Annotated in this window: 49 protein-coding genes (1 of these 49 only partly in view); 20 read left to right on the top strand and 29 right to left on the bottom strand. The window is 68.5% G+C overall.

Annotation, left to right across the window (positions count from 1 at the left end; genetic code table 11):
* Together BMY35_RS14735 and BMY35_RS14740 are read right to left on the bottom strand one after the other, a co-directional pair.
* On the bottom strand, nt 1–335 hold the 5' portion of the coding sequence (locus tag BMY35_RS14735; protein ID WP_093200111.1) for an autotransporter outer membrane beta-barrel domain-containing protein. 2,764 nt of this gene lie to the left of the window's left edge; 335 of the gene's 3,099 nt are visible here — the first part of the coding sequence; it begins with the start codon at nt 333–335; its stop codon lies beyond the left edge, outside the window.
* Nucleotides 336–665: 330 nt separating this feature from the next.
* On the bottom strand, nt 666–1,337 hold the full coding sequence (locus BMY35_RS14740) for a TetR/AcrR family transcriptional regulator (RefSeq protein ID WP_093200471.1): 672 nt from the start codon (nt 1,335–1,337) through the stop codon (nt 666–668).
* Between the two features lie 82 nt (nt 1,338–1,419).
* On the opposite strand from BMY35_RS14740, the gene BMY35_RS14745 reads away from it, so the two are divergent.
* The 3 genes from BMY35_RS14745 to BMY35_RS14755 all read left to right on the top strand — a co-directional run bounded on the left by BMY35_RS14745 (nt 1,420) and on the right by BMY35_RS14755 (nt 4,361).
* The gene (locus BMY35_RS14745) at nt 1,420–2,085 is read left to right on the top strand and encodes an O-methyltransferase (protein ID WP_093200112.1); all 666 of its coding nucleotides are present in this window, start codon (nt 1,420–1,422) and stop codon (nt 2,083–2,085) included.
* Nucleotides 2,086–2,110: 25 nt separating this feature from the next.
* The gene (locus BMY35_RS14750; RefSeq protein WP_093200113.1) at nt 2,111–2,983 is read left to right on the top strand and encodes an SDR family oxidoreductase; all 873 of its coding nucleotides are present in this window, start codon (nt 2,111–2,113) and stop codon (nt 2,981–2,983) included.
* Nucleotides 2,984–3,143: 160 nt separating this feature from the next.
* A complete protein-coding gene (locus tag BMY35_RS14755) occupies nt 3,144–4,361 on the top strand; it encodes an MFS transporter (protein ID WP_093200474.1) in 1,218 nt (405 codons plus the stop codon).
* Here BMY35_RS14755 and BMY35_RS14760 read toward each other — a convergent pair.
* The 6 genes from BMY35_RS14760 to BMY35_RS14785 form a co-directional block, all read right to left on the bottom strand.
* Nucleotides 4,324–4,698 (bottom strand): hypothetical protein, encoded by a 375-nt coding sequence (locus BMY35_RS14760; protein ID WP_093200114.1) that lies wholly within the window; start codon nt 4,696–4,698, stop codon nt 4,324–4,326. The two genes, BMY35_RS14755 and BMY35_RS14760, sit on opposite strands and share 38 nt — an antisense overlap.
* Before the next feature lie 54 nt (nt 4,699–4,752).
* Nucleotides 4,753–6,072 carry a c-type cytochrome gene (locus BMY35_RS14765; RefSeq protein WP_093200115.1) on the bottom strand — a complete coding sequence of 440 codons (1,320 nt, stop codon included), beginning with the start codon at nt 6,070–6,072 and terminating at the stop codon, nt 4,753–4,755.
* Nucleotides 6,069–8,312 (bottom strand): xanthine dehydrogenase family protein molybdopterin-binding subunit, encoded by a 2,244-nt coding sequence (locus tag BMY35_RS14770; protein WP_093200116.1) that lies wholly within the window; start codon nt 8,310–8,312, stop codon nt 6,069–6,071. The genes BMY35_RS14765 and BMY35_RS14770 overlap by 4 nt, the downstream gene beginning before the upstream one ends.
* Nucleotides 8,309–8,812, bottom strand: coding sequence for a (2Fe-2S)-binding protein (locus BMY35_RS14775; protein ID WP_093200117.1), 504 nt, complete (start codon nt 8,810–8,812; stop codon nt 8,309–8,311). Before BMY35_RS14775 ends, BMY35_RS14770 begins: the two co-directional genes overlap by 4 nt.
* Before the next feature lie 189 nt (nt 8,813–9,001).
* Nucleotides 9,002–9,223 (bottom strand): DUF1059 domain-containing protein, encoded by a 222-nt coding sequence (locus tag BMY35_RS14780; RefSeq protein ID WP_093200118.1) that lies wholly within the window; start codon nt 9,221–9,223, stop codon nt 9,002–9,004.
* Between the two features lie 22 nt (nt 9,224–9,245).
* A complete protein-coding gene (locus BMY35_RS14785) occupies nt 9,246–10,307 on the bottom strand; it encodes a class I SAM-dependent methyltransferase (protein WP_093200119.1) in 1,062 nt (353 codons plus the stop codon).
* 148 nt (nt 10,308–10,455) lie between these two features.
* Between BMY35_RS14785 and BMY35_RS14790 the strand changes: the two genes are divergently transcribed.
* Nucleotides 10,456–10,914: a helix-turn-helix transcriptional regulator gene (locus tag BMY35_RS14790; protein ID WP_093200120.1), complete on the top strand. Its 459-nt coding sequence runs from the start codon at nt 10,456–10,458 to the stop codon at nt 10,912–10,914.
* An 18-nt stretch (nt 10,915–10,932) separates the two neighbouring features.
* Here BMY35_RS14790 and BMY35_RS14795 read toward each other — a convergent pair whose 3' ends face one another.
* The 3 genes from BMY35_RS14795 to BMY35_RS14805 all read right to left on the bottom strand — a co-directional run bounded on the left by BMY35_RS14795 (nt 10,933) and on the right by BMY35_RS14805 (nt 15,772).
* A complete protein-coding gene (locus BMY35_RS14795) occupies nt 10,933–12,246 on the bottom strand; it encodes an MFS transporter (protein WP_093200121.1) in 1,314 nt (437 codons plus the stop codon).
* 58 nt (nt 12,247–12,304) lie between these two features.
* A complete protein-coding gene (locus tag BMY35_RS14800; RefSeq protein ID WP_093200122.1) occupies nt 12,305–13,945 on the bottom strand; it encodes a GMC family oxidoreductase in 1,641 nt (546 codons plus the stop codon).
* A gap of 222 nt (nt 13,946–14,167) precedes the next feature.
* Nucleotides 14,168–15,772, bottom strand: coding sequence for a methyl-accepting chemotaxis protein (locus BMY35_RS14805; RefSeq protein WP_093200123.1), 1,605 nt, complete (start codon nt 15,770–15,772; stop codon nt 14,168–14,170).
* Nucleotides 15,773–16,110: 338 nt separating this feature from the next.
* On the opposite strand from BMY35_RS14805, the gene BMY35_RS14810 reads away from it, so the two are divergent.
* Complete coding sequence (locus tag BMY35_RS14810) at nt 16,111–16,923, top strand: IclR family transcriptional regulator (RefSeq protein WP_093200126.1); 813 nt, start codon at nt 16,111–16,113, stop codon at nt 16,921–16,923.
* 34 nt (nt 16,924–16,957) lie between these two features.
* Here BMY35_RS14810 and BMY35_RS14815 read toward each other — a convergent pair whose 3' ends face one another.
* Nucleotides 16,958–18,022 carry a DNA methyltransferase gene (locus BMY35_RS14815; protein WP_093200129.1) on the bottom strand — a complete coding sequence of 355 codons (1,065 nt, stop codon included), beginning with the start codon at nt 18,020–18,022 and terminating at the stop codon, nt 16,958–16,960.
* Nucleotides 18,015–19,199: a hypothetical protein gene (locus BMY35_RS14820; protein ID WP_218152994.1), complete on the bottom strand. Its 1,185-nt coding sequence runs from the start codon at nt 19,197–19,199 to the stop codon at nt 18,015–18,017. The genes BMY35_RS14815 and BMY35_RS14820 overlap by 8 nt, the downstream gene beginning before the upstream one ends.
* Before the next feature lie 106 nt (nt 19,200–19,305).
* Here BMY35_RS14820 and BMY35_RS14825 point away from each other — a divergent pair, with 106 nt between their 5' ends.
* A complete protein-coding gene (locus BMY35_RS14825) occupies nt 19,306–20,517 on the top strand; it encodes a DUF2252 domain-containing protein (protein ID WP_093200130.1) in 1,212 nt (403 codons plus the stop codon).
* A gap of 3 nt (nt 20,518–20,520) precedes the next feature.
* Here BMY35_RS14825 and BMY35_RS14830 read toward each other — a convergent pair whose 3' ends face one another.
* On the bottom strand, nt 20,521–21,432 hold the full coding sequence (locus BMY35_RS14830) for a LysR family transcriptional regulator (RefSeq protein ID WP_093200131.1): 912 nt from the start codon (nt 21,430–21,432) through the stop codon (nt 20,521–20,523).
* 112 nt (nt 21,433–21,544) lie between these two features.
* Between BMY35_RS14830 and BMY35_RS14835 the strand changes: the two genes are divergently transcribed.
* From BMY35_RS14835 to BMY35_RS14855, 5 genes are read left to right on the top strand one after another with little or no spacing between them, the layout of a single operon-like run.
* Nucleotides 21,545–22,234, top strand: coding sequence for an RraA family protein (locus BMY35_RS14835; protein WP_093200132.1), 690 nt, complete (start codon nt 21,545–21,547; stop codon nt 22,232–22,234).
* Between the two features lie 19 nt (nt 22,235–22,253).
* Entirely contained in the window at nt 22,254–23,159 is a 906-nt protein-coding gene (locus tag BMY35_RS14840) for an amino acid ABC transporter substrate-binding protein (protein ID WP_093200133.1), read from the top strand.
* A gap of 48 nt (nt 23,160–23,207) precedes the next feature.
* Entirely contained in the window at nt 23,208–23,873 is a 666-nt protein-coding gene (locus BMY35_RS14845) for an RraA family protein (RefSeq protein WP_093200134.1), read from the top strand.
* Nucleotides 23,874–23,909: 36 nt separating this feature from the next.
* On the top strand, nt 23,910–24,575 hold the full coding sequence (locus tag BMY35_RS14850; RefSeq protein ID WP_093200135.1) for an RraA family protein: 666 nt from the start codon (nt 23,910–23,912) through the stop codon (nt 24,573–24,575).
* Entirely contained in the window at nt 24,572–25,801 is a 1,230-nt protein-coding gene (locus BMY35_RS14855; protein WP_093200141.1) for a pyridoxal phosphate-dependent aminotransferase, read from the top strand. Before BMY35_RS14850 ends, BMY35_RS14855 begins: the two co-directional genes overlap by 4 nt.
* A gap of 20 nt (nt 25,802–25,821) precedes the next feature.
* Here the strand turns inward: BMY35_RS14855 and BMY35_RS14860 are convergent, their stop codons facing one another.
* The 8 genes from BMY35_RS14860 to BMY35_RS14895 all read right to left on the bottom strand — a co-directional run bounded on the left by BMY35_RS14860 (nt 25,822) and on the right by BMY35_RS14895 (nt 35,114).
* Nucleotides 25,822–26,619: a sulfite exporter TauE/SafE family protein gene (locus tag BMY35_RS14860; protein ID WP_093200142.1), complete on the bottom strand. Its 798-nt coding sequence runs from the start codon at nt 26,617–26,619 to the stop codon at nt 25,822–25,824.
* Entirely contained in the window at nt 26,616–28,133 is a 1,518-nt protein-coding gene (locus tag BMY35_RS14865; RefSeq protein ID WP_093200143.1) for an AMP-binding protein, read from the bottom strand. Before BMY35_RS14865 ends, BMY35_RS14860 begins: the two co-directional genes overlap by 4 nt.
* 2 nt (nt 28,134–28,135) lie before the next feature.
* Nucleotides 28,136–29,575: an acylating sulfoacetaldehyde dehydrogenase gene (locus BMY35_RS14870; protein WP_093200144.1), complete on the bottom strand. Its 1,440-nt coding sequence runs from the start codon at nt 29,573–29,575 to the stop codon at nt 28,136–28,138.
* Between the two features lie 15 nt (nt 29,576–29,590).
* Complete coding sequence (locus tag BMY35_RS14875) at nt 29,591–30,589, bottom strand: tripartite tricarboxylate transporter substrate binding protein (protein ID WP_093200147.1); 999 nt, start codon at nt 30,587–30,589, stop codon at nt 29,591–29,593.
* A complete protein-coding gene (locus BMY35_RS14880; RefSeq protein WP_093200150.1) occupies nt 30,586–31,395 on the bottom strand; it encodes an IclR family transcriptional regulator in 810 nt (269 codons plus the stop codon). The genes BMY35_RS14875 and BMY35_RS14880 overlap by 4 nt, the downstream gene beginning before the upstream one ends.
* Before the next feature lie 143 nt (nt 31,396–31,538).
* The gene (locus BMY35_RS14885; protein ID WP_093200153.1) at nt 31,539–33,275 is read right to left on the bottom strand and encodes a cobaltochelatase CobT-related protein; all 1,737 of its coding nucleotides are present in this window, start codon (nt 33,273–33,275) and stop codon (nt 31,539–31,541) included.
* Nucleotides 33,272–34,255, bottom strand: a complete 984-nt coding sequence (locus tag BMY35_RS14890; RefSeq protein WP_093200164.1) for an AAA family ATPase — start codon at nt 34,253–34,255, stop codon at nt 33,272–33,274. The genes BMY35_RS14885 and BMY35_RS14890 overlap by 4 nt, the downstream gene beginning before the upstream one ends.
* Before the next feature lie 28 nt (nt 34,256–34,283).
* Nucleotides 34,284–35,114 (bottom strand): IclR family transcriptional regulator, encoded by an 831-nt coding sequence (locus tag BMY35_RS14895; RefSeq protein WP_218152995.1) that lies wholly within the window; start codon nt 35,112–35,114, stop codon nt 34,284–34,286.
* A gap of 173 nt (nt 35,115–35,287) precedes the next feature.
* On the opposite strand from BMY35_RS14895, the gene xsc reads away from it, so the two are divergent.
* Nucleotides 35,288–37,111 (top strand): sulfoacetaldehyde acetyltransferase, encoded by a 1,824-nt coding sequence (gene xsc / locus BMY35_RS14900; RefSeq protein WP_093200169.1) that lies wholly within the window; start codon nt 35,288–35,290, stop codon nt 37,109–37,111.
* A gap of 14 nt (nt 37,112–37,125) precedes the next feature.
* Nucleotides 37,126–38,328 (top strand): acetate/propionate family kinase, encoded by a 1,203-nt coding sequence (locus tag BMY35_RS14905; RefSeq protein ID WP_093200172.1) that lies wholly within the window; start codon nt 37,126–37,128, stop codon nt 38,326–38,328.
* Nucleotides 38,329–38,334: 6 nt separating this feature from the next.
* Here BMY35_RS14905 and BMY35_RS14910 read toward each other — a convergent pair whose 3' ends face one another.
* Nucleotides 38,335–39,255, bottom strand: a complete 921-nt coding sequence (locus BMY35_RS14910) for a LysR family transcriptional regulator (protein WP_093200179.1) — start codon at nt 39,253–39,255, stop codon at nt 38,335–38,337.
* An 83-nt stretch (nt 39,256–39,338) separates the two neighbouring features.
* On the opposite strand from BMY35_RS14910, the gene BMY35_RS14915 reads away from it, so the two are divergent.
* The 3 genes from BMY35_RS14915 (at nt 39,339) to BMY35_RS14925 (ending at nt 44,072) form a co-directional block, all read left to right on the top strand.
* Entirely contained in the window at nt 39,339–42,278 is a 2,940-nt protein-coding gene (locus tag BMY35_RS14915) for a molybdopterin oxidoreductase family protein (RefSeq protein WP_093200180.1), read from the top strand.
* Nucleotides 42,279–42,388: 110 nt separating this feature from the next.
* Entirely contained in the window at nt 42,389–43,132 is a 744-nt protein-coding gene (locus tag BMY35_RS14920) for a 4Fe-4S dicluster domain-containing protein (RefSeq protein ID WP_256228476.1), read from the top strand.
* Between the two features lie 7 nt (nt 43,133–43,139).
* Nucleotides 43,140–44,072, top strand: a complete 933-nt coding sequence (locus tag BMY35_RS14925; protein WP_093200181.1) for a dimethyl sulfoxide reductase anchor subunit family protein — start codon at nt 43,140–43,142, stop codon at nt 44,070–44,072.
* Here BMY35_RS14925 and BMY35_RS14930 read toward each other — a convergent pair.
* A complete protein-coding gene (locus tag BMY35_RS14930; RefSeq protein ID WP_093200182.1) occupies nt 44,069–44,998 on the bottom strand; it encodes an SMP-30/gluconolactonase/LRE family protein in 930 nt (309 codons plus the stop codon). The two genes, BMY35_RS14925 and BMY35_RS14930, sit on opposite strands and share 4 nt — an antisense overlap.
* A gap of 73 nt (nt 44,999–45,071) precedes the next feature.
* A complete protein-coding gene (locus BMY35_RS14935) occupies nt 45,072–46,217 on the bottom strand; it encodes a serine hydrolase domain-containing protein (RefSeq protein ID WP_143080679.1) in 1,146 nt (381 codons plus the stop codon).
* Between the two features lie 143 nt (nt 46,218–46,360).
* On the opposite strand from BMY35_RS14935, the gene BMY35_RS14940 reads away from it, so the two are divergent.
* Together BMY35_RS14940 and BMY35_RS14945 are read left to right on the top strand one after the other, a co-directional pair.
* Entirely contained in the window at nt 46,361–47,017 is a 657-nt protein-coding gene (locus tag BMY35_RS14940; protein ID WP_093200190.1) for a response regulator, read from the top strand.
* Nucleotides 47,014–48,426 (top strand): HAMP domain-containing sensor histidine kinase, encoded by a 1,413-nt coding sequence (locus tag BMY35_RS14945; RefSeq protein WP_093200191.1) that lies wholly within the window; start codon nt 47,014–47,016, stop codon nt 48,424–48,426. The genes BMY35_RS14940 and BMY35_RS14945 overlap by 4 nt, the downstream gene beginning before the upstream one ends.
* Before the next feature lie 24 nt (nt 48,427–48,450).
* On the opposite strand, the gene BMY35_RS14950 is transcribed toward BMY35_RS14945, so the two are convergent.
* The 4 genes from BMY35_RS14950 to BMY35_RS14965 all read right to left on the bottom strand — a co-directional run bounded on the left by BMY35_RS14950 (nt 48,451) and on the right by BMY35_RS14965 (nt 52,219).
* On the bottom strand, nt 48,451–49,281 hold the full coding sequence (locus BMY35_RS14950; protein WP_093200192.1) for a hypothetical protein: 831 nt from the start codon (nt 49,279–49,281) through the stop codon (nt 48,451–48,453).
* Entirely contained in the window at nt 49,278–50,654 is a 1,377-nt protein-coding gene (locus tag BMY35_RS14955) for a DUF2314 domain-containing protein (protein WP_218152996.1), read from the bottom strand. The genes BMY35_RS14950 and BMY35_RS14955 overlap by 4 nt, the downstream gene beginning before the upstream one ends.
* Before the next feature lie 144 nt (nt 50,655–50,798).
* Nucleotides 50,799–51,320, bottom strand: coding sequence for an Lrp/AsnC family transcriptional regulator (locus BMY35_RS14960; RefSeq protein ID WP_093200194.1), 522 nt, complete (start codon nt 51,318–51,320; stop codon nt 50,799–50,801).
* A gap of 110 nt (nt 51,321–51,430) precedes the next feature.
* Entirely contained in the window at nt 51,431–52,219 is a 789-nt protein-coding gene (locus BMY35_RS14965) for a DeoR/GlpR family DNA-binding transcription regulator (RefSeq protein ID WP_093200195.1), read from the bottom strand.
* Between the two features lie 314 nt (nt 52,220–52,533).
* On the opposite strand from BMY35_RS14965, the gene deoC reads away from it, so the two are divergent.
* Together deoC and BMY35_RS14975 are read left to right on the top strand one after the other, a co-directional pair.
* The gene (deoC, locus tag BMY35_RS14970) at nt 52,534–53,514 is read left to right on the top strand and encodes a deoxyribose-phosphate aldolase (protein ID WP_256228524.1); all 981 of its coding nucleotides are present in this window, start codon (nt 52,534–52,536) and stop codon (nt 53,512–53,514) included.
* Between the two features lie 8 nt (nt 53,515–53,522).
* A complete protein-coding gene (locus BMY35_RS14975) occupies nt 53,523–55,943 on the top strand; it encodes an aldehyde dehydrogenase family protein (protein WP_093200197.1) in 2,421 nt (806 codons plus the stop codon).
* Nucleotides 55,944–55,998: the final 55 nt, after the last annotated feature.

A 55,998-nucleotide genomic window follows, 5' to 3' on the forward strand; every position in this document is an offset into this window, starting at 1 on the left:
GTGCCGATGTTGGCGTTGGCGCCAGCGGTAGGGCCGGCGTCGGTCGACGATCCGCCGGCGCCCCCGCCCGCATTCACCGACGTGTCGTTGAAGCCGCCGTCGCCGCCGCTGCCGTTGCTGCCGCCCGAGCCCGCATTCAACGACGTGTTGCCGACGGGCTGGCCGCCGGCACCACCCGCCGCGATCGCCTGCCCGGCGCCCAGCAGCAGCACCGCGACGGCGAGGGCCCCGAGTTCAGCCGAGCTTGTCGAGCGTGCATGGCCGCGCGATGTTTCGGGCGCGGCGACCCAGGTGCCGCGGGCTGGATTCCAGAGGGTCCGAAAAATCTTGTTCATGGCTTCAAGTTGTTCATTCGTTGCCTGAACGGGCAGGCTCCCGCGTGCGGGCGCACGTTCTCCTGCGCCAGCACATGCCGTCTTTTCGATTTACAAGTCAAAAATGTAAGTACGCGTACGGCCCGGCGATATGCCCGGAAGCGGGTACCCCGGTGAAGGCGGATCGGTAGTGCGATCGATGCGTGCAGCGCGTGGCGGAGCTGCAGATTGAGGACCAAGGCGCTACAGGCGCCGCGCGGCCCTGCGAAGGCAGACCCTGAACTGCGTCAAGAAGTAACCAGTGTTTCGCGCGAAATACAAAGCCGGATGCGCGGATCGGTCGGAAACGAGTCAGCCGCGCGCCGGGCGGCGAGGGCGCTTTTCCTGCTTCTGTCCGTGCCCGAGGCTTTGGAGATAGGCGCAGAACATGTCGGCCATGGCGTCGGCATAGGCTTCGATTTCGGCGTCGGTCCGCGGGCTTTCGGAGAACTGCTTTCCCACCGCGCTGAACGTGGTCGTGATCAGGTCGCTGGCCAGCGCGCGCACGGATTCGGAAGCATCGGGCAGGGCCTCCAGCATGAAGGCCCGCACGGTGCGGTCGCCGGCGGCCCGTGCCTCATGCGCCTCGGGCGCATCGCGGTAGAGAGGGGCTGCGTCGCTGAGCGCCACGCGCATCCCCGCCTCCTCGCACTCCGAGCGGATGAAGGCATGCACCAGCATGCGCAGCCGCTCCAGCGGCGGCCGTTGCGTGTCTTCGAGGATGTTGCACAGCATGTCGGTCGTCTGCCGCCACTCGTCGCTCTGCAGCCTGAAGAGGATCGACGCCTTGTTCGGGAAGTACTGGTAGACCGACCCGACGCTGACGCCGGCCCGCTCGGCCACCCGCGTGGTGGTGAAGCGCTGCGCGCCTTCCTTCTCCAGAACCTGAAGGGCTGCCTCGAGGATCGCAGCGACGAGATCGTTGGAGCGGGCCTGCTTGGGCTTTCTTCTAGAGGAGATCGGTGCGCTCTTTCGGTCTGCCATGGGCTGGGTTCGCAACGCGAATAGGAAATGTGAATGTTCATTCATATTATGAGCGCACCCTGACACCAACACGAAGACCCCTGTGACGACACTCACCACCACACCACTGGCGCCCCTGCTGGAGCGCCTGTTCGACGAAGCCGCCGAGGCATCGCCCGCGCTGAGCGCCGCGATCGCCGGCTTCTCCGACGAAGAGCGTTCGCAGCTCATGCGCAGCAAGACCGGCTATCTCGATCTCTACGCTCGGCTCAAGGACGTTCCGCTTCCCGTCTCTCGCGAGACCGGCGTGCTGCTCTACATGCTGGCGCGCAGCAGCGGCGCGCAAAGCATCGTCGAGTTCGGCACCTCGTTCGGCATCTCGACCCTGCACCTGGCCGCGGCCCTGCGCGACAACGGCGGCGGCCGCCTCGTCACCACCGAGTTCGAGCCTTCCAAGGTGGCGCGGGCCCGGCACAACTTCGCGGCCGGCGGCCTTGCCGACCTGGTCGAGATCCGCGAGGGAGACGCGCTGAAGACGCTCGCCGCCGATCTCCCCGCATCGATAGACCTGCTGCTGCTCGACGGCGCCAAGGCGCTCTATCCCGAGATCCTCGGCCTCGTCGAGAGCCGTCTCCGGCCGGGCGCATTCGTCGTAGCCGACAACGCGGACCACAGCCCCGAGTACCTCGCGCATGTGCGCTCGCCCGGTTCGGGCTACATGTCCACGCCCTTCGGCGCGGACGTCGAACTCTCGATGCGGCTCGGATGAAACCGGCCGTCAAGGAAACACTGCAATGAAGATATTCGTCACCGGCGCGACCGGATGGGTCGGCTCGGCCGTGGTGCGCGAACTGGTCGGCGCGGGCCATCGCGTGGCGGGTCTCGTCCGCTCCGCCGACAAGGCCGTCGAACTCGAAGCGGCGGGCGCGCAGGCCGTGCGCGCCACGCTCGACGACCTCGATGCACTGCACGAGGCCGCCTCCGCGGCGGATGCGGTGGTCCACACCGCGTTCAACCATGACTTCTCGAAGTTCGCCGAGAACGCCGAGCACGACCGGCTTGCGATCGAGACGCTCGGAAGCGCCCTCGGGACTTCGGGGCGACCGCTGCTGGTCACCTCCGGTCTCGCTCGGCTCGCACCGGGGCGGCTCGCGACCGAAGCGGATGTTCCCGATCCGTCCTTCGTGCGCAAGTCCGAAACCACCGCGCGTGCCCTTGCCGCGCGCGGCGTGCGCGCCGCGACGGTGCGGCTCGCACCTTCGGTGCACGGCCTCGGCGATCACGGGTTCGTTCCGATCCTGATCCGCATGGCGCGTGAGAAGGGCGTCTCCGCCTACCTCGGCGAGGGCCTGAACCGCTGGGCCGGCGTGCATCGCCTGGACGCCGCGCGGCTCTACCGGCGCGCGATCGAGCAGGGCGGCGACGAAGCCGTCTTCCATGCCGTCGCGGACGAGGGCGTGCCGTTCAAGGATATCGCCGCCGTCATCGGCCGCCGGCTCGGTCTGCCCGTCGAGTCGCGCGGGCGCGAGCACTTCGGCTGGTTCGCCGACTTCGCGGGCGCGGACATGGCGGCATCCAGCGAGCGCACCCGCGCACGACTGGGCTGGACGCCGGCCGGCGCGGGCCTGCTGGCCGACATCGACCAGTCCGGCTACTACGCCGGCTGAAGACAACCCCAACGCGGACACGCACCACAGTGTCCGCAGTGCCAGTCGCACTGGCCGTAAGCGTCTGACGTCAATCAACGCACTCCACGACCCTTGCCGGTCGGAGTGCGTTCGCGTGCGCGCTCCGATCGACAGGGACACAGAAAACCTGGACGACACCATGACTCTTCAATCGACACGCTCGACAAACCCATCATCGACATCGACGCGCGATCCCGCGCAGGGCCGCCTGCTGCTGCTGGCGGCCATCCTCTTCATCTCATATCTCTGCGTGGGCATGTCCCTGCCCGTGGTTCCGATCTTCGTGACCGGACAACTCGGGCTGGGCAACGTATGGGCCGGCCTCGGCGTCGGCATCGCCTTTCTCTCCACTGTCCTGAGCCGGGCGCATGCCGGCGCTCTTTCCGACCGCAAGGGGGCGAAGTCCGCGGTGGCGCGCGGGCTGGTCTTCTACGTGGCCGGCGCGCTGATGTCGCTGGTCGCGGGCCTCGCATCGCAGTCGCCGTGGACGGCCTTCATCGTCCTGCTCGCAGGCCGGCTGTTGGTCGGCCTAGGCGAAAGCCTGGTCGGGGTCGGCATCATCGGCTGGGGCATCGGCCGGGTCGGACCTGTGCGCTCGGGAAAGGTGCTGGCGCTGGTCGGCGCCGCCATCTATGGCGCGCTGGCGGTCGGCGGGCCGATCGGCCTCGCGCTGCAGCAGCGCTTCGGATACGCCGGCGTCATGGGCGTCGGCGTGATCCTGCCCTGCATCGGCATGCTGGCGATCTGGCGCCTGACCGGGGTGCCAGCGCATCCCGGGGCCGAGCGTCCGCCGTTCTGGCGCGTGATCGGGCAGGTCTGGCCGCACGGGACCATCGTCTGCCTGCAGGGCATCGGCTTCGCGGCGATCGGCGCGTTCTTCACGCTGCATTTCCTCGACCAGCACTGGCGCTTCGCCGGGCTGGGGCTGACGGCCTTCGGCGGCGGCTTCGTGCTGGTCCGCGTGCTCTTCGGCCATCTGCCGGACCGCGTGGGCGGACTGCCCGTGGCCATCGGTTCGCTCGCCGTGGAGACCGTCGGCCAGGTGCTGATCTGGAGCGCTTCGGATCCGATGGTCGCCCTTGTCGGCGCGTTCCTCACGGGGCTCGGCTGTTCGATGATCTTTCCGGCCATGGGGCGCGAGGTGGTGCATCTCGTGCAGCCGCATCTTCGCGGCACGGCGCTGGGCGGTTTCTCCGCCTTCCAGGACGTCGCCTATGGCCTGACGGGGCCGCTGGCCGGGCTGCTCGCCGACAGGGCAGGCTACGGCGGCGTGTTCCTGGCCGGCGCGTGCGCGGCGGCGGCGGGGCTGGTGATCGCGATCAGCCTTCGCCAGGCACAGAGAGGCTCTCGGCCTTGATCGCGCAGGCGGCCTTCGCCTTCTTCAGTTCGGACTCGAGCTCGGCCTTCAGTTCGGCGGCCACCTTCTCGGGCTCCCGGCGCAGCTCCACGATGTCGCGCTCGCCGACGCAGAGGCCGTCGAGCCGCACGTAGATGCGGGCGAAGTCGCCGCCCATCGCGCGCGCCACGTCGCCGAGGCACTCGGCCAGCGTGGCGAAGCCGCCGTTGCGGTACGAGCTGGGAGGTATCACGCCCCTGGAGCGGGGCGCGCGAACGGAGTAGGCATATGACGCAGCTTCCTTCCGCAGCTCCACCACCGGCTGCAGGCCACGCTGTGCTTCCCCTGTTCTCTTCATTGCCGCAGTTTAGATGCGGCGAAACCCGGTGGCCAGCCGGCCACCGGCCGCGGGTCAGGGGGTGGGGCCCAGCGCGCGCTGCTTCGCCACGAACTCCGGCGTCACCGTGGCCTGCTTGTTGCCGAACTGCGCGATGACGTAGTTGGCCAGCGCCGCGACCTCGGTGTCGGTGTAGGCCTTGCCGAAGGCCGGCATGTAGATCTCCCGGTCGTGCACGTGCATGCGCACGCCCTGCAGGATCATCTGCGTCACGTTCGAGCCGTTCGGGTCGTTCACGCCGCGCGTTCCGAGCAGCGATGCGTTGGCGGTCTGCTGGCCCTGTCCGTTCCATTGGTGGCAGCTCGCGCATGCGGCCGCGAAGAGCCGCAGGCCCTGCTCGTGGCCCTCGGCGGTGTTCGCGGCCGGTGCCGCCGCGCTCGCGGCCAGGGCCCATGGCGGCTTCGCATCGACCTCGATCGGATCCTTGCCGGCCTTGGCGGGCACCGTGCGCAGGTAGCTCACCAGCGCCGAGGCGTCTTCCGGCTTCAGGTACTGCAGGCTGTGCTCGACCGCCTCGCCCATCGGGCCCGAGGCGGAGCCGCGGCCCGCGGCATGGCCGGTCGTCAGGTACGAGGCGATCTCGGCATCGCTCCACGCGCCGATGCCGTTCTTCGCGTCCGACGTGATGTTGTAGGCGCGCCAGCCCTGGATGGATTCGCCCGCGAGCTCGTTGCCCTTTTCCATCGCGAAGGCGAAGTTGCGCGGCGTGTGGCATTCCGCGCAGTGGCCCAGCGCGGTGGCGAGGTACTTGCCCTGGTTCCACGCGAGCGGCTTCGACGCATCGGCCTCGAAGCGGGCGCTCTTGAAGAAGGCCGCGTTCCAGAAGCCCATCGCCCAGCGCTGGTTGAACGGGAAGCCGAGGTCGGCCTCCCGGTTCGGCTGGTTCACCTTGGGCAGGCTGAACAGGTAGGCCTTGATCGCCAGCACGTCGTTGCGGCTCAGCGCGGTGTACGAGGTGTACGGGAAGGCCGGGTACAGGCGCTTGCCGTCGGCGCGCACGCCGTCGTGCAGTGCACGCACGAACTGGTCGTCGCTCCACTTGCCGATGCCCGTCTCGGGGTCCGCCGTGATGTTCGACGAGTAGATCGTGCCGAAGGGCAGCACGAACGGCAGGCCGCCCGCGAAGGGCTGGCCCTTGCCGCCCGGCACCGTGTGGCAGGCGATGCAGTCGGCGGCCTTGGTGAGGTATTCGCCGCGCACGAGCAGTGCCGCATCGTTGGGCGCACCGGCCAGCACGGGTGCCTCGCCCGCCGAGCCGTCGGTGCGGTTCAGGAAGAAGTAGAGCGCCGCGCCGATGACGACCAGCACCGCCAGGGTCTTGAAGAGCCGCTTCATGCCGACCTCCCTTCATCGTGCGGGGCTTCGGCGATCTTCTTCTTCATCGCCTCCTTGTCCTGCGCCAGCAGCGCGCGGTTCACCGGCAGCGCGCGCAGGCGCACGCCGGTCGCGGCGAAGATCGCGTTGGCCAGCGCCGGTGCCGCGATGGCGGTGCCGACTTCGCCGAGCCCGCCGGGCGCCTCGGCACTCTTCACCATGTGCACCTCGATCGGCGGCGACTCGTTGATGCGCAGCGTGCGGTAGTCGTGGAAGTTGCTCTGCTCGATGGCGCCGTCGCGCAGCGTGATCTCGCTGTAGAGCGCGGCGCTCAGCCCGAACAGCAGCCCGCCCTGTATCTGCGCCTCGATGGAGCCGGTGTTCACCGCAATGCCGCAATCGAGCGCGACCACCGCGCGCCGCATGCGCACCTCGCCCTGCGGCGTGACCTCGGCCTCGACGATCGCGCACACGCGGCTGCCGAAGGCATCGCCCACGGCCACGCCGCGCCCCACGCGCGCCGGCAGCGTGCCCTGGCCCCAGCCGGCCTTGCTGGCAGCGAGGTCGAGCACGGCGAGCGTGCGCGGGTTCTTCTGCAGCATGGCGCGGCGGTAGGCCACCGGGTCCTTCTTCGCGCGGTGCGCCAGCTCGTCGATGAAGCTCTCCATCACGAAGAGGTTGTGCGTCGGGCCCACGCCGCGCCACCAGCCGACGTTCAGGCCCGGCGGCATGTCGTGCCGCACCCATTCGACCTTGAGGTTCGGCAGGTCGTAGCAGGGCTCGGCCACGCATTCGATCAGGTCGCCGTCCATGCCGTCCTTGCCCATGAAGGCGGGCGCCCAGCGGCCCAGCACCGTGCCGCCCGAGATGCGGTCGCCGAACCACTGGATGCGGCCTTCGCCGTCCACCACGGCCGAGATCTCGTCGTGGTACATCGGGCGCACGATGTCGTGGCGGATGTCTTCCTCGCGGGTCCACACCACCTTGAGCGGGTAGGGCACCTGCTTCGCGAAGGCCACGGCCTGCTCCACCGAATCGGTCTCCAGCCGCCGGCCGAAGCCGCCGCCCAGGTACTGGTTGTGCACCGTCACCTTGTCTTCGGCCAGGCCGGTGATCTTTGCGGCCACGCTCACGCAGCGCGCCGGCACCTGCGTGCCGACCCAGACGTCGCAGCCGTCGGGCCGCACGTGCACGGTGGTGTTGAGCGGCTCCATGGTCGCGTGCGCCAGCATGGGCAGGTCGTAGGTGGACTGCACCAGCGTGCCCTCGGGCCGTTTGCCGGCCTCCTTGCCGACGATGGCCTTGCCTTTCGCCAGCGCATCGGCCAGTCCTTCGCGCAGCTGCTGCGTGGTGAGCGTGGCGTTGCGCCCCGGTGTCCATTGCACCTTCAGCGCGTCGAGGCCGCGCTTCGCAGCCCAGAAATGCTCGCCGACCACGGCCACCGCGTCCTTGATGCGCAGCACGGCGATCACGCCGGGAATCGCCCGCGCGGCCTTGTCGTCCACCGAGGCCAGCACGCCGCCCAGCGTGGGGCTCGCCTTGACCGTCGCGACCTTCATGCCCGGCACGCGTACGTCGATGCCGAACTGCGTCGTGCCGTTGACCTTGGCGGCCGAGTCGACGCGCCGCAGCGGCTGGCCGATGAGCCTCAAATCCTTCGGCTCCTTCAGCGCCACCTTGGCCGGCATCGGCAGCTTCGCGGCGGCGCCTGCGAGCGGGCCGAAGCCGAGCTGCCGGCCCGAAGGCGAGTGGCTCACCACGCCGCGCGCGACCGTGCAGCTTTCGGGTTCGACCTTCCATTGCGCGGCGGCGGCGCTCACCAGCAGCGTGCGCGCCACGGCGCCGGCCTCGCGCAGCACGCCGTAGGTGCCGCGCGTGCTGGTCGAGCCGCCGGTGATCTGGCCGCCGAGCAGCGGCATGCCGTAGAGCGCCTCGTTCGCCGGCGAGTGCTCCACGCGCACCTGGTCGAGGTCGACGCCGAGCTCCTCGGCCAGCAGCATCGCCGAGCCGGTGTAGATCGCCTGGCCCATCTCGGCCATCGGCATCACGAGGCGCACGCCGCCGTCGGCGTCGATGCGGATGAAGGCATTGGGCGCGAAGGCCGGGTTGCCGTCCGCGAGCGCGGCGGCCGCATCGCCCGGCTGCTGCCGGGGGCTGATCGCGGCGAAGGCCTTGCCGCCGCCGATCCAGGTGAAGGCCAGCGCGAGGCCGCCGGCCTGCAGGGCCGCGCGGCGGCTGATGGTGCCCGCCGCCGCGTTCACGATGCGCTCCTTGCCGGCATCACCGCCACCGACTGCAGCACCTCGGCCTTGCCCGTGGCCGCCTGCTTGATGGCCGCGCGGATGCGCGAGTAGGTGCAGCAGCGGCAGACGTTGCCCGACATGGCCAGGTCGATGTCGGCGTCGCTGGGGTTGGGCGTGCGCTGTATCAGCGCGGCGGCCGACATGATCTGGCCCGACTGGCAGTAGCCGCACTGCACCACGTCGACGTCGAGCCAGGCCTTCTGGATGCTCTTGCCGGCCGGCGTCTGCTCTATGGCCTCGATGGTGGTGACTGCCTTCTTGCCGATGGAGCCCACCGGGAGCACGCACGATCGCACGGGCTGGCCGTCGAGGTGCACGGTGCAGGCGCCGCACTGCGCGATGCCGCAGCCGAACTTGGTGCCGGTGAGCCCGACGATGTCGCGCAATGCCCAGAGCAGGGGCATGTCGTCGGGCGCGTCGAGGGCAACGGACTTGCCGTTGATGTTGATGTCGATCATGGGCCCCGCCTTCTTCGTATGGTTCGCCGTGGGTGGCAGCGAACCATAGCGCGACTTGGCGAATCGCGCTTGCCGGGCAAGGGAGCGTTCAAGCGGCGTGCGCGGGCTTCCCCGCAAGGGGAACGCTCGCGTTCAGCCGAAGGTATTCATCGCCGCCATGCAGTGGCAGGCGTTGCCGCGAAGGGCTCGTCAGGCGGGCGTCTTCTGCGCGGGTGCCTGCAGCGGCGGCGTGCCGGTCTTGAAAAGGCCCACCAGTTGCTTGCGCAGCTCGGGCGTGTCGGTGTGGCCGTGGACGGTCACGGCGTGCTGCACGGCGGCATCGAGCAGTTCGCTCTCGCTGTCGGCGCTGAGCGCGACGCTGCAGTTCGTCGTGCTCGGGTACTCGCGGCAATCGATGTATTGGCGTGACATGGCGGCGCCTCCTGGAATGTCCTCACGGACGTGCTTCGAAGATCAGGTTGAAGGGCGTTTCGCTGGCGCGGCGGAAGTGCGCGAAGCCGCCTTTGGCGGCCACGTCGCGCAGGCGCGCCTCGCCGGCCTGCGCGCCCAGGCACAGGCCCACTTCCTGCGAACGCGAGGCCGGCGTGCAGATGAAGTTCGACGCCGAATAGAACACGCGCCCCACGGGGTTCATGTTGTCCTCCAGCCGGTCGTTGGCGAAGGGTTCCACGAGCATCCACGTGCCTCCAGGCTTGAGGCTGCCGCGCACGTGCGCCGCCGCGCCGACGGGGTCGCCCATGTCGTGCAGGCAGTCGAAGAAGGCCACCAGGTCGTAGTCCTTGCCCGGAAAGTCCTTCGCGCTCGCGACCTCGAAGCTCAGCCGCTTCGGATCGTCGATGCCGGCCTTGCGGGCCGTCTCGCGCGCACGCTCGATCGACGGCGCGTGATAGTCGAAGCCGACGAAGCTCGACTCGGGATAGGCCTGCGCCATCAGCAGCGTCGACGCGCCATGCCCGCAGCCCACGTCGGCCACGCGCGCGCCGCGCTCGAGCGCGGCCGGAACGCCTTCGAGCGCCGGGATCCACTGGCTCACCAGGTTGGCCGCATAGCCGGGCCTGAAGAAGCGCTCGGTGCCGTGGAAGAGCGCAGGGTCATGCTCGTGCCAGCCGATGCCCAGGCCCGTGCGCATGGCCTGGATCATCTTGGGCACGGCCTTGAACTGTGCCACCGCGATCTGGAAGGCGCCGGGCACGAAGGCCGGGCTGCCTTCCTCGGCGAGCGCGAAGGCCTGCTCTTCCGTGAGCGAGAAGCGCTGGCTTGCCGGCTCATATTCCACGTAGCCGCTGGCGGCCTGGGCCGAGAGCCATTCGCGCAGGTAGCGCGGATCGGTCTCGGTGCGTTTGGCCAGTTCCTCCGCGGTGCCGGGGCCCTTGGCCATCTCCTTGTACAGGCCGAGCTGGTCGCCCACGACGATGGTTGCGGCGTGCATCACGGCGCCGATGTCATGGACGAAGTTACCCATGAACGCGTTAAGCCTTGTTTCGTCGATAGCCATGTGTATCCCCTTCGCCGGCGGACGGCTCGCGCGTCCCCCGCCTGCCTATACTGGGCTCGCGGCAGAGGGACAGTGGTCATCCTCCGTCCCGCTGCAGGCAGGCGCCATACGCAGCAATGCGTATGCGGCACGATGAAAGGGGCACGCCATGACGCATCTCACGCGCGGCGATTGCGCGAGCGCACTTCGCCTGCTGGAGCAACTCGAGTCCGGACAATCGCCCGTGCGGCATCGCGGCGTGCATGCAATCCGCCGCATGCCGACGAAGGCGCCGCGACGGCGCGAATTCCGCCGGGCCTCGATGCAGGCCGACCACTACCGTCGCGCGGGGCTGGAGCATGCGGTTGCGGTGGCCCTGCTGTACCGGCTGGCCTGCCGCGCAGAGGCGCCGGCTCCTGCCGCCTCGCCGCCGCCCGGCCTTACGCCCCGCGAGGGCGACGTCATGCGCTGGCTATCGTGCGGAAAGACCGATGCCGAGATCGCCGCCTTGCTTCAGATCAGCCCGCGCACCGTGCACAAGCACCTGGAGCACGTGTACGTGAAGCTGGGCGTGGAGACGCGCACGGCGGCCGTGATGCGCGCCCTCGGCATGGGCGGCGCCCTTTGAGACGCTCCGGGAGAACCTTCAGCGCGACGCCACCGCCACCGGCGAATCCGCGGGCGAGGCGCTGCGCCCGATCATCCACGCGCACACCGCCGACACCACGCCCGCGAACAGCACGTACATGCAGATCTGCCACGGCTCGCCACCGCCCGACTTGAGCAGCGCCGTCGCGATGATCGGCGTAATGCCCGAGGCGAAGATGCCCGAGAACTGGTAGACGAAGCTGATGCCCGTGTAGCGCACCTTCGCGTCGAACAGGTCGCAGAAGAGGGCGGCCTCGGGTCCGTACACCGAGGCGTACAGGATGCCGAAGGGCACGATGATCGACAGCCACACCAGCAGCACGTTGCCGCCGCTGTGCGTCATCAGCCAGAAGCCCGGGAACGCCGACACGGCCGTGATGAGCGAGCCCCACATGTACACGCGCGGCCGACCCAGCCGGTCGGACATGCGCCCGAAGAAGGGAATGGCGAAGCACATCACCACCGCCGCGGCCATCACGCCCAGCAGCGCCTCGGTGCGGTTGATCTTGATGGTGGTCGTGAGGTAGTTGATGGAGAACACGCCGAAGATGTTGAAGAACACGCCGTCGATGTAGCGCGCGCCCATGCCCTTGAGCACATTGCCCGGGTAGCGCCGCAGCATGTCCATGAAGGGAATGCGCAGCTCGGCGTTGCGCGCCTTCACCGCGGCGAACTCCGGCGTTTCCTTCACGTGCAGGCGGATATACATGCCCACGATCACCATCGCGCCCGAGATCAGGAAGGCGATGCGCCAGCCCCACGAGAGGAACTGTTCGTCGGTGAGAAGCCACGACAGCAGCGCCACCACGCCCGAGGCCATGCACAGCCCGATGGCCAGCCCGATCTGCGGCAGCGAGGCGTAGAAGCCGCGCTTTTCCTTCGGCGCGTACTCGTAGGCCATGAGCACCGCGCCGCCCCATTCGCCGCCCAGCCCGATGCCCTGCGCCACCCGCAGCAGCAACAGCAGCAGCGGCGCCGCGATGCCGATCTGCGCATAGGTGGGCACAAGCCCGATGAGGAAGGTGGCCACGCCCATGATCATCAGCGTGATGATGAGCATGCTCTTGCGGCCGATCTTGTCGCCGAAGTGGCCGAAGATCACGCCGCCCAGCGGCCGCGTGACGAAGCCCACCGCGAAGGTCGTGTAGGCCAGCAAGGTCGACACCACCGGGTCGCTGCCCGGGAAGTAGAGCTTGTTGAACACGATGCCGGCCACCACGCCGTACAGGAAGAAGTCGTACCACTCGATGGTGGCGCCCACCAGGGCCGAAACCACCACCCTGCGAATCGCTTTCTCGTCGCTTGCACTCATGTTTGTCTCCGATGAGGTTTGTCGTGGCGGCCTCTGCGGGCCTTGGTCTGCAAAAGAATCAGTGCGCGGCGGCCGCCGCTCTCGCGTCCTCTCTGATCAGGTCGACGGCCTTCTCGGCCATCATCACGGCGGGTGCGTTGGTGTTGCCCGACACCAGCGTCGGCATCGCCGAGCAGTCGATCACGCGCAGCCCCGCCACGCCGTGCACGCGCAGGCGCGCATCGACCACGGCGAGGGCGTCGCTGCCCATGCGGCAGGTGCCGGTGGGGTGGAAGATGGTGGCGCCGTTGTTGCGGCAGAACTCCAGCAGGTCGGCGTCGCTCGCGGCGTCGGGGCCGGGCTTCACCTCGCGCTTCACATAGGGCCGCATCGCGGGAGATTCGGCAATCGCGCGTGCCGCCTTCACGCCGGCTACGGTGGTCGCGCGGTCGAGCTCGGTGGAAAGGTAATTGGGCTGCATCTCGGGCGGCTCGGCCGCGTCGAGCGAGCGGATGCGCACGTGGCCGCGCGACTCGGGCCGCAGCTGGCACACCGACATCGTGAAGCCCGAGTACGGATGCACCTTGCCGCCCGCCATGTCGGCCGAGAGCGTGGCGACGTGGAACTGGATGTCGGGCGTGGCCGCCACCGGCCGGCCGCTTTCGTCCTTCAGCGCGCGCATGAAGCAGCCGCCCTGGTTGATGCCCACTGCCAGCGGGCCGGTGCGGTGCAGCAGCCATTCGAGGCCCATGCCCATCTGTCCGAACCAGGAGTTGAGCTGGTCGTTGGTGGTGATGGGCTTTGTGCACTCGTAGCCCAGGCGGATCTGCAGGTGGTCCTGCAGGTTCTCGCCGACGCCGGGTAGCTCGTGCACCGGCGCGATGCCGAAGCGCTCGAGCAGCGCGCGCGGGCCGATGCCCGAGAGCTGCAGCAGCTGCGGCGACTGCAGCGAGCCGGCCGACAGCAGAACCTCCGCGCGGCAGCGCGCGGTCTTCAGCTCGCCGCCCTGGCGGTAGGTGATGCCCGCGGCGCGCCGGCCGTCGAACACCAGCCGTTCGGCCATCGCCTCGGTCTCGATGCGGAGGTTGGGCCGCCGCTTCACCGCCGGCGTCAGGTAGGCCTTGGCCGTGCTACAACGCCAGCCCTTGTGCGTGGTGAGCTGGTAGTAGCCGGCGCCTTCCTGCGCGGCGCCGTTGAAGTCGCTCGTGCGCGGCACGCCGGTCTGCGCGGCACCGTCGATGAAGGCTTCGATCAGCTCATGCTTCGCCGCGATGTCCGAAACTTTCAGCGGCCCCTCGCCACCGTGGAAGGCGTCGCCGCCGCGCTGGTTGCCCTCGGAGCGGATGAAGTAGGGCAGCACTTCGTCGTAGCTCCAGCCGGCGTTGCCGAGCGCGGCCCAGTGGTCGTAGTCCTCGCGCTGGCCGCGGATGTAGATCAGGCCGTTGATGGAGCTCGATCCGCCCAGCGTCTTGCCGCGCGGCCAGTAGATGCGCCGGCCGTTCATGTTCGGGTCGGGGTCGGTCTCGAAGCGCCAGTTGTAGGTGGGGCTCCACATCGTCTTGCCGTAGCCGATGGGCAGGTGAATCCACAGCGAACGGTCCGCCGGGCCAGCCTCGAGCAGCAGCACGCGCGTGGCCGGGTCTTCGCTGAGCCGGCCGGCGAGCACGCAGCCGGCGGAGCCTGCGCCGACGACGATGTAGTCGAACTCTTCTTCAGGCATGCAATGGGGTCCTGGGAGGTTCTGTGGGTCTTGCTGGCGTCGTGCGGAGGAGCGAGCACAGCACCTGACCGAATCCTAGGCCATTGATTTTCGGAACGCAATGTTCCATTTTTAAGGTTTACCCGCATGCCGGCGTGCGAGAGACGGGCTGCTCCAGGCGTCCGCCGAACCTTTGCAGTCGAAGAGCCGTGTTGCTCAGGAATTGGGAAACCTGCCCCCGGTTCACGCCGGGATCTGAAGCACTGGCGTGGCGCTCGGACGGGGTGCCTTGATCCGGAAGACCGAAACGGCTTCCACCAGTCGGTCGGCCTGGAACTTCATGCTTCCGGCGGCGGCTGCGCTTTCCTGGACCAGCGCGGCATTCTGCTGTGTTGCCTGGTCAAGCTGCATCACCGCCTCGCTGACCTGCGCTACACCGACGCTTTGCTCGGAGCTGGCCGTGCTGATTTCGCCGACGATGTCCGCGACCCGCCTGATGGAGTCGACGACTTCCGACATGGTGACTCCGGCGCGATCCACCAGCGCCGAACCGGTTTCGACGCGATCGACGCTCGCGCTGATCAGTGCCTTGATTTCCTTGGCGGCGTCGGCCGACCGGCTCGCGAGACTGCGCACTTCGGAGGCAACCACAGCGAAGCCTCGCCCCCGCTCGCCCGCGCGCGCGGCCTCGACGGCTGCGTTCAGCGCGAGGATGTTGGTCTGGAAGGCGATGCCGTCGATCACGCCGATGATGTCGGCGATCCGCCTGCTGCTGTCGTTGATGCTCTTCATCGTCTCCACGACCTGCACCACGACCTCGCCGCCGCGCATGGCCACGGTGCTCGCGCTGTCGGCGAGCCGGTTCGCTTCGGTGGCGTTGTCGGCGTTGCGCCTGACGGTGGAATTGAGTTCTTCCATGGAGGCCGCGGTTTCTTCGAGCGAAGACGCCTGCGACTCCGTTCGACGGGAAAGGTCGTTGTTGCCATGAGCGATCTCGGCGCTCGCCACGGCGATGCTGTCGGCGGAAGAGCGGACCTGGCCGATGAGCCCCACCAGCTGCCGCTGCATGATGGCCATGGACGCTAGCACGCTGCCCTCGGGGGCCTCGTGCGCGCCGTCGATTTCGCGGAGATCGCCCTCGGCGACGTTGTGGGCTGCCACGCTGAGCTTGGCCGGTTCGTCGCCAAGAGCCAGGAAAAGACGACGCGCAATGAAGACGCCCAGCGCTGCTGCAGCAAGCACGGCAAAGATGCTCAAGGCAAGCAGCAGGGTCCGCTGCCTGGAATACGCGGCCGCGGAAGCCTCGACGTTCCTTCGGGAAATCTCTTCGCCGTGGTCCATGTATTCCTTCGAGGCGGCGAGAAGTTGCACGAGCAAGGGCCTGCACTCTACGTTCATCTTCTGGATGGCCTCGTCGAGCTTTCCGGCACCGGCGAGCTCGACGATGGACAACGCGATGGGCAGGTACTCCTTTTCGATTTTTTGGATCCTTGCAAAGATGGCTCGCTCGCCGTCCGTGATGTCTTCTCCAGCTTCGAGCGCTGCCTTGAGTTCTTTCAAGCCGGATTCCAGCTGTCCGTTGCTTCCGACCGCCATCGCCTTGGCCGATTCGCGATCGGTCGGACGGTCCAGAAGCACCATGTCGCGCACGCCGATGGCCCGCTGACTGGCCGCGACGCTGATGCCGGTGGCCAGCGCCTGACGATGTGCGATGCCGGCGATGTATCCGGAGAAGCGATGGTCGGCCGCGCTCAGCGAACGCTGGGCCAGCAGGCTCACGAGCAGCACCAGCAGCGCGAGTACGGTGAAAGTCCCGGCGAGCAGTTTCCGGGTCGAGAGAGTTTTCATGGGTCCAAATCCGGAGAGAAGGAAAGAAAAGGGCAATACGCATTGCCGGAAGTGCCGCGTTCCGGGCGGCCGGCTTCCGTGCTTTTCTTTTCGGCCATGAATGCTGTTTTCTTAAGTCTTGCTTCCTCTTTTTTGTTTTTTGATAACAAATGGCAGATTTTTGTTTACGAAGCGAGCTTTTATCGATCTTTTGAGCACTGCATGCGTCAGCGAATACGGGTTCTCTGTCCGGAGTTTCCGGAATACCCCGAAAGCCCGGCAATGGAACAATCGCCCCCGCCTGGCTGTTCACGGCCGGCGATTCCTGGAATGTTTCTCCGCCCATAAGGTTTATCTGCATGTCACGTAATGCGCGCGTATCTGCCGCAGCGATTCCCCCGGAGGAGCCGGAGCCCGCGTCCGCCTCCGCCTCCGGCTCCTCGGCCGAGCGCAGCCTGCGCCTGCTGGCGCTGCTTGCCAACGAAGGCCGCGCCCTCACGCTCGCCGAGCTCGCCGCGCAGCTCGGCCTGCCCAAGGGCACCGCGCACCGCATCTGCACTCAGCTGCTGGCCACCGGCTTCCTCGCGCGCGACGTGGACGAACGCTCCTTCACCGTCGGCCCCGCGCTGCGCAGGCTGGCCTTCGATACGCTGAACCACGGCGTGGTGCGTGGGCTGCGGCACGAGGTGCTGTCGGCGCTGGTGCGTCAGGTGGGCGAGACCTGCAACCTCACCACGCTCGACGGCGCGCAGGTGCTGTACCTCGACCGCGTCGAAGCGCAATGGCCGCTGCGCCTGACGCTCGACGTGGGCTCGCACGTGCCGCTGCACTGCACGGCCAGCGGCAAGCTTTTCCTCGCGCAGATGCCGGCGAAGGCGCGCGATGCATTCATCGACGGGCTGCCGCTGGAGCGCATGACGCCCAACACCATCACCAGTGCCGATGCGCTGCGCACCGAGTGCGATGCGATCGCGAAGCAGGGCTATTCGCGAGACAACGAGGAATTCATCGCCGGCCTGGTGGCGGTGGCCGTGCCGGTGCGCGACGCGGCCGGCGCGGTGCGCGCCGCGCTGGCTGTGCATGCTCCGACGGCGCGCATGTCGATGGACGACGCCGTCCGGCGCATCGACGCGCTGAAGGCTGCGGCCGAGAAGATGGCCGCGCTGCTCTGAGGCGGCCCGGATACTGCTACTGCTACTGCTACTGCTACTGCTCGTAGCAGATGTCCAGCCGCACCATGGCGCCGCTGCTGTCGACTCTTTCCGCTCGGAAGTAGTAGCGCCCGCGATAGCTCTCGAAATGCAGGGGCAGGGCGACAGGTTCGTCCCAGCTCGCCAGCGCGAAGCCACGGTCGCGCAAGTCGCGCAGCAGCGCGTCCAGCCGCTGCGGATCGGCAGCGACGCGAATGTCAGCGTCGGCCGGTTGCGTGTCCTGCTTCGGGTCTTGCAGCCATCGCGCGAAGCTGCCGACGAGGGTGAAGGCATGGCCTTGCGCGCGCAAGGCCTCGAGCAGTTCGGCCGTGGCTTGCAGATCGATGCGCGCGCGTTGCTTGCGGAACACCAGCGCGTATTCGTGGCGGCGGTCCGTGCGTGCCGCGTCGGCATCGTCGGCGGCACCTGTTTCTTCGCCGTGCGGGTAGATCAGCACCCGCTCTTCTTCCATGGTGAAGAGCGAACCGAGGATGCGCGCGAGATCGAAGGCCAGGGGCAGCATGCGCTCGCCGATGCGGAGGTTCTGCACCATCGCTATGCAGTGGCCGTCTTCGCGCAGATGGGTGCGAACGGCGTGGAACACGTCGCGCAGGCCTTCCAGGTGCTGCGCATAGCTGCGGCTGTCGTAGAGCTGGCCGGCAGCCGGTGCTCCCGGCCATCGGCATCCGAAGTAGGGCACGTTGGTGAGGCAGAGCTCGAAAGGCTGCGGTGCCGCGCCGTCGAGTGCGTCGCAGGAGCCGTGCAGCAAGGCGACGCCGTCGTCATCGGCACCGATGCCGTGGCGCGCGAGCCGCTCGCGAATCAGCCCGAGCCGGTCCGCGTCGACTTCGCAGCCGGCGGCCCGCCGGCCTTCGAGGCGCGCCGCGAGCAGGGTCGTGCCGAAGCCCGCGAAGGGATCGAAGACCGTGTCGCCGGGCTGCGAGAAGCGGCGGATGAACGGCGTCATCTGCTCGACCCAGCCGCAGTCGCGCGCGCCCAGCGGGTCGCGTGCGCGCAGGTCGTCGGGCAGGCGGTGGCGCGGCGACTCGTGGTCGAGCATCAGCCAGCTGTGGTCAGGCATCGGCATGCTCCCGCGACGAACGGGTGTCGAGCAGCACGTCGCGTCCCGACTCCCAGCCAGCGCAGAGTTTTCCGTCGGCGAAATAGACCAGCTTGTAGATGTCGCCGCTCGCGTGGCGTGCGTGCATGGCGCCGTAGTCGGAGCTCTCGAAGATCACGGCCAGGCCGTCCGCGGTGCGCAGGCGCAGGTTCCAGAAGTAGTAGCCCTCGGTCAGGCTCTCGACCGTCCATCCGCGGGAGACGTCATCGTCGTCGAGGCAGGCGGCCAGCAGCGCGTCCATCGGCACCCGCTGTGCCTGCAGGTAACGGGCCGTGGCGTTCTCGCGGTAGCTGCCGTCGAGCCGCGAGAACTCCCTGAAGACGACGGTGCCGGCGCCGCAGCGCTCCCGAGCCCACGAGAGGTAGGCCGCAACGTCCGGCGGCCGCGCGATGCCGTCGCGCTGGAGGATGCACACCATGCGCAGCGGCATGGCCGAGGCCAGTTGTTGCGCGGTCCGCTCGAACACCGCCTGGTCGGCAATGGCGAGCCCGGGCCTGAAACGCATGATGGCCTGGTTGGCCGCTCCGTCGTGGTGATGGCGGGACAGCTCGAGCCAGCTCAGGCCGAAGTCCCGCAGCGCGCGTCGCAGGCCGGAGCCGTCGGGCTTGGCGAAGCCGGCGCCGTTGCTGTACAGCACGCGGTCTTTCACGAGCGGGCCATCGCCGGCTTCGGCGGCAGCCAGCGTATCCAGAAGCCGGAGCATCCAGCCGGCGTCGTCGCTGGTCTCCAGGCCCGAGAGCGACCACGACAGCGGCACGCCGCGCAGGGCCCGCAGCGCGCGGGCAAGGCCGTCGAAATAGCCGTGGTCGGGCCGAAGCAGGGAGGCCGGCACGCCACCGTCGGCCTTGCGCAGATTCTCCGAACAGAAGCCGCAGCGCGCGGAGCAGGGCTGCACCGATGCGTAGGGCGTGAAGGTCAGCGGCTGTGCAAGGCGCCACCGGACACCGCCGATGGCATGCGGGTGCCAGCGCGTCGCCTGGCGAGGGTCGGGCGCACGCAGACTGACCTGCCCGGCCGCGGCGCGCAGTCGGGCGAAGAACGGCGAGCCCGCGCTGCGGGGCAGGTCGGCGACGTCCACCCTGTCGATGGGAACGATGGGGACGCGCGCGGCACTGTCGGAGGGGGCTGCAAGAAGCATGTCGGGCGGATCGGCGAGCCGGAAGTCGGGGCAGCCGCAACGATACGACACCGCGCCGCATGCATTGACAGAGAATCTGCCGCTCACCCAGCGGGAGAAAAACGCCATGGCCAACGTCGTCAAGACCATCCGCAACTTCAACGCCGGCCGCGACCCCGAGCGCCTGGCGATGAAGTACGAGAAGCTGCGTTCCAGCCCCTTCGTCTTCCTGCGCGGCACCTGCCACCTTTTCCACGACCGCCTGCCCTCGGACGCGCTGTTCGCGAAGGCGCCCGTGGCCTGGCTGTGCGGTGACGCCCACCTGGAGAACTTCGGCAGCTACAAGGGCGACAACCGGCTCGTGTACTTCGACATCAACGACTTCGACGAGTCGGCCCTTGCGCCCGTGACGTGGGAGCTGGTGCGCTTCCTCACGAGCATCCTGGTGGCCGGCGACAGCCTGCGCGCCACGCGCGACGACGCGAACGCGCTGTGCAGGGTGTTTCTCGACGGCTATGCCGGCGCGCTGGCGCTCGGCAAGGCCCGCTGGGTGGAGCGTGACACCGCCAGCGGCCTGATCCACGATCTGCTCGCGACGCTCAAGGCCCGCACCCGGCCCGAGCTCCTGGACAAGCGCACCGAGCGGAAGAAGAACGGCCGCAGGCGCATCCTGCGCGACGGAGAGCACGCGCTGCCGGCCGACAAGGCCGGGCAGGAACGGGCGAAGAAGCTGGTCGCCGCGTTCGCGGAGACGCAGGACAACCCCGGCTTCTTCAAGGTGCTCGACGTGGCCCGGCGCATCGCCGGCACCGGCAGCCTGGGCGTGGAGCGCTACGTGATCCTGGTCGAAGGCAAGGGCTCGCCCGACGGCAATTACCTGCTCGACCTGAAGCAGGCACCCGCGTCGTCGCTCGTGCCGCACCTGGCGAAGATCAGGCAGCCCGCATGGCCGTCGAACGCGCACCGCGTGGTGACGCTCCAGCGCCGCATGCAGGCCGTGTCGATGGCCTTCCTGCACCCGATCGTCGACGGCAAGTCTTCCTACGTGCTGCGCGGCCTGCAGCCCAGCGAAGACCGCGTGAGCCTCGACGTGCGTCGCACCGGCCTCGACCATGTCCGAGGCACGATCGCGGAGATGGGGCAGCTGATGGCCTGGGCGCACCTGCGCAGTTCGGGGCGCCAGGGTTCGGCGATTGCGGATGCGCTGGTCGATTTCGGCGCATCGGTGAAGTCGTGGCGGCGCGATCTGCTGGACGCCGCGCAGCAATGCGCCGTGCAGGTAGAGGAGGACTGGGAGGTCTATTGCGCGGCCTACGATGCTGGCAAGCTGGTGCCGTGAGCGTCACAACGCCACCGACTTCACGTCGGTGCTCGTCGCTATGCCGACGATCTGCTCGATCATCGGGTCCGGCACGCGGTTGCTCCACGCGACGGCGATGGTCACGAGGCTCACCTCCTCGCGCAGCGGCCGCACCACTACCGTGTCTCCACCGATGTTCTGCAATCCCAGCGGCACCAGCGCCACGCCCTGGCTGCATCCGACCAGTGCGATCTGCGAGGCGACGGAACGCGTTTCATGGAGGATGCGCGGCGTAAACCCATGCGAGTGGCACGCGGAGACGATGCCATCGAAGAACGAAGGGCTCACTCGTCGCGGGAACATGATGAACTCCTCGTCCGCCAGGTCGCGCATGCTCACCACGGGCTGACGCGCAAGCGCGTGCCAGGGTGGTAGCGCAACGCCCAGTTGTTCGGTCAGCAGCGGGCGGGTGCTGATCGCGGCGCCGGTCTCGCCTTCCATGCGGGCGAACGCAATGTCGATCGTTCCGTCTCCCAGGGCCGTCAGCGCCTCGGCACTGTCGATCTCGATGACTGCGAGCTTCACGTCCGGCATCGCGACCTTCACCTGTGCAATGAGCGTGGGCAGCAGGCTCGCCATGGCTGAAGTGATGGCGCCGATGGTCACGACACGGCCCTTGCCCGAGATCGCCTCCTGCACGGCGACTTCGAGCCGCTCCATATGAAGCACCAGTTTCTGCACGGCCGGCAGGATGGCCGTGCCTTCCGGCGTGAGCTGCACGCCCTTGCTGGAACGCTCGAAGAGCTTCACCCGCAGCGCCGCTTCCAGCACCTGGATCTGCTCCGTCAGCGGCGGCTGCGACATGCCGAGCCGTGCGGCCGCGCGCCGAAAGTGCCGTTCCTGTGCCACGACAGAGAACAGGTACAGGTGTTTGAGGAGCCGGAAGTTGATCATGTGATATGCCAAGCCTATCAAGCTATTCGTCTTATGGGAATGGACGTATCGGAACGGGCACTGGAACATTGCGGCGCTGTCCCAGCTTCCGTGCAACTCTCCAACGACACCCATGACCGCCGACCTTCACCGACTCTCCCGCCTCGCGGCCCTCGACACCAACACCGTCTCCGACGCGCTCGACTTCCTGAACCTGCCAGGCGCCACTGTCGGGCTGAGGCCTCTGTGGGATTGCCCCCGCATCGTCGGCCGGGCCTCGACCATCCAGCTTGCGCCGAAGCAGGTTGATGGCGAACTCACCGTGCACCCCATTACCAGCGTGATTGCGCAGAGCCAGGGCGACGACCGCATCCTGGTCATCGCGGGCGGCATCGAAGGCATCTCCTGCTGGGGCGACATCGTGGCCAATGCGGCGCGCATGAAGCACATCCGCGGCTCCGTCCTCGACGGCTACAGCCGCGACATCGCCGGCAGCGAGGAGATCGGCTATCCGGTGTACGGGCGTGGCGTGACCATGGTGAGCGCGCGAAACCGTCTCGTGCAGACCAGCGTGGGTGAGCCCGTCGTGGTTGCGGGCGTGAAGGTCGCGCAGGACGACTTCGTGATCGCCGACCGATGCGGCTCGGTTTTCATCGCTGCCGCGCACATCGACGACGTGCTCGACATCGCGGAGCGAACTGCCTCCAAGCAGGCAGGCATGGTGTCGAGAATCCGCGCCGGCCAGTCGGTGGCTGAAGCGATGCACGACAGGAACTTTGCGGCCGTCATGGACGAGCGCGCCGCAGAGCTTCCTTCCCGCTGAGTTGCAAGAAAGGTCTTCCATGAATCCGCTTTCCTCGCTGGCAACGGCCGTCGTGCTTGCGTGCGCGCTGGCCGCACCGGTCGGCGCACAGACGCTCGAGAAGATCCGAAGCACCGCGACCATCACCCTCGGCGTGCGCGACAGCTCGATGCCCATGTCCTACCTGCTGGCCGAGAACCAGCCAGTCGGGTTTCAGGTGGACATCTGCCATCGCATCGTCGAGGCCATCCGCAAGAACCTGGGGCTCCAGAAGATCGATGTCCGCTACCAGGTGGTGACCTCGCAGAACCGCGTGCCGCTGGTGAGGAACGGCAGCGTCGACTTGGAGTGCGGCTCGACCACCAACAACCTCGCGCGCCAGCAGGACGTTGCTTTCACCCTGACGACCTACATCGAGGAGGTGCGCATGGCCGTTCGCACTGCGTCGAACATCCGCTCCGTCAAGGACCTGGAAGGCAAGACCGTCGTGGCGACCACGGGCACCACGTCCGTGCAGCATCTGCGCCGTAACAGCCGCGCCGGCGGCCTGAAGATCAATGAAGTGCTCGGCAAGGATCACGCGGAAAGCTTCCTGATCCTGGAGTCGGGCAAGGCCGACGCCTGGGTCATCGATGCAGGCCTGCTCAGCGCCACGATTGCCGCGTCGAAGAATCCGTCGGAGTTCGCCGTCGTGGGCGAGGTGCTCAATACGGAGCCGCTGGCCATCATGCTGCGCAAGGACGATGCCTCCCTGAAGGCCATCGCCGACGACACCATCCGCGAGTTGATCCGCTCGGGGGAGATGAAGACGCTCTGGAGCAAGTGGTACCTGGAACCCATTCCACCGCGCGGCGTGCGCCTGAACATGGCGCCGCCAGCCGCGCTGCAGCGCCTCTGGGCGCAGCCCAACGATCTTCCGATGGAAAGCCATGCATCCCCGAAATGACCGACTTGACCGCAGTCCGGGCAACACGACCGTGACGGGTGCCTTCCGATGAGCAATCCCAACTTCGAGTTCGGTCCGGTCCCCCCGCTGGCCCCACGGCATCTGACCGATGCCTTGCAGTCGGTGGTGACGCCGCACATCAGCGACAACCTTCGCCGCCTGTCGGGCATTACCGGACTGCGGCGTTTCCACCGGTCCAGGAAGCTGGTCGGCACGGCCTACACCATCAAGGCGCGGCCGGGCGACAACCTGCTGATCTACCGTGCCTTGAAGGAGATGGAGCCGGGCCACGTTCTCGTGGTCGACGGCGGCGGCGATCCGACCAACGCCCTTGTGGGCGAACTGATCATGCTCTACGCGATCCAGCGCGGCTGCGCCGGCTTCGTGATCGACGGCGCGATCCGGGATACGGGCGCCTTCTTCGAAGCCGACTTCCCATGCTTCGCGCGCAGCGCGACCCATCGCGGCCCCTACAAGCTCGGCCCGGGAACGGCGAATCGCGCAGTCACCGTGGGCGGCCAGGTGGTGCAGCCAGGCGACATCGTCGTGGGCGACGAGGACGGCATCGTCACCTTCGCGCCAGCGGATGGCGATCGACTGCTGAAAGCCGTCGAACAGACCGTGCGGACGGAGAACGCCATCAAGACCGAGATTGCAACCGGACGGCCCGGGCAGGGCTGGCTCGACAAGGTGCTCCAGGCCCATGGCCTCTAGCAGATAGAGATAGCCCGATTCGAAAGGAAAAACAGAATGAACCAGCAAGACCAGGCGTTGGTCGCATTGTTCGAAGAACTGGACACACCCGGTGTCTCCGACGCCATGGACAGGCTCGGCCTGCCGGGCCATTGCTTCGGCATCATGCCCCTGGGGAACTACAGCCAGGTCGTCGTGGGGCCTGCCTTCACCGTGAAGTACGTCCCCGCCAGCACGCCGGCTGGTTCGGTCGGCGACTTCATCGACGATGTCGCCGAGGGCGATGTGCTTGTCATCGACAACGACGGCCGTACCGATTGCACGGTATGGGGCGACATCATGACCCAGTACGCGCAGCAGAAGAAGATCGCCGCGACGGTCATCGACGGTGTGTGCCGCGACGTGTCCAGGGCACTGAACGACGGCTACCCCCTGTTCACCAGGGGACGTTTCATGCGCACCGGAAAAGACCGTGTGCAGGTCGAAGGCGTGAATGTGCCAGTGGCAATCGGATGCGCCCGGGTGGTGGCGCGCGATATCGTCGTGGCCGATGCGAACGGCGTGCTGGTGGTGCCGCGCGCGAGGGCGCAGGAAGTCGCCGAGCTCGCCCGCAGGATCGAGGCGGCGGAAGCGGAGATCCGTGCACAGATCGAGCAAGGCCGGACACTCGGGCAGGCGCGAGAGGCGCTGGGGTATCACACGCTGCAGAGGAAGGCGGGATGAACGCCATCGACTCGTCGTTGGCTATCGGGCGACTGAACGTTCACCTGCACAGCGCGCAGCCGTCCGCTACCTACAGGATGATGGATCGCGTTGCCGCGCGACGGGCAGCGGGAGCAAAGGTCATTTCCCTCTCGGCTGGAGAGCCTGACTTCGACACGCCCGTGCATATCTGCGACGCCGCAGTCGATGCCATCCGCAGCGGCCACACGCGCTACACCCAGGTGGCCGGCATGCGTGCGTTGCGCGAGGCCGTCGCGGCGAAGTTCAGGCGGGAGAACGGCCTGGACGTTGCATGGGAAGACACCATCGTCTGCTCCGGCGGCAAGCAGGTGATCTTCAATGCGCTCGCGGCCACGCTGAACGCCGGCGACGAGGTGATCGTGCCGGCGCCGTACTGGGTGAGCTACCCGGAGATCGTGCAGCTTTGCGGTGCCAGGCCAGTCGTCATCGCATGCGACAGCGCATCCGGGTTCAAGCTGACCCCCGATGCGCTCGACAGGGCCATCACGCCGCGTACGCGCTGGCTCATTCTCAATTCGCCGAGCAATCCGACGGGCGCGGTGTATTCGTTGCAGGAACTGCGCGCGCTCGGGGAGGTGCTGCTGAAGCACCCGCATGTGCTGGTTCTGGCCGACGACATCTACGAGCACCTGGTCTTCGACGGTGCCGGGTTCTTCACGCTGGCACAGGCCGAACCGCGTATCGCGCCACGCACCCTGACCATGAACGGTGTATCCAAGGCCTATGCGATGACCGGCTGGCGCATCGGTTTCGGCACCGGGCCGCGCTGGTTGTTGGACGCCATGGAAAAGCTGCAGGGTCAACAGACCTCCGGCGCCAGTTCGATATCGCAACACGCGGCACTCGCTGCCCTGAACGGCCCGCAGGATTTCATCCGCGAGGCAAGGCACTCGTTCGAGCGGCGGCGCGATCTGCTGGTGGCCTCGCTCAACGGCACGCCGGGCCTGCGATGTGACCAACCCGGTGGTGCGTTCTATGCCTTCGTTTCCTGCAAGGACCTGATCGGCGGGACCACGCCCGCGGGCACCGTGTTACGGACCGATGAAGATGTCGCGGGCGCGTTGCTCGAGGAAGCGAACGTGGCTGTGGTTCACGGCAGCGCCTTCGGGTTGGGTCCTTACTTCCGGATCGCCTACGCGCTGGACGAGAAGTCGCTTCACGATGCCTGCAGTGCAATAGATCGTTTCTGCAAGGCGCTCTCGTAGTCCTGTGGATATGTGCCGGCTCAGCCCAACCAGCTGGCCACCGACCGCAACACACTCACCGTCGCCAACGCAATCAGCAGATTCAGCACATGCCGCCTGAACTGCTCCGGCGACACGCCCTTGAACGAGCGCTGCCCCCACCAGATGCCTGCGAGCATCGCCGGTGCCAGCCACAGCGCCCACTTGAGTGTGTCCGGCCCCAGCAGGTTGCCTGATGCCTGCGTTGAAGAAGGCATCAGCGCCGCGCAGATCAGCGACACCACGTCGCTGAACAGCAGCAGCGCAATCAGCGTGGCGCGCAGTGCGGCGGGCGCCATCTTCGCGGTGCTCAGCAGCACCGCGATGGCGATGCCGCCGATGGCCGCCACGCCGTTGATGAAGCCCGAAGCCAGTCCGGCAACCAGCCGCAGGCCGCGCGTGGGCTCCAGCGCGACATGCGTGCCTGCGCGCAGCAGCAATGCTGCCGCCATCAGCAGCACGCCGATCAAGAGGCGCAGCGGCGTCTCGGGCAGCCACGCGAGCAGCGCCACGCCGATGGGAATGCAGATCAGGTTGCCGAGCATCAGCCAGCCTAGCCACGGCATGTCAACGTCGCGCGCGATGCCGCGCAGCTGGCTCAGGCTGGCGAGGATCTCCAGCATGAAGATCGCGGGCACCACCAGCGCGGGCGACACCACCAGCGACATGCCCGCCACGGTGATGGCCGAGAAGCCGAAGCCCGCGAAGCCGCGCACGATGCCGGCCGCGAACACCACGCACAGGCTGTAGGCCAGCGTCGCCGGCGCCAGCGGCGGCACCAGCAGTTCGGCCGCCGTCATGCCTCGAAGAGCGGCGTCAGCTTCAGGCGCTGCACCTTGCCGGAAGGGCCGCGCGGCAGGTCCTGCACGAAGCGGTAGTGGCCGGGCGCCTTGTAGCGGCCGAGCACGGTGGCGGCGAAGTCGCGCAGCTCTTCCTCGGTGCAGGCGCTGCCTTCGCGCAGCACGATGCACACGCCGATCTCCTGGCCGTAATGGCGGTCGGGCACGCCGACGGCGGCGGCTTCGAGCACGGCAGGGTGCTTCAGCAGGGCCTCGTCGATCTCGCGCGGCGCGATGTTCTCGCCGCCCTTGATGATCAGTTCCTTGATACGGCCGGTGACGAAGAAGAAACCGTCTGCATCGCGGTGGCCCAGGTCGCCGGTGCGCAGCCAGCCGTCGGGCGTGAAGCTGGCGCGGGTGGCTTCCTCGTTCTTGTAGTAGCCGAGCATCACGTTGGGCCCACGGATGACGATCTCGCCGGTAACGCCGTTGGGCACGGCCGAGAGCTTGTCGTCGACCACGCCGGCCATGCAGCCCGAGGCGCGGCCCACCGAACCGAGCTTGCGTGTGGCCGGATCCATCGGGTTGGAGAACGACGGCGCAGCCGTCTCGGTGAGGCCCATGGTCTCGACGATGCCGATGCCGAACATCTGCTCGAAGGCGCGCAGGTGCTCCGGCGGCAACGCGGCCGAAGCGGACCGGCAGAAGCGGATGGCCAGCGTCTGCGCGAGCGGCGGTCGCGGGCCCTCGAGCAGGTACGAGATCATGGTGGGCACCACGTTGATCCAGCTGCACTGCGTCTGCGTGGCCTGCTCCCAGAAGCGGCCGGCCGAGAACTTCGGCGGCATCGCGAGGCTGCCGCCGTGCGCCAGCGGCGCGAGCATGGTCACGGTGAAGGCGTTGATGTGATAGAGCGGCAGCACCGCGAGCACGCGGTCGGACGGGCGCAGCTGATGCTCGGCGCTGATGGCGTGCGCGTTGGCCGCCAGGTTGCGCTGCGTGAGCATCACGCCCTTGGGGTTGCCGGTGGTGCCCGAGGTGTACATCAGCAACGCGACGGCATCGGGCGAGGGCGGCGGCACGTCCTCGGCGGCTTCTTCTTCGCCGGGCAGCGCGTCGCCTTCGGGGTCGACCACGATCAGCTTCACCGGCCGGTCGAAGGTGTCGACGATGCCGCGCACGCGCGATTCCCATTCGGGCGCGACGCAGACCATGCGGCAGTCGGAGTGCGAGAGCACATAGTGCATCTGCTCGGGCTGCGACAGCAGGTTGACCGGGTTCACGCGAAAGCCGCCATGCATCGCGCCCAGCAGCAGGCGCAGCGTCTGCAGGCCGTTGGGCATGACGACGGACACCGTGTCGCCCGGCTGCATGCCGAGCCCGCGCAGCACGGCCGCGACGCGACGGCATCCGCGCGCGAGCTCGCCATAGGCGATGTGCTGTTCCGATTCCGTGGCGCGCGCGTACACCGCGTGCGGCTGCTGCTGTGCCTGGCGCTCGATCAGCGCATGCACCGTGGTCGCGGCCGCCGTCATCTTCACTTCGCGCCGTGGCTGGCGAAGAAGGCGCCGAAGATGTCTTCCTCGCTCGGCACCACCTCGGGAATCGGCCGCGACACGCGCGTGATGTTCAGGTAGTGACGGTAGTTCATGTTGTCGGAGAAGTTGTTCTTGCCCCAGGTGCCGCAGCCCATCGACAGCGAGAAGGGCAGCCCGTTGTCGAAGCTGCCGCCGGTGGCGATGCAGTGCGCCTGGTCGACGATCACGCGCGACACCGGCAGCGTGAGGCCCAGCGCCATCGCTCGCTCTGGCACGGCGCTGTGCAGGCCTACCGAATGGCCTGCGCCCTCATAGGAGTAGATGCGCGCCACGGTTGCGGCGGCCTCGTCGAAGTCGCGCGCCGCATACACCGCGAGCACGGGGCTCAGCTTCTCGCCGGAGAAGGGGTGGTCGTGCCCCACGCCGTCCTCGGCCACCATGAGGATGCGCGGGTCGGCTTCGGCAATCGCCTGCCACGCGGCCCGGTTGGCGCCATCGACCTCGGCCGCGCGCTCGGCGATGACGCGCGCCGACTGCCCGATGACGGCGGCCGAGAGCTTGCCCTCGGGCCACATCAGCTTCTGCAGCGTGGCTTTCTGCGCGTCGGCGAGCATGACGGCGCCACGGTCCTTCAGTGCCGAAAGCATCTTCGCGCGCACCGCGTCGACGATGACGAGGCTGTTCTCCGACGAGCAGCTCGTCGCGTTGTCGAAGGTCTTCGAGCGCACGATGCGGTCAGCCGCGGCTGCTGTATCCGCCGTCTCGTCGACGATGCCCGCCACGTTGCCCGCGCCCACGCCGAAGGCCGGCGTGCCGCTTGCGTACGCCGCGCGCACGTTGGCCTGCGAGCCGGTGGCCACCACCAGATCGCACAGGCGCATCAGCTCGGCGGTCGACTGCTTGTTGACCGGCGCCGGCAGCAGCTGCACGAGGTCGCGCGGCGCGCCGATGCGGTCGAACTGCTGGTGGATGAATTCGATGAGCCGCGCCGCCGTCGACCAGCCCTTGGGCGAGGGCGCGACGATGACTGCGTTGCGCCCCTTGAGCGCATTGATGATCTTGTTGGCCGGCGTGGCGCCCGGGTTGGTCGAGGGCGTGACGGCGCACACCACGCCCACGGGCCGCGCGATCTCGACGATGCCGCGCGCCGGGTCTTCGGCGATCACGCCGACCGAGCGCGCGCCGTGCAGGTCGCGCAGCAGGCCGAAGGTCTTGCGGTGGTTCTTGCGCACCTTGTCCTCGACGTTGCCCACGCCGGTGTCCTTCACGGCCAGCTCGGCCAGCTCGCGGTTGCGCGCGGGCTCGATGATGGCCCAGCCCGCCGCGACCACGGCGGTGTCGACCTGCGCCTGCGACCAGGTCTCGTAGATGCGCTGCGCGGCGCGCGCGCGCGCCACCAGCTCGGCGATGGGGGAGGAGGGGGTGTTCGTATGTTCCATGGGGACCTGTGTGGCTCAATCCACCTTGATGCTGGCTTCCTTGGCGAGCTTCTGCCAGCGCACGAGTTCGGCGGTCACGACCTTGCCCAGTTGCTCGGGCGTTCCGCCCACGCCTTCGCTGCCTTGCGCGAGCAGCTTGTCGCGGATCTCCGGCTCCTTCACGACCGTGTTGATCACGCGGTTGAGCTTGTCGATGGCGGGCTTCGGCGTCTTCGCCGGCACGAACACGGCGTACCAGGAGTCGACGTCGAAGTCGGGAACGCCGGCCTCCTGCATCGTCGGCACGTCAGGGAAGGCCGCGCTGCGCTTGGTGGTGGAAACGGCGAGCGCCTTGAGCTTGCCGGCCTTCACGAACTGCGCGGCGGCGGGAATGGATACCCACAGCAGCGGCACCTGTCCGCCCATCACGTCGGTCACGGCAGGGCCGCCGCCGCGATACGGCACGTGCGTCATCTGGGTGCCGGTGCGCAGCTTCAGCAGCTCGCCAGCGAGGTGCCCGGGCGAGCCGTTGCCTACCGAGGCAAAGGAGATGCTGTCGGGCTTGGCCTTGGCCAGCGCGACCAGCTCGGCCACCGTGTTCGCCGGAAACTGCGTGTTGGCCACCAGGATCTGCGGCAGCGAGGCGACCATGCCCACGGGCGCGAAGTCTTTAGCGGTGTCGAAGCCCAGCTTCGCGTAGATGGCGGGGTTGATGGTGTGCGACGACAGCGTGAAGAGCACCGTGTAGCCGTCGGGCGGCGACTTGGCCACCAGTTCGGTGCCGATCGAGCCGGCCGCGCCGCCGCGGTTGTCGATGAGCACCTGCTGGCCGAGCAGGGCCGAGAAGCGCTCCTGCACGATGCGCGCGATCACGTCGGTGCCGCCGCCGGGCGGGTAGGGCACGATCAGCCGGATAGGCTTCGTCGGGTAGTCGCCGCCGTTGTCCGCCTGCGCGGCGAGGGGCGATGCGAGAGCGGTGAGTGCGGTGACGGCCAGCAACCCGGCGCGCAGCCAGGAAGCGAAGAACAGCTTCATTCGAGTCTCCTTCTCTTTGTGATCGACATCGGCGATGGCCCGGCCGGTGCGGCGCCCACGCGATAGCCCAGCGTGACGCTGGCATCGCGCGCGCAGGCCATCAGGTGATCGGCCAGCCCGCGTGCCTGCGTGCGCGCGAAGCGGATCGAGGGCACGCTCATGCCGACGGCCGCCACGGCCTCGCCGCGCGCATTGAGCACGGGCACGCCGAGGCCGCAGACGCCGATGCGCCATTCCTCGCGGTTCTCGGCGTAGCCGCGGGCGCGGGAGCGTTCCAGCTCGTTGAAAAGGGTTTCGAAGTCGGTGATGCTGTTCTTCGTGTGCGCCTCCAGCGTGCCGAGGCACTCCTGCAGCGCCGGCACGCCCAGGCCCGCTGCCGCGAGAAGCGCCTTGCCCGAGGCCACGCAGTACGCGGCCGCGCGGCCGCCGATGCGCGAGTAGGCGGCCACGGGCAGGGGGCTGTCGAACTTGTCGAGGTAGACGATCTCGGCGCCGTCGAGCACCGCGAGGTGGATGGTCTCGCCGGTGGCCTGCGCCAGTCGCGCGAGATGAGGGCGCAGCAGCGAGCCGATGTCCGATGCCTCGGAAACCATGGCGCCCAGCTCGAAGAGCCTGAGGCTCGGCCGGTAGGTGCTCGTGTCCGGGTCCTGCACGGCCCAGCCGCACTCCACCAGGGTCTGCAGCGTGCGGTGCGCGTTGCTGCGCGCCATGCCGAAGGCCTGGGCCAGGTCGGTGACGCGGCAGTCGCGCTGCTGGCGCACCATCCATTCGATGGCGGCGAGACCCTTGGCAAGCGTGGAGTCCATGAGGCTTCGGCTTTCATTCGTGTTCCAGATATTGGAACAGCGTTCTTGAATTTGAAACGCAATGTATGAACCCGGTGCCCCCTTTGTCAATCGGGGACTTGGATGTAGTTCCAAAGGCCTCAGCGGCTCGACGGCTCAGCGGCTCAGCGCCGATGGCGCCCGGCCATGAGTTCGATGACTTCGCGAAAGATGGCGTTGCCGCTGGAGGTCGCCAGGTCGAGCACGTGGCTTCGGCTGTAGTAGGGGCTCAGGTCGAGGCCCACGCCGATGCCTGCGATGGCGATGTCGCCGCGCTGCTCCTGGCGCGCGATCACGTCGCGCAGGTGGTGGTCGAGGTAGTGAGCGTCGTTGGCGAGATGGGTGGCGCTGTCCATCGGCGAGCCGTCGGAGATCGCCAGCAGCAGCTTGCGCGCCTCGCCGCGCTGTCGCAGCCGCATGCAGGCCCAGTCGACGGCTTCGCCGTCGATGCCTTCGCGGAACAGGTCGGCCTTGAGCAGCGCCGCCATCGCGGGCCGCGCGCGGCGCCATGGCGTGGCCACGGCCTTGAAGACGACGTGGCATCGTTCGTTGAGCCGCCCCGGATGCGGCGGCCGGCCCGCGCGCACCCACTCGCGCTGCGGGCGTCCGCCGTTCCACGCACCGGTGGTGAAGCCCAGCACCTCGCAGGCCACGCCGGCCTGCTCGAGCGCGCGCGCGAACACGTCGACCATCATCGCTACCGATTCGGCGTGTTCCTTCATCGAGCCCGAACAGTCGATGAGGAAGGTGACGACGCAGTCGGCGATCGGCTCCATGCGCTCGGTGCGGAACAGCCGGCGCTCGGTGGGCGAGGCCACGAGCTGCGCGAGGCGGCGGCCGTCGACGAGCCCTTCTTCCTGCGCGCCGTCCCAGCCGTCGCGCTCGGGTTCGGCGAGCAGTGCGCGCAGTTCACGCGCGAGGCGGCCGATGTTCACGCCCTGCGCGGAGATGCGGCGGTCCAGCCGTTCGCGGTGGTCCGCTAGAACTTCCTTGCGCGCGAGTGCGGCGGCATCGTGCTCGCGGTCGTAGGCATCGGAGAAGACGCGGTATGCACCGCCCGCGCCTTCGAGCACCTCGCTGCGGCCCGACTCGGCGGTGGTGAAGCGCTCGACGATCTCCTGGTCCATGTCGGCCACGAGACTGAACACGCTGCGTTTGTCGTCCACATGCGCGTCGCGCCCGGCATCGCTGTCTTCTTCTCCAGCCTCGTGCAGCATCGCGGCCACCGTGCGCGCGATGGCGCGGGCGTGCACGGCGTATGCAGCCTGGTCTGCGCGGTCCTTGCGCAGGCCGGCCAATGCGTGCCCGATCAGCGGCGCGAGCGCGAAGCGCGTGGCTTCGAGCATGTCCTCGGTTTCTTCCACCACCTGCTCGCCGCTGACACGCGCACGGCAGATCTGCGCCACGGCATACAGCAGCAGGCCGCGCGCGGTGTCGGTCAGGCCCGAGTGGTGGAAAGCCAGAGACCACTGCTCGTGCCGGTGCCGCAGGTTGTGCCGCATGCCGGCCATGATCTCGGGCGCAAGCGCTTCGACGCGGAACTGCTCGAGCATCTCGAACAGCATGCGCTCGACCGGCTCCTCGGGTCGCAGGCTTTCGTGCAGCGCCGCGTCCGATGCGGTGAGCCGCAGTGCGAGGCCGTCCGCCACGCCGCGAAAGGAAGCGAAGTCGTCGGTCTCCGGCGATGGGTGCAGGTGCGGCGCGAACCACGGAAGCGCGGCGCGGCCACGATGCAGCCGCCGTCCGCGAAAGTGCAGGTCGCGCTCGCCGCTGAAGGCGCGCACCACGCCCGCGCAGAGCTCCGCGACCAGCTCTTCCTGCCGCACGCGGCGCTGCATCGCGCTCGCGGGGCCGGTGGTCATTCGCGCGAGTCCGATGAGAGCTGGTGCGACTCCTTCAGTTCGCGGTCGAAGCAGCGCTGGAAGTATTCGGCCACCAGCGGCCGTTCCGCGTCGTCGCACTTGTTGACGAAGGACAGGCGGAAAGCCAGCGCCGGGTCCTTGAATATCTCGACGTTCTCGGCCCAGGTGATGACGGTACGCGGCGACATTAGCGTCGAGAGGTCGCCAGCCGCGAAGCCCTTGCGCGTGAGGTCGGCCACCGCCACCATCGACGCGACCAGCTTCGTGCCCGCCTCGTCGGCCAGCGAAGGCACGCGCGCCTGCACGATGGCGATTTCTTCCGCGGCCGGCAGGTAGTCGAGCGAGGCCACGATGTTCCAGCGGTCGATCTGCGCGTGGTTGAGCCGCTGCGCGCCGTGGTACAGCCCGTTGAGATTGCCCAGGCCCACGGTGTTGGCCGTGGCGAACAGGCGGAAGAAGGGGTGCGGGCGCAGCACCCGGTTCTGGTCCATCAGCGTGAACTTGCCGTCGCGCTCCAGGATGCGCTGGATGACGAACATCACGTCGGGCCGGCCCGCGTCGTACTCGTCGAAGATCAGCGCCACCGGCCGCTGCAGCGCCCAGGGCACGATGCCTTCCTGGAACTCGGTGACCTGCTTGCCTTCGCGCAGCACCACCGCGTCCTTGCCGACGAGGTCGAGCCGGCTGATGTGGCCGTCGAGGTTCAGGCGCACGCAGGGCCAGTTCAGCCGCGCCGCCACCTGCTCGATGTGGGTCGACTTGCCGGTGCCGTGCAGGCCCTGAACCATCACGCGCCGGTCGCGCGTGAAGCCGGCGAGGATGGCGAGCGTCACGTCGGGGTTGAAGCGGTAGACCGCGTCGATCTCGGGCACGTGGTCGTCGCGCTCGTTGAAGGCGGGTACGCGCAGGTCGGAGTCGATGCCGAATACCTCGCGCACGCTGAGCATCCTGTCGGGTCGAAGGTCGGCGGTGTCGGTCATGGCGGCTCTCGGGAAATATGGGTTCGATTCAGGCCAGCGTGCGGTCGGAGGCCGCGTCGGCGTCGATGCGGCTGAGTGCCTGGGCCGCGCGCTGCAGCGCGGGCAGCAGCGTCTTCGCCTTGGCGGCGTCGAGCCGCATCACCGGCGCCTGCACCGCGATGCAGAGGTTGGAGGGTGCGTCGTCGCCCGAGGGCACCAGCGTGGCGATGCACAGCAGGCCGGGCAGGAACTCTTCGTGGTCGATGGCGTAGCCGTCCTTGCGCACGCGCTGTACTTCTTTTTCCAGCGCCTCGGGGTCGGTCAGCGTCCTTTGCGTGTACGGCTCCAGTGGCGCGTGCGACAGCAGCCGGCGGCGCTGCGCCGCGCTCATCTGCGAGAGAAAGATCTTGCCGCTGGCAGAGCAATGCACCGGCACGCGCGAGCCCGAGTGCAGGTAGAAGCGCAGCGGCGCGGCGGTTTCCACGCGGTCGAGGTAGACGACCTCGCTGCCCGAGAGGGCCGTGAGGTTGCAGCTTTCACCGATCTCCTCCACCAGCTGGCGCAGCACCGTGTGGCGCGCGCCGTGCAGGCTGTCGTTGAGCAGCAGGTTCTCGGCCAGCCGCCGCAGCCGCGTGCCGATGCCGTAGTGCCGGCCGTCGCCCTCGCGCTGCAGCAGGCCTGCGCCTTCGAGCTGCTGGAGCATCCGGTGCAGCGTGGGCTTGGGCAGGCCGGTTTCTTCCACCAGGCCCTGCAGCGAGTAGCGCTGGTCCTTCGCGGCCATGACTTCGAGCAGCGCGAACAGGCGCATGGTGGGCGAGTCGCCACCCGTGCCGGCCGGTTCCTGTTGTGCTTCCGGCGCGAGGCCTTTGACGATTTTCATGGCGCGGATCATATGCGTTTCACAAAAAAAAGAGACAAGACGTTCCGATTTTTGTAAATTGTTTGACGCAAGGCGGATGGCGTCCTATATTCCGCCGAAACGAATTCCGGAACAAGAAGTTCCGACTTTTCGCGCTTCAACCCACAGCCACATCCCTTCAGGAGACGCCTTCCATGAGCCAGAAGCAACCCGCCGCACCCACCCGCGAAGCCGTCAAGGGCGTGCAGAAGATGACGCCCTCCGAGGCCTTCGTCGAGACCATGGTCGCCAACGGCGTGACCGACATCTTCGGCATCATGGGCTCGGCCTTCATGGACGCGATGGACATCTTCGCGCCCGCCGGCATCCGCCTGATCCCGGTGGTGCACGAGCAGGGCGGCGCCCACATGGCCGACGGCTATGCGCGCGTGTCGGGCCGCCACGGCCTCGTCATCGGCCAGAACGGCCCCGGCATCAGCAACTGCGTGACGGCCGTCGCGGCCGCCTACTGGGCGCACAGCCCGGTCGTGATGATCACGCCGGAGACCGGCACCATGGGCATGGGCCTCGGCGGCTTCCAGGAGGCCAACCAGCTGCCGATGTTCCAGGAGTTCACCAAGTACCAGGGCCACGTGAACAACCCCAAGCGCATGGCCGAGTACACGGCGCGCTGCTTCGACCGCGCCATCTCCGAAATGGGGCCGACGCAGCTGAACATTCCGCGCGACTACTTCTACGGCGAGATCCAGTGCGAGATCCCGAAGCCGATGCGCGTGGAGCGCGGCGCGGGCGGCGAGAACAGCCTGAACGCGGCCGTCGAACTGCTGGCTTCGGCCAAGTTCCCGGTGATCCTCTCGGGCGGCGGCGTGGTCATGGGCGACGCGGTGGAAGAGTGCAAGGCACTCGCCGAGCGCCTGGGCGCGCCGGTGGCCAACGGCTACTTGCGCAACGACTCCTTCCCCGCGAGCCACCCGCTGTGGGCGGGCCCGCTGGGCTACCAGGGCTCCAAGGCCGCGATGAAGCTGATCGCGCAGGCCGACGTGGTGCTCGCGCTCGGCTCTCGCATGGGCCCCTTCGGCACGCTGCCGCAGCACGGCATGGATTACTGGCCCAAGGAGGCCAAGATCATCCAGGTCGAGGCCGACCACACCAACCTGGGCCTGGTGAAGAAGATCACCGTCGGCATCCACGGCGATGCCAAGGCCACCGCCAAGGAACTGCTCAAGCGCCTGCAGGGCAAGACGCTGGCCTGCGACGCCACCATGGCCGAGCGCGCCGACAAGATCAAGGCCGAGAAGGCCGCGTGGGAGAAAGAGCTCGACGAGTGGACCCACGAGCGCGACCAGTTCAGCCTCGACGCCATCGAGGAAGCCAAGGGCGAGAAGACGCCCACCGGCGGCAGCTACCTGCACCCGCGCCAGGTGCTGCGCGAGCTCGAGAAGGCCATGCCGCCGCGCGTGATGGTCTCGACCGACATCGGCAACATCAACGCCATCGCCAACAGCTACCTGCGCTTCGAGGAGCCGCGCAGCTTCTTCGCGCCGATGAGCTTCGGCAACTGCGGCTACTCGCTGCCCACCATGATCGGCGCCAAGTGCGCCGCGCCCGACCGCCCGGCCGTGGCCTATGCAGGCGACGGCGCCTGGGGCATGAGCATGGTCGAGATCATGACGGCGGTGCGCCACGACATCCCGGTGACGGCGGTGGTCTTCCACAACCGCCAGTGGGGCGCCGAGAAGAAGAACCAGGTCGACTTCTACAACCGCCGCTTCGTGGCCGGCGAACTCGAGAGCGAGAGCTTCGCGGGCATCGCCAGGGCCATGGGCGCCGAAGGCATCGTGGTCGACAGGCTGGAAGACGTGGGACCGGCGCTGAAGAAAGCCATCGACATGCAGATGAACGAGCGCAAGACCTGCGTGATCGAGATCATGTGCACCCGCGAGCTGGGCGACCCCTTCCGCCGCGATGCGCTGTCGAAGCCGGTACGATTCCTCGACAAGTACAAGGACTACGTCTGAACTCAAGCCACTCCATGACCGGTTCGCTGCTGACGCTCAACGCGGGCTCGTCTTCCATCAAGGTCGCGTTGTTCGACGCGACCGGCGATGGCGATGCCCCGCTGCCGGCGGCGCGCTGGTCGGGGCAGGCCGACGGGCTCGGCGCGGGCCTGAAGGCGCGGCTGCGCGTGCGCGACGCCGGTGGGCAGACGCTGCACGATACGCCGCTCGAAGGCGCGCAGGCCTCGCATCAGGGCGCGCTCGCGGCGCTGCTCGACTGGCATGCGAAGCAGTCGGCAGGAGGGCGCATCGCGGCAGTGGGCCATCGCATCGTGCATGGCGGCGCGGACTTCGTGGCGCCGGTGCGCATCGACGCGGCCGTGCTCGATGCGCTGGCGCGGCTGGAGCCGCTGGCACCGCTGCACCAGCCGCACAACCTTGCGGGCGTGCGCGCGGCGATGGCCGCCTTCGACGGCGTGCCGCAGGTGGCGTGCTTCGACACCGCCTTCCATGCGGTGCAGCCCGAGATCAACCGCCGCTTCGCGCTGCCGCGCGCGCTGCATGACGCGGGCGTGCGTCGCTACGGCTTCCATGGCCTTTCCTACGAGTCGATCGTCGCGCAGTTCGCGGGCATCGCGCCCGAGCTGGCGCAGCGGCGCGTGATCGTCGCGCACCTGGGCAACGGCGCTTCGATGTGCGCCATCGCGCAGGGCCGCTCGGTCGCGACGACCATGACTTTTTCTCCGCTCGACGGGCTCACGATGGGCACGCGCTGCGGCCATATTGACGCGGCCGTCGTGCTGTACCTGATGCGCTCGCAGGGCATGTCGGCCGACAGGGTCGAGGCGCTGCTGTTCCGCGAATCGGGGCTGCTCGGCATCTCGGGCGTGTCCAGCGACATGCGCGTGCTGGAGGCTTCCGCCGAGCCTGCCGCGGCGGAAGCCATCGGCCATTTCGCCGAGCAGGTGGTGCAGCACATGGGCAGCCTCGCGGCTGCACTGCGCGGCGTCGATGCCATCGTGTTCACCGGTGGCATCGGCGAGAACGGCGCCGCGCTGCGCGAACGCATCCTCGAAGACTGCGAATGGCTGGGCGTGAACGTCGATGCCGCCGCAAACCGAAGTGGCGCTGCACGGCTCACTACGGCGGAGAGCCCGGTGAGTGCATGGGTGCTGCGCACCGATGAAGAGGCCGTGATCGCGCGTCACACGGCGCGCGTGTTGCAAGCCGCCGGCTGAAGAGTCCTAGCGGCGCGGCACGATGGCGCCGCAGTGGCGCAGGAAGTCGGCCGTCGCGCGGCCCAGCAGCTTGTCGCGATGCATCACCGTCGCGAGCCGTCGTACGCCGGCCGGCAGGCGAGTGCGCAGCTCGACCAGATGCCCGTCTTCCAGCGCCTGCGCCACCGTGTAGCGCGAGAGGCACGCGAGCCCGGTGCCCGAGGCCACCACGCGCTTGATGGCTTCGGTGCTGCCCAGTTCGAAGCCCACGTGCACCTGCTCCAGGTTCTGGATCAACCACGCGTCCGTCACCTGCCGCGTGCCCGAGCCGTGCTCGCGCAGTACCCACGTCGCCTGCGACAGCTGCTTGTGCGTGGCGATGCGGCCCGCCAGTTCGTGGCTTGGCGCGGCGACGATCACGAGCTCGTCTTCGCGCCATGCGCGCACCACGAGGTCGGGGTGCGTCTGCGGGCCTTCGATGAACCCAACGTCGACATCGAAGCCCGCGACCGCCTCGATCACGTCGTGCGTGTTCGCGATGTGCAGGTGCACCTGGCTCTGCGGATGCTGCGCGGTCCAGGTCGAAACCCGCTCGGGCAGCAGGTATTCGCCGATGGTGAAACTGGCCGCTACGCGCAACGGCGCCGCATGCTCGCCGCTGAAGAGCGCCTCGACATCGGCAGCCTGGTCGAGCAGCGCCTGCGCCTTGGGCAGCAGCGCGCGGCCGTTCTCGTTGAGCACCAGCCGGCGGCCCAATCGGTCGAAGAGCTGTACGCCCACGGAAGACTCCAGGTCGGCCAGCGCGCTGCTTGCGGCCGACTGCGAGCGCGCGATGCGGTCGGCCGCGGCGCGGGTGCTGCCTTCGCGGGCGGTGGCGACGAACACTTCGAGCTGCCGCAGGTTGAGCCGCAGGCGCTGGCTGGAAGACTGATCTGTTTTTCCGGTCATGGTGAGCGATATTCTCTGCTTTTTCGTTTGATCGAGGCTGCATACCATCGAGCGGACCCCGCCTGAAAACAAAGGACCGCCAAGTGTTCAGCTTCCTGTCTCGCGAGCCCGTGCACGACCCGCTGGTCGCGCCCACGCCCACGGCCGACACCACGGTCAAGACCACCACCTGCTACATGTGCGCCTGCCGCTGCGGCATCCGCGTGCATCTGCGCGAGGGCGAGAAGGGCCCCGAGGTCCGCTACATCGACGGCAACCCGAACCACCCGCTGAACCAGGGCGTGATCTGCGCCAAGGGTTCCTCGGGGATCATGAAGCAGGTGTCTCCGGCGCGCATCACGCAGCCGCTGCTGCGCAAGGCCGGCAGCGAACGCGGCGCGGGCGAGTTCGAGCCGATCAGCTGGGAGCGCGCCTACGGCATCCTGACGGAACGCCTCGCGAAGATCCGCGCCACCGATCCGAAGAAGTTCGCGCTCTTCACCGGGCGCGACCAGATGCAGGCGCTCACGGGCCTCTTCGCTCGGCAGTTCGGTACGCCCAACTACGCGGCGCACGGTGGCTTCTGCTCGGTCAACATGGCCGCGGGAATGATCTACACCATCGGCGGCAGCTTCTGGGAGTTCGGTGGCCCCGACCTCGAGCGCGCCAAGCTCTTCGTGATGATCGGCACGGCCGAGGACCATCACAGCAACCCGATGAAGATCGCCATCAGCAAGTTCAAGCGGGCTGGCGGGCGCTTCATCTCCATCAACCCGGTGCGCACCGGCTATTCGGCGATCGCCGACGAGTGGATCCCGATCAAGCCCGGCACCGATGGCGCGCTGTTCATGGCGCTGCTGCACGAGCTGATCGGCAACGAGCTGGTGGATCACGCCTTCCTCAAGCGCTTCACCAACGCGCCGCAGCTCGTGGTGCTCGACGACTGCGAGCGCGAGGGCCTGTTCGCCTTCGATCCCGAGCGCGGCCCGCCGGGCGACGGCCGCAATCCGCACAACAAGCTGGTGTGGGACAAGGCCAGCGGCAGCGTGAAGCCCGCGTATCCCGAAGGCATCGCCGATGGCTGCGATCCGGCGCTCGAAGGCCATTACACGCTGGCCGACGGCACGCGCGTCGCGCCTTCGTTCCAGCTGCTGCGCGAACGCGTGGCGAGCTGCACGCCCGAGTGGGCGCAGGCCATCACCGGCATCGACGCGGCGCGCATCCGCAAGCTGGCGCGCGAGATGGGCGAGACGGCGCTGAAGCAGGCCTTCGAGATGCCGATCCCATGGACCGACGCGTGGGGAAAGAAGCATGAAACCACGCAGGCGCGGCCCGTGGCCTTCCATGCGATGCGCGGGCTGGCGGCGCATTCCAACGGCTTCCAGACGGTGCGTGCGCTGGCCGTGCTGATGAGCGTGCTCGGCACCATCGACGCACCGGGCGGCTTCAGGCACAAGGCGCCGTATCCGCGCCACATCGTGCCGAACTACAGGGCCTTCAACGACCCCGGCATGATCCAGCCGAACACGCCGCTCAACGCCGCGCCGCTGGGCTTTCCGGCCAGCCCCGACGAGCTGGCGATCAACCCCGATGGCTCGCCGATCCGCATCGACCACGCGTTCTCCTGGGAGCACCCTCTGTCGGCGCACGGGCTGATGCACAACGTGATCACCAACGCGGTGAAGGGCGACCCGTATCGCATCGACACGCTGCTGATCTTCATGGCCAACATGGCCTGGAACTCCAGCATGAACACGATGGCGGTGCGCGAGATGCTCAACCGCAAGGACGAGAAGGGCGAGCACATGATCCCCTTCCTGGTGGTGTGCGACGCCTTCCAGAGCGAGACAGTGGCATTCGCCGACCTCGTGCTGCCCGACACCACGTACCTGGAGCGGCACGACGTGATGGGCATGCTCGACCGGCCCATTTCCGAATTCGACGGGCCGGTGGATTCGGTGCGCATTCCGGTGGTGCCGCCCACGGGGCAATGCAAGCCGTTCCAGGAGGTGCTGATCGAGCTGGCCTCGCGGCTGAAGTTTCCGGCCTTCACCACGCCCGAGGGCGGGCGCAAGTACAGCGGGTATCCCGACTTCATCGTCAACTTCGAGCCGCAGCCGGGCATCGGTTTTCTCATGGGCTGGCGCGGCAAGGACGGCACCGAGCATCTGCGCGGCGCACCCAACCCGAAGCAGTGGGAGGCCTACGAGAAGAACAACTGCGTGTTCCAGTACCACATGCCCGAGACCATGCACTACATGCGCAACTGGAACCGGGAGTACCTCGACTTCGCGAAGGACAAGGGCTGGCGGCAGCGCAACGACCCGGTGCAGCTGGCGCTGTACTCCGACACGCTGCAGAGCTTCAGGCTCGCCGCGCAGGGCAAGAGCCCGGGGCGGCAGCCGCCCGATGCGCTGCGCGAGCGCATCGACACGTATTTCGATCCGCTGCCCTTCTGGTATCCGCCGCTCGAAGAGGCTGCGACCGATCTCGAGGCCTTTCCGCTCAACGCGCTCACGCAGCGGCCGATGGCCATGTACCACTCGTGGGACTCGCAGAACGCGTGGCTCAGGCAGATCCACAGCCACAACTACCTGCATGTGAACCCGGTGACCGCGCAGGCCGCGGGCATCGCCGACGGCGGCTGGTGCTGGGTCGAGAGCCGCTGGGGCAAGGTGCGCTGCATGCTGCGCCACAGCGAGGCGGTGGAGCCCGGCACGGTGTGGACCTGGAACGCCATCGGCAAGGCCGACGGCGCGTGGCAGCTCGCGCCGGGTGCGGACGAGGCGCGCAAGGGCTTCCTGCTGAACCACCTGATCAGCGAGGAGCTGCCCTGCGCAGGCACCGCGAGCGGGACCATCAGCAACTCCGATCCCGTGACCGGACAGGCCGGCTGGTACGACGTGCGCGTGCGCATACGGCCGGCCGAACCGGGCGAGCCTGAAGAGAGCTATCCGCAGATGGCGAGCATGCCGGCGGTGCCCGGCGTGCTGGGCAAGGCGGCGAGCGTGTTGACCTATTTTGCGGGGAGGGCGCGGAAATGATGCAGTGGTTGAAGGACCTGATGTCGTCGGCTCCGGTCTTGCCCCCTCTCCCGCTTGCGGGAGAGGGCTGGGGTGAGGGCGGCGACGCTGGAGTTGGCAGCCTTGGGGTGATGAAGGCTGTTGCACCCTCACCCCGACCCTCTCCCGCAAGCGGGAGAGGGAGCAACACAGCTACCCAGCGGGCCGAGCAGGGCGAGACGCTCGCCAAGCAGCTCGCGCTGGTCATCGACCTCAACGTCTGCGTCGGTTGCCATGCCTGCGTGACCTCGTGCAAGCAATGGAACACTTCCGGCAGCGCGGGACCGCTGGCCGACGAGCGGCCCTATGCCGCCAACCCCACCGGCACCTTCTTCAACCGCGTGCAGACCTACGAGGCCGGCGAGTTCCCGGTCACCGAGACCATCCACTTCCCCAAGAGCTGCCTGCATTGCGAAGACCCGCCCTGCGTTCCCGTGTGCCCCACGGGCGCGAGCTACAAGCGCAAGGAAGACGGCATCGTGCTGGTCGACTACGACAAGTGCATCGGCTGCAAGTACTGCGCGTGGGCCTGCCCCTACGGCGCGCGCGAGCTCGACGAGGAACGCCAGGTCATGACCAAGTGCACGCTTTGCGTGGACCGCATCCACGACGAGCAGTTGCCCAAGGAAGATCGCAAGCCTGCCTGCGTGAAGGCCTGCCCGACTGGCGCGCGGCTCTTCGGCGACGTGAAGGACCCGGACTCGGAAGTGTCGAAGGCGATCCGCGAGCGCGGCGGTTACCAGCTCATGCCCGAGTGGGAGACCAACCCGGCCAACCGCTACCTGCCGCGACGGATCACGTCGTCGACCCAGTCGCAGTCGCAGTCGCAGGAGTAGCAGCCGCATGCATCCCGCGTTCTCGATCCTTTTCTTCACCACGCTGGCCGGCGCCGCGCAGGGGCTGGTGTTCGCGCTCGCGCTGGCGGTGCTCTTCGGGCTCGAACTCGCGCCGGGCTTCCTGGGCGTGGCGCTGGGCGTGGCCGAGGTGCTGCTCGTCGCGGGCCTCGCTGCGTCGTTCATGCACCTGGGCCGCAAGACGCGCGCATGGCGCGCGGTGCTGATGTGGCGCACTTCGTGGATGTCGCGCGAGGTGATCGTGCTGCCGGCCTTCATCGCGCTGGTGGCGGTGTGGTGGCTGTCGCTGCGCTTCGGCGCCGGCGCGCCGTGGTCGTGGCTGCTGCCTTTGCTCGCGCTGTGCGGTGCCGTCGCGCTCTGGTACTGCACCGCGATGATCTACGCCTGCCTGCGCTTCATCGAGGAATGGGCGCACCCGCTGACCGTCGTCAACTTCACGCTGATCGGGCTGTCGTCGGGGCTGGTGCTGGCCTGCGCGATGGCGGCGCTGGCCGGCGAGGCGCGCTTCGTGCAGGTCTTCGGGCCCTGCGCGCTGATCGCCACGCTGGCTGCCTGGGCCGCGCGCGGCACGGCGCTCAGGCGCAATGCAGGCATTCGCCACAAGTCGACGCTGCAGTCCGCCACGGGCATCCGCACGCAGAAGCTGGTGCAGAAGTCGATGGGCATGTCTGCCGGCTCGTTCAACACGCGCGAGTTCTTCCATGGCGCGTCGCTGGCGGCGTTGAAGAACATGAAGTTGGGCTTCCAGCTGCTGGCCTTCGTGCTGCCCATGCTGTTGCTGGCGTGGGGCATTGCCGGCGCGGGCGTGCTTCCATGGCTGCTCGCGGCGCTGGTGCAGGCGCCGGGGCTGCTGGCCGAGCGCTGGTTCTTCTTCGCGCAGGCCCGGCATCCGCAGAACCTGTACTACCAGGTCGTTTCCTAGGCTTCGAAGTTCAGCGCGAGGCCGGGCGTCGGCCAGTCGTCGATGGCAATGAGCCGCCCGCTGCCAGAGAGCGTCACGTAGGCCGTGCGCCGCTCGCGCCCGCCGAAGCAGATGTTGGTGGTGTAGTGGTCGGGCAGCGGCACATGCTCGACCGTGCTTCCGTCGGGCGCCACGATGCTGATGCCGCCGTGCAGCAGCGTCGCCACGCAGAGGTTGCCCAGCGCGTCGACCGCCATCGAGTCGAAGCGCTGGTAGTGCCCGCCCGGCGAGGCGCAGAGCATGCGGCCACCGTGCGGCGAGGGCCAGCCGTCCTTGCGCACACGGCCCGGGGCGACGATGTCGAAGGCCCAGACGCGGGCGCCCTCGGTCTCGGCGTAGTAGAGCGTGCCGCCGTCGGGCGAAAGAGCGATGCCGTTGGGCGTCATCACCGGCCGCGCGATCACACTGGCGGCGCTGCCGTCGGCGTGGCCGTAGAACAGGCCGCCGCGGTCCATGTCGCGCTCCCGCACCTTGCCCAGGTCGGTGAAGTAGAAGCCGCCATGCGCGTCGAACACGATGTCGTTGGGGCCGCACAGCGCGCCGCCGTCGATCGTGTCGTACAGGCGCTCGGCGCGGCCGGTGGCGAGGTTCACGCGCTCGATGCGCCCGCCCGAATAGTCCTCGGCCTGCCCCACGGGCCGCAGGCAGCCGTCGGCCTCGGTGTGCCACCTGAAACCGCCGTTGTTGCAGACGTAGACGGCGCCATCGGGTCCGATGGCCGCGCCGTTCGGCCCGCCGCCAAGGTCGGCGACCACCTGCACGAGCCCGTCGGCGCGCACGCGGGTGAGCGTGCCGCGCGCGATCTCGACCAGCAGCACGGAGCCGTCGTCCATGGCGATCGGGCCTTCTGGAAACTGCAGGCCGGTGGCGAGTTCGCGGATGCGCATCGGAGGCTCCTCGGTGATCGGACGGGCCTCCAGTTTGCGCCAGATCGCTGCATCGCGTGGCGGCTTGCCCGAGTCAGCGCAGCAGCGCCTGAAGCCACTCGCTGCGCCGCAGCCGCATCACGAAGCTGCAGCGACTGAGCCTGCAGCGCAGCTGTGCGAAGAGCGGCTTTGCGGTGGGCGTGTCGCTGCCCAGGCCGGCCATGAGCCGGTCCAGCACGGCGGAGGCGCGCGTGCCGTCGCCGCCCTGGCTTGCAAGCGACAGCGCGAAGCTCGCGTTGCGGCCGTCGGTGTCGATGATGGCGTCGGACTGCGCCTCGGCCAGCGAGGCTTCGGCGTTGGCGTTGGCGTTGGCGTTGCCGCGCGCATGGCGCAGCACCGGGCGCCCCTGGACGAGCGCGCCCGTCCATCCGAGCGCGTAGCTGCCGGGCGAGAGGCCGCGCAGGCGCTCCACGTAGCCGAAGGGCAGGGGCGTCTCGTCGCCCTGCAACGCGTGCAGGTGCCAGCGCAGCCAGCCCGCGTAGTTCGACGCCGTGGTGGTGAAGCGGCCGGCCGGCATGATCGCGTCGAGCCAGGCCTGCGGGCTCGCCGGGCCGCGTGCGTCGGCTTCGCGCCATGCGCCGGCGATGCCGAGCGGACGGGCCAGTTCCTGCTCGAACATCGCGCGGTAGCTCAGGCCGGTCGCGCGCTCCATCATCGTGGTCGCGAGCGCGTAGCCCGCGTTCGAATACAGGAAGCCGGTGTTGCCCGCCGCGGGCGGCTGCCGCACCAGCCAGCGCGCGAAGAAGAGACGGCGCCCGGCGTCGGTCGTGGGCAGCGCGCCGGCCGGCACGGCCTCGGGAAGAACGGCCAGGAAGCGGCGGAATTCGTCTTCGGTGGTGAAGGCCGGCAGTCCGGCGCGGTGCGCGAGCAGGTCTTCGAGCGTCACGTTGCGGTAGGCCGGAAGCATCATGCGCCGCAGCTCGGGCAGGGCCTCGGCGATGCGCGTGTTCCAGCGCAGCGCGCCGCGCTCGACCAGGCGCGCGGCGATCACGGCCGTCATCGCCTTCGCGTCGGCCCCGATGGGAAACAGCGCCCTGGCACCGGCCCCGCCGAATTCGCCGTCCGCCAGCGTGACGCGGCCCGTCACCGCGTCGGCACGCTGTTGCGGGCCAGGGCCTGCCGGCTGCGAGCCGGCATCGTGGTTGCCGCATCCCGACAGGAGTGCGGCGGCGAGGAGCATGGTTGCGAGGGTGATGTTCACTCTGTGCGACTCCGGAATGCTCAGGGGGCTCGGGAAAATCGTGGGCTCGGAACGAAGAGCGAAGCATTGTTCTTCGCCGAACCTTTGGCAATGCTTAAGGTTCCCGCCGGAAAATCCGGCCAATGCACCTCCTGCTCATCGAAGACGACCTGGACCTGGGCCGCGCCCTCTCGCAGGCCCTGAAGGCCGAGGGCTTCAGCATCGAGTGGCTGCGCCGCATCGCCGACGCCCCGCGCTCCTTCGAGGGCGACGCCTGCGGCTGCGTGCTGCTCGACGTGAGCCTGCCCGACGGCTCGGGCCTGCAGCTGCTCTCGCGCTGGCGCCGTTCGGGCGTGACGGTGCCCATCGTGGTCATCACCGCGCGTTCCGCGCTGGAAGACCGGTTGGCAGGCCTCGACGGCGGCGCCGACGACTACGTGGTGAAGCCCTTCGCCACGCCCGAGCTGGTGGCGCGCATCCACGCAGTGCGCCGGCGCTATGCGCACCAGGCGAGCGACGTGTGGTCCTTCGGCGAGCTCGAGATCGAGCCGCGCAGCCATGTGGCGCGGCTCGGCGGCGCCACGCTCGACCTGTCTCCACGCGAGTTCCAGCTGGTGCTGGAGCTCGCCCGCGAGCCCGGCGCGGTGATCCCCAAGGGCACGCTCTCGCAGCGGCTCGATCCGCTGGGCGAGCCGGTGGATTTCGGCGCGATCGAGGTGCATGTGTCGAACCTGCGCCGCAAGATCGGCGCGGAGCGGATCAAGACAGTGCGCGGCGTCGGCTACATGCTCGCGCCATGATGTGGCTGTTTCGTCGCAGCCTGGTGCGGCGCGTGGCGCTGTCGCTGCTGCTCGCATTCACGCTGGCCTGGGTCGCGCTGGTCGTCTACATGTACCTGAGCTTCAGCTGGACCATGAACACCGACTCCAGCGTGGTTCGCGCCGGCCGGGAGATCAACGCCGGGCTGGCCGACATCGAGAACGAGGAGGTCGCCGCCGGCGTGATGGACACGATGGGGCGGATCATCAACGAGCTGCGCCGCAGCGAAGGCGGCCTTCCGGGCAACGTGGTTTTCCAGCTGAAGAACCGCGAAGGTCGGCTGCTGTACGTTTCCCCCGAGATCAAGGGCTTCGCGCTGCGCGGCGAGCCCGACAAGATGGTGGACGTGACGCTGGGCGGCCAGCGCTACTGGCTCTACGAAGGCAGCAGCCCTCGCTGGCAGGTGTGGCTGGGCGAGCCGCACTCGGGCATTCCGTGGCTGATCGGCCTGTTCGGCAGCTCGCTCTTCATGCCCTTCCTGATCGCCTTTCCGTTCGTGCTGGCGCCGGTGTGGATCGCCGCGGCGCAGGGCATCAAGCCGCTGCGCCTGCTCGGCGAGCGCATCCAGATGCGCGGCGCGGAAGACCTGTCGCCGCTGGGCGTCGACCCGAAGTACGCCGAGCTCAAGCCGCTGGTGAAGGCACTGGAAGACCTGCTCGCGCAGCTGCGGGGAAAGGTCGAACGCGAGCGCTCGTTCGTGAACGATGCGGCGCACGAGCTGCGCACGCCGCTCGCGGTGATCGGCGCGCAGGCCCACGTGCTCTCGCGCTCCACCGATCCGCAGGAGCGGCAGGAGGCGGCGCAGCACCTGGCGCATGCCATAGCGCGCGGATCGCACCTGATCCAGCAGCTGCTCGAACTGGCCACCATGGACGGCGCGGAGCGCCCCGCGACGCAGTACATCGACGTCGCCGAACTGACGCGGCGGCACCTCGCGCAGGCGTCGAAAGACGCAGACCACCGGCGGCTGGAGCTGATCCTCGAAGCCCCGGACAGCCTCGTCTTCGAGCTGGCGGTGCCGCTTTTCGAGTCGGTGCTGCGCAACCTGCTGGACAACGCGGTGAAGTACGTCGAGGCCGGCGGCCAGGTCGTGGTGACGCTGCGGCGCGATGCGCGGGAGCTGGTGCTCTCCGTGATCGACAGCGGACCGGGCATTCCGCCCGAGGAGCATGAGCTGGTGTTCGAGCGCTTCCATCGCGGCTCGGGCACCCTGGCGCAGGGCACGGGGCTGGGCCTCTCGATCGCGCGCCAGGCCTGCCAGCGCATGGGCGGGACCATCGGGCTCGCGCAGGCGCCGGGCGGGAGCGGGTGCGCCTTCACGGTCGTCATTCCGACCGGGCCGGTTTCCATGGCGGCGTCCGCGACAGCGCGTCCGTCGCGCTGCGGATGAGGCGACGAGGAAGACGCTTGTCGGCTAGCCGGCGGCGGGCTCGCGTACCGCGGCCCGCGCCAGCCGCCATGCGATGAACAGGAAGGCCAGCGGCAGCACCACCGTCTGCAGCACGAACAGGGCGATCAACTTCACGATGCGCTCGGCCCAGTCGGAGGCCGACTTCAGGATCTGGTCGTAGGTGGCCTTCAGGTCCGGCAGCTTCGGCAGCCAGCGCTCGATGCGCTCGCGCCAGCCTTCTCCCTGCGCGGCGGGAGGCTCGCGCGTGGCGTCGGTCACGGCGCCGGGCGACTTCTCGATGCCCGAGAGCGCGGCCTGGTACTCGTTCGCCATGAACACGCGGTAGATGCCCTCGTTGGCCACCGCGCTCAGCGGTACCGCGAAGCGCACCAGCAGCAGCCCGATCAGCGCCGACTGCAGCCAGCGCGGCGAGCTGCCGCGCCGCCAGCGCACGGCGATCCAGACCAGCGCCACGATGCTGACCAGCCACGACATCAGCTGATGCGCGCCGATGTTCAGCAGCACCAGCTGGATGCCGAAGGACACGCTGGCCGCCAGCATGACGGCCGCGAACTGTTCGATGAGCTCGTTGAGCGGCTTCAGCGCCTGCCCCGGCGCGAAGCTCACGCCGACCCCGCCCGGGGTGGCGTCGACCTGCGTGCCCTGCGCCACCGACACCACCGCGCCCAATGCGCGCGCCGCGGCGAAGGTGGTCAGCGCGCGCTTCAGGCCGTCGTTGACCTGCTCGCGCGCCGGCGCGTCGATGGGGGCGACCCAGCAGCCGACCAGCACGAGGATGGCGACGAGCAGGAGGTAGGCGCGCCGCAGGCCGAGGCTCTTCGCCACGTCGCTCATTTCTTCGCGCCCTGCATGCGCTCGATGATCCGGGAGGTCTCGTTGCCTTCTTCGCGGCCATCGGCGTGGCGGCGCATGTAGTCGAACACCTTGGCCTGCGAGACCTTCACCATCTGGCCGGCGTGCAGGCCCGGAACGTCGACGGGCTCGTTCTTCAGCAGGCCCTCGATGGCATCGCCGTTCCAGCGCGCAACCTCGACCCACATCCATTCGTTGCCGCCCTCGCGCGTGGTGAACGGTGCCTTCACGAGTATGTATTCGCCCGGCTGCAGGCCCTTGGCGAAGGCGTCGCGCAGCCTGGGCAGTTGCGCGACAGCCTTCTTGCTGGCGTCGAGCAGTTCGTCGTTGTGCCTGAGCCGGGTGACGCCGTCTTCGTCGGCGCCGAAGGCGGCGGTGAGCAGGGCGGTCTGCTGGGCGTAGCGGTCGGGCCCCTTGTAGCGGTCGAAGCGGATCTCGTACAGCCGGTTCTGCGGGTCGCCGTTTTCCCAGGTGCCGTTGACCAGCGAGAGCCGGGCCACCGCGGCGGCGTTGGGCTTCAGGTTCGCGAGCATGGGGTCGCGCGCCGCCGCGTGCTTCAGCGCGCGCAGGTCCAGGTCGTACTGGCCGGGCCGCGCCAGCGTGGCGCCCTCGACCATCGCCTGCGAGAAGCCGTTGACGAGGTTGCCCATCGGCCGGTTGCTCGACCACGAGAAATCGCTCACCACCACGTCGGGCAGGCCGAACTTCGCCATGCCGAGCGTGATGGCCCGCACGAGGTCGCCGCTGCGGTAGGCGTGGATGGTCGTGTGCCGCGCCACATCGGGCACGCCGCCGGCCCAGGTGTCGATGCGGCGCTTCTGCCATTCGTCGGGCGTGAAGACCTCGCGCGTCTCCTCGTCCCACAGCAGGCCGTTGGTGTCGCGTGCGACCTGCAGCGTGACCTGCAGCGCCTTCTGCATGGCCAGCGAAGACTGCTGCGCCGGATGCGCGAAGTCGAGGATCAGCGCCTTGTCGGCCTTCTGAAGCGCTTCCGCCTGTTCGCGCGAGATGCCGCGGCCGAAGCGCTGCAGCATCTCCATGCTCGGCGCGCGGTACTCCTTCAACACCGTGGTGGTGTTCCAGTTCGCGAAGACCACCGGGGCGGTGACGAAGGCGGGGGCCGGCATGGCCGCAAGGAGCTTCGGCCCGCCGCTCGTCTTGCCGAGCGCGCCGCGCAGCGCGCCCATCGGATCGGTTGCCGGGTTGCCTGCGTAGTAGATGGCGAACTGGAAGTGGATGGGGCTGGCCTGTTGCGGCGAGCCCGCGGGTACCGGGGCGCCGGGCACGGCCTTGGCGGTGCTCTGCGCCGCGGCGGGCGGCGTGGCTGGCGTCGCCGCGAGGGACGCGGTGCCCATCGGGACGACGAACGCGGCGAGGAGTGCGAGTCGATGCGGAAAAGTCTTCGGCAAGGTCATGGGCGTGGAGTCGTCATGGCTGCGGAGCGGTCATTCTCCATGCAGTCCATGCAGTCCATGCAGTCCATGCAGTCCATGCAGACCCTAGCCGCGCCGCGAACCCGAGGCGCGCGGCGTGCCGGGCAGAAGGTGGTCGAGCGGCAGCGCTGCTTCCGACTTGATCTCGCGCAGCACGATGCTCGAGCGCACGTGCGTCACGCCGGGCAGGCTGAACAGCACCTCGTGCAGGAAGCGCTCGTAGTGCTTCATGTCGGGCACGGTCACGTTGAGGATGTAGTCGGCCGGGCCTGTGGCCGACACGCAGCGGATGATCTGCGGGCTGGCGGCCACGGCCTCCTCGAAGCGCTGCACCATCGCCTCGCTGTGGCGGTCGAGGTTCACCTCGGCCACGGCCGAGACGTGCAGGCCGACCAGTTCGGGGTCGACCAGTGTGGTGTAGCCGCGGATGACGCCGGCGGCTTCCATGTCCTTGATGCGCTTCCAGCAGGGCGTGGGCGACAGGCCGACGGCCTCGGAGATCTGCTGCACGGTCTGGCGTCCGTCGTGCTGCAGCGCGGAGAGGATCTTGAGGCAGTGCTCGTCGAGGGAAACGGTGCCGGCATTCATCGCGGGTAGTGGGGTTCGGGGGATCGGGTGCCGATCCCGGCCGTCGCCGCGATTCTCCTTGATCGAGGCGGCGGGGCAATGTCGTGCCCCGCCGCCGCCGGGTGTTCCTTCTACGCGTCGGAGGCGCGCGCGAATTCCAGCGGCAGGTCCTTGAACTGCTTCTTCAGCGAGGCCTCGGGCGAGCCGCCGACCACGATGCGCGCGAAGGCGTCGAGCGGGCTGAAGAACGCGGGCCGCAGCGTGCCCAGCTTGCTCTCGTCGATCACCAGGAAGCTCTGCGACGCGCTGCGGATGGCAGCCTGCTTCACCGGCACCTCGTGGAAGTTGGAGCAACTCGCGCCGCGCTCCAGGTCGACACCGCCCGCCGAGATGAAGGCCTTGTTGACGCCCAGCCTGCTGAGGTACTGCAGGCCCTCGTCCGAGAAGAAGGTGGCCGAGGAGGGGTGGTACAGCCCGCCCAGCAGCATCAGCTGCGTGTTCGGGCGGCGGCTGAGCACCGAGGCAATGTTCGTGGAGTAACACACCACGCTCAGCGGCATCTCGGGAGGCAATGCCTCGGCGAAATGGACCATGGTGGTGCCGCAATCGATGAACAGGCTGTCGTGCGGCTGCACCAGCCCGGCGGCGCGTTCGCAGGCCAGGCGCTTGTTGGCCGCGTGCTGGTCACTGGCCTCGTCGAGCGAGTAGCGCTCGGCGCCCGGCAGCGTGGTCGCGAGCACGTAGCCCCCGAGGGCGGAGAGGGGCGATTCGGCCGACGACAGGTCGCGGCGGATGGTCATCTCCGTCACGTCGAGCTGCTGCGCCGCCTGCTTGATCGGCAACGGGCCGCCGGCCTCGACGAGTTCCTGCATCCTGGCCAGGCGCACGGCCCGGGCCTCGGCTCCGGCGGTTCTTCGCATGTTCGGTCTCCTCAGGTCCACGTGCCGGAGTATCGGGCATCGCACGCTGTTTCAATGTTGTTTGAAAAACATATTGCGCAGATAAATGTTGTTGTAATAACATTTGCACCAACACGAACGACATACGGCTGCGTCGCCAGACGACACAGCCCGGAGACAAAAGACATGCCCCTTGCCTGCCCGCCGCAGTCGCGGCCCTCGCGCGCCACGGCGCCCGCCCATCCATGACTTCCACTTCCCTCGTTCGCCCCAGCGGCGCGGTGCGCTCGCGCCCGGCTGCGCCGGCCTCGGCCGCAGCAGCAGCAACAGCACCGATGACGTCGACGCCCGCGCAGACGCACATCGCCGCTTCTCGCAACACCGCCCAGCCCTTCGACACCGGCTGGATCGACGGCATCCGCTTCAACCTCTCCGCCGCTGAGCGCCGCGTGGCCACGCTGCCCGGGCGCCGCTCGGTCAAGAAGGACGCCCAGGCCGGCTGGCTACTCAAGGCCATCACCTGCATCGACCTCACCACGCTCAGCGGCGACGACACCGCCGAGCGCGTGAAGCGGCTCTGCGCCAAGGCCGTGATGCCGGTTCGCCCCGACCTGCTGGCCGCGTTGGGCTTCGCCGACCGCAAGCTGCACACCGGCGCGGTGTGCGTGTATCACCGCTTCGTCTCGACGGCGGTCGAGGCGCTGGCCGGTACCGGCATTCCGGTCGCGGCGGTGTCCACGGGTTTTCCGGCGGGGCTGATTCCGCACGAGCTGAAGCTCAAGGAAATCGAAGCCTCGGTGCGCGATGGTGCCGCGGAGATCGACATCGTCATCACCCGCGAGCACGTGCTCTCGGGCCAGTGGAAGAAGCTCTACGACGAGATGCTCGACTTCCGTCGCGCGGCAGGCGAGGCGCATGTGAAGGCGATCCTCGCGACGGGCGAACTCAAGACGCTGCGCAACGTCGCGAAGGCCTCGATGGTCTGCATGATGGCCGGCGCCGACTTCATCAAGACCTCCACCGGCAAGGAGGGCGTGAACGCCACGCCGCTGGTCACGCTCGCGATGCTGCGGATGATCCGGCAGTACGAGGCCCGCACCGGTTTCCGCGTGGGCTACAAGCCCGCGGGCGGCGTCTCCACCGCGAAGACGGCGCTCGACTACCAGGTGCTCATGAAGGAAGAGCTGGGCCGCGACTGGCTCGAGCCCGACCTGTTCCGCATCGGCGCTTCCACGCTGCTGGCCGACATCGAGCGCCAGCTGGAGCACCACGTCACCGGCCGCTACTCGGCCTACAACCGCCACCCGATCGGATGAGCAGCCCGATGAGCAACAACAACAGCAGCAACAGCAACGTCGCACGCTACTTCGACACCATGGACTACGGCCCCGCGCCCGAGAGCGACACCGACGCGCGCGAATGGCTCGCGCGCCATGCCGAAGGCTTCGGCCATTTCATCGACGGGCGCTTCACGCCAGCATCGGAGGGCGCGCATTTCGACACGGCCGAGCCGGCCACCGGCCAGCGCTTGGCCCGCATCGCCCAAGGCTCAGCGAAAGATGTGGATGCAGCGGTGGCGGCGGCGCGCGCCGCGCAGCCCGGGTGGTTCGCGCTCGGCGGCCACGGCCGCGCGCGGCATCTGTATGCGTTGGCACGAATGGTCCAGCGCCATGCGCGCCTGCTCGCGGTGGTCGAGGCGCTGGACAACGGCAAGCCGATCCGCGAGACGCGCGACCTCGACGTGCCGCTGGCCGCGCGCCACTTCTATCACCACGCCGGCTGGGCGCAACTGCAGGAGCGCGAGTTCGCCGACCAGGTGCCGCTGGGCGTGGTCGGCCAGATCATTCCGTGGAATTTCCCGCTGCTGATGCTCGCGTGGAAGATCGCGCCCGCGCTCGCGCTGGGCAACACCGTGGTGCTCAAGCCCGCCGAGTTCACGCCGCTGAGCGCCTTGCTCTTCGCCGAGCTTGCGGCCCAGGCCGGCCTGCCGCGCGGCGTGCTCAACGTGGTGACGGGCGACGGCGCCACGGGCGCGGCGCTGGTCGCGCACGAGGGCGTGGACAAGATCGCCTTCACCGGCTCGACCGAAGTGGGGCGGCTCATCCGCACCGCCACGGCGGGCACGGGCAAGTCGCTCACGCTGGAGCTGGGCGGCAAGTCGCCCTTCATCGTGTTCGACGACGCGGACATCGACGCTGCCGTGGAAGGCGTGGTCGACGCCATCTGGTTCAACCAGGGCCAGGTGTGCTGCGCCGGCTCGCGGCTGCTGCTGCAGGAAGGCATCGCGGACGACTTCATCGCGCGGCTCAAGCGCCGCATGCAGGCCTTGCGCGTGGGCGCGCCGCTGGACAAGGCGATCGACATGGGCAGCCTCATCGACGCCACGCAGCTCGAACGCGTGCGCTCGCTGGTCGCCACCGGCGTGCGCGAGGGCGCGAACTGCTACCAGGCGCCGGGCGAACTGCCGCCGGGCGGCAGCTTCTTCCCGCCGACGCTGCTGACGGGCGTGCAGCCGGCGTCCACCGTCGCGACCGAGGAGATCTTCGGCCCCGTGCTGGTGACGATGACCTTCCGCACGCCAGACGAGGCCGTCGCGCTGGCCAACAACACGCGCTACGGCCTCGCCGCCAGCGTGTGGAGCGAGACCATCGGCCTTGCGCTGGGCATTGCGCCGCAGTTGCAGGCGGGCGTGGTGTGGGTCAACGCGACCAACCTGTTCGACGCGAGCGTGGGCTTCGGCGGCTATCGCGAATCGGGCTATGGGCGAGAGGGCGGGAGAGAAGGCTGCTACGAGTACCTGAAGCCGCGCGCGTGGGCGCAGCGCAAGCCGCGCACTGCCGCTGTTGCTTCGGCAGCGGCGGCGAACGAGAGCGCGGAGGTGAAGGAGCCGGCCTTGCCCGCCATCGACCGTACTGCCAAGCTCTTCATCGGAGGCAAGCAGGCGCGGCCCGACGGCGAACTCTCTCGCCCCGTCTTCGCCGCCAACGGACAGCCTGCCGGCGAGGTGGGCGTGGGCAACCGCAAGGACATCCGCAACGCCGTCGCCGCAGCGCGTTCGGCCGCGGGCTGGTCGAGCGCGACGCCGCATCGCCGCGCGCAGGCGCTTTACTACCTCGCGGAAAACCTCTCGGCCCGCGCCGGTGAATTCGCCGCGCGCATCGCGAGCCTGAGCGGCATTTCCGCGAAAGCCGCGCAGACCGAGGTCGACGCATCGGTGAGCCGCCTGTTCGCCTATGGCGCCTGGGCCGACAAGTACGAGGGCACCGTGCATGTGCCGCCGCTGCGCGGCGTGGCGCTGGCCACGGTCGAGGCGATCGGCGTGGTGGGCGTGGTGTGTCCCGACGAGGCGCCGCTGCTGTCGTTCGTGAGCCTGCTCGCGCCGCTCCTGGCCATGGGCAACCGCACGGTGGTCGTGCCGGGCGAGAAGCACGCGCTGGTCGCCACCGACTTCTACCAGGTGCTCGAGACCTCCGACCTGCCGGCGGGTGTCGTCAACCTCGTGACCGGCCCGGCCGCGAGCCTTGCGCGCACGCTGGCGGAGCACGACGACGTCGATGCGCTCTGGGTCTTCGGCGCGAAGGAACTGTCGCGTGAAGCCGAGCGGCTGTCGGTCGGCAACCTCAAGCGCACCCTGGTCGACCATGGTCTGGCGACCGACTGGCACGACGCTGCATCGGCCGAGGGCCCTGCATTCCTGCGGCATGCCACGCAGGTCAAGAACATCTGGATTCCCTATGGCGAATGAACGCGTAGCCGTTGTTCGCAACATCGAAAACAAGGGAAATCCCCAAATAGAAAAC

This window comes from Variovorax sp. YR750, from assembly GCF_900109805.1.
Taxonomy (GTDB): domain Bacteria; phylum Pseudomonadota; class Gammaproteobacteria; order Burkholderiales; family Burkholderiaceae_C; genus Variovorax; species Variovorax gossypii.

Bases quoted from the DNA above. Each gene is read 5' to 3' on its own strand.
- BMY35_RS14965 (WP_093200195.1), bottom strand. From the start codon at position 52,219: ATGCGAAGAACCGCCGGAGCCGAGGCCCGGGCCGTGCGCCTGGCCAGG.
- BMY35_RS14740 (WP_093200471.1), bottom strand. From the start codon at position 1,337: ATGGCAGACCGAAAGAGCGCACCGATCTCCTCTAGAAGAAAGCCCAAG.
- BMY35_RS14845 (WP_093200134.1), top strand. From the start codon at position 23,208: ATGAGCAATCCCAACTTCGAGTTCGGTCCGGTCCCCCCGCTGGCCCCA.
- BMY35_RS14765 (WP_093200115.1), bottom strand. From the start codon at position 6,072: ATGAAGCGGCTCTTCAAGACCCTGGCGGTGCTGGTCGTCATCGGCGCG.
- BMY35_RS14840 (WP_093200133.1), top strand. From the start codon at position 22,254: ATGAATCCGCTTTCCTCGCTGGCAACGGCCGTCGTGCTTGCGTGCGCG.
- BMY35_RS14865 (WP_093200143.1), bottom strand. From the start codon at position 28,133: ATGACGGCGGCCGCGACCACGGTGCATGCGCTGATCGAGCGCCAGGCA.
- BMY35_RS14785 (WP_093200119.1), bottom strand. From the start codon at position 10,307: ATGGCTATCGACGAAACAAGGCTTAACGCGTTCATGGGTAACTTCGTC.
- BMY35_RS14750 (WP_093200113.1), top strand. From the start codon at position 2,111: ATGAAGATATTCGTCACCGGCGCGACCGGATGGGTCGGCTCGGCCGTG.
- BMY35_RS14805 (WP_093200123.1), bottom strand. From the start codon at position 15,772: ATGAAAACTCTCTCGACCCGGAAACTGCTCGCCGGGACTTTCACCGTA.
- BMY35_RS14780 (WP_093200118.1), bottom strand. From the start codon at position 9,223: ATGTCACGCCAATACATCGATTGCCGCGAGTACCCGAGCACGACGAAC.
- BMY35_RS14885 (WP_093200153.1), bottom strand. From the start codon at position 33,275: ATGACCACCGGCCCCGCGAGCGCGATGCAGCGCCGCGTGCGGCAGGAA.
- BMY35_RS14795 (WP_093200121.1), bottom strand. From the start codon at position 12,246: ATGAGTGCAAGCGACGAGAAAGCGATTCGCAGGGTGGTGGTTTCGGCC.
- BMY35_RS14895 (WP_218152995.1), bottom strand. From the start codon at position 35,114: ATGAAAATCGTCAAAGGCCTCGCGCCGGAAGCACAACAGGAACCGGCC.
- BMY35_RS14815 (WP_093200129.1), bottom strand. From the start codon at position 18,022: ATGCCTGACCACAGCTGGCTGATGCTCGACCACGAGTCGCCGCGCCAC.
- BMY35_RS14875 (WP_093200147.1), bottom strand. From the start codon at position 30,589: ATGAAGCTGTTCTTCGCTTCCTGGCTGCGCGCCGGGTTGCTGGCCGTC.
- BMY35_RS14935 (WP_143080679.1), bottom strand. From the start codon at position 46,217: ATGCTCCTCGCCGCCGCACTCCTGTCGGGATGCGGCAACCACGATGCC.
- BMY35_RS14800 (WP_093200122.1), bottom strand. From the start codon at position 13,945: ATGCCTGAAGAAGAGTTCGACTACATCGTCGTCGGCGCAGGCTCCGCC.
- BMY35_RS14810 (WP_093200126.1), top strand. From the start codon at position 16,111: ATGTCACGTAATGCGCGCGTATCTGCCGCAGCGATTCCCCCGGAGGAG.
- BMY35_RS14835 (WP_093200132.1), top strand. From the start codon at position 21,545: ATGACCGCCGACCTTCACCGACTCTCCCGCCTCGCGGCCCTCGACACC.
- BMY35_RS14975 (WP_093200197.1), top strand. From the start codon at position 53,523: ATGAGCAACAACAACAGCAGCAACAGCAACGTCGCACGCTACTTCGAC.
- BMY35_RS14910 (WP_093200179.1), bottom strand. From the start codon at position 39,255: ATGACCGGAAAAACAGATCAGTCTTCCAGCCAGCGCCTGCGGCTCAAC.
- BMY35_RS14755 (WP_093200474.1), top strand. From the start codon at position 3,144: ATGACTCTTCAATCGACACGCTCGACAAACCCATCATCGACATCGACG.
- BMY35_RS14905 (WP_093200172.1), top strand. From the start codon at position 37,126: ATGACCGGTTCGCTGCTGACGCTCAACGCGGGCTCGTCTTCCATCAAG.
- BMY35_RS14950 (WP_093200192.1), bottom strand. From the start codon at position 49,281: ATGAGCGACGTGGCGAAGAGCCTCGGCCTGCGGCGCGCCTACCTCCTG.
- BMY35_RS14850 (WP_093200135.1), top strand. From the start codon at position 23,910: ATGAACCAGCAAGACCAGGCGTTGGTCGCATTGTTCGAAGAACTGGAC.
- BMY35_RS14955 (WP_218152996.1), bottom strand. From the start codon at position 50,654: ATGGGCACCGCGTCCCTCGCGGCGACGCCAGCCACGCCGCCCGCCGCG.
- BMY35_RS14945 (WP_093200191.1), top strand. From the start codon at position 47,014: ATGATGTGGCTGTTTCGTCGCAGCCTGGTGCGGCGCGTGGCGCTGTCG.
- BMY35_RS14890 (WP_093200164.1), bottom strand. From the start codon at position 34,255: ATGACCGACACCGCCGACCTTCGACCCGACAGGATGCTCAGCGTGCGC.
- BMY35_RS14830 (WP_093200131.1), bottom strand. From the start codon at position 21,432: ATGATCAACTTCCGGCTCCTCAAACACCTGTACCTGTTCTCTGTCGTG.
- BMY35_RS14775 (WP_093200117.1), bottom strand. From the start codon at position 8,812: ATGATCGACATCAACATCAACGGCAAGTCCGTTGCCCTCGACGCGCCC.
- BMY35_RS14925 (WP_093200181.1), top strand. From the start codon at position 43,140: ATGCATCCCGCGTTCTCGATCCTTTTCTTCACCACGCTGGCCGGCGCC.
- BMY35_RS14790 (WP_093200120.1), top strand. From the start codon at position 10,456: ATGACGCATCTCACGCGCGGCGATTGCGCGAGCGCACTTCGCCTGCTG.
- xsc (WP_093200169.1), top strand. From the start codon at position 35,288: ATGAGCCAGAAGCAACCCGCCGCACCCACCCGCGAAGCCGTCAAGGGC.
- BMY35_RS14870 (WP_093200144.1), bottom strand. From the start codon at position 29,575: ATGGAACATACGAACACCCCCTCCTCCCCCATCGCCGAGCTGGTGGCG.
- BMY35_RS14760 (WP_093200114.1), bottom strand. From the start codon at position 4,698: ATGAAGAGAACAGGGGAAGCACAGCGTGGCCTGCAGCCGGTGGTGGAG.
- BMY35_RS14930 (WP_093200182.1), bottom strand. From the start codon at position 44,998: ATGCGCATCCGCGAACTCGCCACCGGCCTGCAGTTTCCAGAAGGCCCG.
- BMY35_RS14820 (WP_218152994.1), bottom strand. From the start codon at position 19,199: ATGCTTCTTGCAGCCCCCTCCGACAGTGCCGCGCGCGTCCCCATCGTT.
- BMY35_RS14960 (WP_093200194.1), bottom strand. From the start codon at position 51,320: ATGAATGCCGGCACCGTTTCCCTCGACGAGCACTGCCTCAAGATCCTC.
- BMY35_RS14860 (WP_093200142.1), bottom strand. From the start codon at position 26,619: ATGACGGCGGCCGAACTGCTGGTGCCGCCGCTGGCGCCGGCGACGCTG.
- BMY35_RS14880 (WP_093200150.1), bottom strand. From the start codon at position 31,395: ATGGACTCCACGCTTGCCAAGGGTCTCGCCGCCATCGAATGGATGGTG.
- BMY35_RS14940 (WP_093200190.1), top strand. From the start codon at position 46,361: ATGCACCTCCTGCTCATCGAAGACGACCTGGACCTGGGCCGCGCCCTC.
- BMY35_RS14855 (WP_093200141.1), top strand. From the start codon at position 24,572: ATGAACGCCATCGACTCGTCGTTGGCTATCGGGCGACTGAACGTTCAC.
- deoC (WP_256228524.1), top strand. From the start codon at position 52,534: ATGACGTCGACGCCCGCGCAGACGCACATCGCCGCTTCTCGCAACACC.
- BMY35_RS14825 (WP_093200130.1), top strand. From the start codon at position 19,306: ATGGCCAACGTCGTCAAGACCATCCGCAACTTCAACGCCGGCCGCGAC.
- BMY35_RS14920 (WP_256228476.1), top strand. From the start codon at position 42,389: ATGAAGGCTGTTGCACCCTCACCCCGACCCTCTCCCGCAAGCGGGAGA.